This is a genomic window from Streptomyces xanthochromogenes, from assembly GCF_014650455.1.
GTDB classification, from domain to species: Bacteria; Actinomycetota; Actinomycetes; order Streptomycetales; family Streptomycetaceae; genus Streptomyces; species Streptomyces xanthochromogenes.
Map to the genome: position 1 here is coordinate 228696 of NZ_BMUZ01000001.1, position 57213 is coordinate 285908.

The 57213-nt window shown below is 70.3% G+C and carries 52 protein-coding genes (1 of these 52 cut by a window edge); 20 read left to right on the top strand and 32 right to left on the bottom strand.

Annotated elements, in window-relative coordinates:
* Both IE267_RS01010 and sigE read right to left on the bottom strand, forming a co-directional pair.
* Positions 1-41, bottom strand: partial view of an anti-sigma factor family protein gene (locus IE267_RS01010; protein ID WP_189761888.1) — the 5' portion only. It extends 952 nt beyond the left edge of the window; 41 of the gene's 993 nt are visible here — the first part of the coding sequence; it begins with the start codon at positions 39-41; its stop codon lies off the left edge, out of view.
* A complete protein-coding gene (gene sigE / locus IE267_RS01015; protein WP_189761889.1) occupies positions 38-814 on the bottom strand; it encodes an RNA polymerase sigma factor SigE in 777 nt (258 codons plus the stop codon). The genes IE267_RS01010 and sigE overlap by 4 nt, the downstream gene beginning before the upstream one ends.
* A gap of 163 nt (positions 815-977) precedes the next feature.
* Here sigE and IE267_RS01020 point away from each other — a divergent pair, with 163 nt between their 5' ends.
* Positions 978-1643, top strand: coding sequence for an O-methyltransferase (locus IE267_RS01020; protein WP_161251571.1), 666 nt, complete (start codon positions 978-980; stop codon positions 1641-1643).
* A gap of 102 nt (positions 1644-1745) precedes the next feature.
* Here the strand turns inward: IE267_RS01020 and IE267_RS01025 are convergent, their stop codons facing one another.
* The gene (locus IE267_RS01025; protein ID WP_003966491.1) at positions 1746-1913 is read right to left on the bottom strand and encodes a DUF3117 domain-containing protein; all 168 of its coding nucleotides are present in this window, start codon (positions 1911-1913) and stop codon (positions 1746-1748) included.
* Positions 1914-2233: 320 nt separating this feature from the next.
* Between IE267_RS01025 and chcB the strand changes: the two genes are divergently transcribed.
* Positions 2234-3034: a 2-cyclohexenylcarbonyl CoA isomerase gene (chcB, locus tag IE267_RS01030; RefSeq protein ID WP_161251569.1), complete on the top strand. Its 801-nt coding sequence runs from the start codon at positions 2234-2236 to the stop codon at positions 3032-3034.
* A gap of 25 nt (positions 3035-3059) precedes the next feature.
* Here the strand turns inward: chcB and IE267_RS01035 are convergent, their stop codons facing one another.
* Both IE267_RS01035 and IE267_RS39365 read right to left on the bottom strand, forming a co-directional pair.
* The gene (locus tag IE267_RS01035; protein WP_161251567.1) at positions 3060-3641 is read right to left on the bottom strand and encodes a DNA-3-methyladenine glycosylase I; all 582 of its coding nucleotides are present in this window, start codon (positions 3639-3641) and stop codon (positions 3060-3062) included.
* Positions 3638-4060, bottom strand: coding sequence for a hypothetical protein (locus IE267_RS39365; RefSeq protein WP_373304455.1), 423 nt, complete (start codon positions 4058-4060; stop codon positions 3638-3640). Before IE267_RS39365 ends, IE267_RS01035 begins: the two co-directional genes overlap by 4 nt.
* 136 nt (positions 4061-4196) lie before the next feature.
* Here IE267_RS39365 and folP point away from each other — a divergent pair, with 136 nt between their 5' ends.
* Positions 4197-5081, top strand: a complete 885-nt coding sequence (gene folP, locus IE267_RS01045) for a dihydropteroate synthase (RefSeq protein ID WP_161251566.1) — start codon at positions 4197-4199, stop codon at positions 5079-5081.
* Positions 5082-5088: 7 nt separating this feature from the next.
* Here folP and IE267_RS01050 read toward each other — a convergent pair whose 3' ends face one another.
* A complete protein-coding gene (locus tag IE267_RS01050) occupies positions 5089-5850 on the bottom strand; it encodes an LOG family protein (RefSeq protein WP_161251564.1) in 762 nt (253 codons plus the stop codon).
* A gap of 148 nt (positions 5851-5998) precedes the next feature.
* Entirely contained in the window at positions 5999-7078 is a 1080-nt protein-coding gene (gene dapE, locus IE267_RS01055; RefSeq protein WP_189761890.1) for a succinyl-diaminopimelate desuccinylase, read from the bottom strand.
* Positions 7079-7126: 48 nt separating this feature from the next.
* On the opposite strand from dapE, the gene IE267_RS01060 reads away from it, so the two are divergent.
* Entirely contained in the window at positions 7127-8098 is a 972-nt protein-coding gene (locus IE267_RS01060) for a hypothetical protein (protein WP_189761891.1), read from the top strand.
* 320 nt (positions 8099-8418) lie between these two features.
* Positions 8419-8868: an ATP-binding protein gene (locus IE267_RS01065; RefSeq protein WP_167157192.1), complete on the top strand. Its 450-nt coding sequence runs from the start codon at positions 8419-8421 to the stop codon at positions 8866-8868.
* Positions 8869-8981: 113 nt separating this feature from the next.
* Here IE267_RS01065 and dapC read toward each other — a convergent pair whose 3' ends face one another.
* A complete protein-coding gene (gene dapC / locus IE267_RS01070; protein ID WP_189761892.1) occupies positions 8982-10079 on the bottom strand; it encodes a succinyldiaminopimelate transaminase in 1098 nt (365 codons plus the stop codon).
* A gap of 103 nt (positions 10080-10182) precedes the next feature.
* Positions 10183-10503, bottom strand: coding sequence for a ferredoxin (gene fdxA / locus IE267_RS01075; RefSeq protein WP_018845645.1), 321 nt, complete (start codon positions 10501-10503; stop codon positions 10183-10185).
* 141 nt (positions 10504-10644) lie between these two features.
* On the opposite strand from fdxA, the gene IE267_RS01080 reads away from it, so the two are divergent.
* From IE267_RS01080 to IE267_RS01090, 3 genes are all read left to right on the top strand, one after another.
* Entirely contained in the window at positions 10645-11664 is a 1020-nt protein-coding gene (locus tag IE267_RS01080; protein ID WP_167157197.1) for a GNAT family N-acetyltransferase, read from the top strand.
* Positions 11665-11681: 17 nt separating this feature from the next.
* Complete coding sequence (locus tag IE267_RS01085; RefSeq protein ID WP_167157199.1) at positions 11682-12512, top strand: transglutaminase-like and tetratricopeptide repeat-containing protein; 831 nt, start codon at positions 11682-11684, stop codon at positions 12510-12512.
* A 720-nt stretch (positions 12513-13232) separates the two neighbouring features.
* A complete protein-coding gene (locus tag IE267_RS01090; RefSeq protein WP_167157201.1) occupies positions 13233-13721 on the top strand; it encodes a DUF11 domain-containing protein in 489 nt (162 codons plus the stop codon).
* A gap of 46 nt (positions 13722-13767) precedes the next feature.
* Here the strand turns inward: IE267_RS01090 and IE267_RS01095 are convergent, their stop codons facing one another.
* The 8 genes from IE267_RS01095 to IE267_RS01130 all read right to left on the bottom strand — a co-directional run bounded on the left by IE267_RS01095 (position 13768) and on the right by IE267_RS01130 (position 21370).
* Positions 13768-14373, bottom strand: coding sequence for a response regulator transcription factor (locus IE267_RS01095; protein WP_202518802.1), 606 nt, complete (start codon positions 14371-14373; stop codon positions 13768-13770).
* Positions 14370-15503 (bottom strand): sensor histidine kinase, encoded by a 1134-nt coding sequence (locus tag IE267_RS01100; protein ID WP_229860632.1) that lies wholly within the window; start codon positions 15501-15503, stop codon positions 14370-14372. The genes IE267_RS01095 and IE267_RS01100 overlap by 4 nt, the downstream gene beginning before the upstream one ends.
* Positions 15504-15574: 71 nt before the next feature.
* Positions 15575-16315: an ABC transporter permease gene (locus IE267_RS01105; RefSeq protein WP_161245120.1), complete on the bottom strand. Its 741-nt coding sequence runs from the start codon at positions 16313-16315 to the stop codon at positions 15575-15577.
* Complete coding sequence (locus tag IE267_RS01110) at positions 16312-17250, bottom strand: ABC transporter ATP-binding protein (protein WP_189761894.1); 939 nt, start codon at positions 17248-17250, stop codon at positions 16312-16314. The genes IE267_RS01105 and IE267_RS01110 overlap by 4 nt, the downstream gene beginning before the upstream one ends.
* Positions 17251-17542: 292 nt before the next feature.
* Positions 17543-19636 carry a hypothetical protein gene (locus tag IE267_RS01115; protein ID WP_189761895.1) on the bottom strand — a complete coding sequence of 698 codons (2094 nt, stop codon included), beginning with the start codon at positions 19634-19636 and terminating at the stop codon, positions 17543-17545.
* A gap of 168 nt (positions 19637-19804) precedes the next feature.
* Positions 19805-20212 carry a DUF6113 family protein gene (locus IE267_RS01120; RefSeq protein ID WP_189761896.1) on the bottom strand — a complete coding sequence of 136 codons (408 nt, stop codon included), beginning with the start codon at positions 20210-20212 and terminating at the stop codon, positions 19805-19807.
* A complete protein-coding gene (mshB, locus tag IE267_RS01125; protein WP_189761897.1) occupies positions 20209-21096 on the bottom strand; it encodes an N-acetyl-1-D-myo-inositol-2-amino-2-deoxy-alpha-D-glucopyranoside deacetylase in 888 nt (295 codons plus the stop codon). Before mshB ends, IE267_RS01120 begins: the two co-directional genes overlap by 4 nt.
* Positions 21097-21175: 79 nt before the next feature.
* Positions 21176-21370 (bottom strand): hypothetical protein, encoded by a 195-nt coding sequence (locus IE267_RS01130; protein WP_100574914.1) that lies wholly within the window; start codon positions 21368-21370, stop codon positions 21176-21178.
* 191 nt (positions 21371-21561) lie between these two features.
* On the opposite strand from IE267_RS01130, the gene IE267_RS01135 reads away from it, so the two are divergent.
* From IE267_RS01135 to IE267_RS01165, 7 genes are all read left to right on the top strand, one after another.
* Positions 21562-23733 carry a S9 family peptidase gene (locus tag IE267_RS01135; RefSeq protein WP_189761898.1) on the top strand — a complete coding sequence of 724 codons (2172 nt, stop codon included), beginning with the start codon at positions 21562-21564 and terminating at the stop codon, positions 23731-23733.
* Between the two features lie 378 nt (positions 23734-24111).
* Positions 24112-26715: an ABC transporter substrate-binding protein gene (locus tag IE267_RS01145; RefSeq protein ID WP_268251515.1), complete on the top strand. Its 2604-nt coding sequence runs from the start codon at positions 24112-24114 to the stop codon at positions 26713-26715.
* Between the two features lie 69 nt (positions 26716-26784).
* Positions 26785-27762: an ABC transporter permease gene (locus tag IE267_RS01150; protein ID WP_161258070.1), complete on the top strand. Its 978-nt coding sequence runs from the start codon at positions 26785-26787 to the stop codon at positions 27760-27762.
* Positions 27763-27789: 27 nt separating this feature from the next.
* Positions 27790-28857, top strand: coding sequence for an ABC transporter ATP-binding protein (locus IE267_RS01155; protein WP_161258072.1), 1068 nt, complete (start codon positions 27790-27792; stop codon positions 28855-28857).
* A 19-nt stretch (positions 28858-28876) separates the two neighbouring features.
* A complete protein-coding gene (locus tag IE267_RS01160; protein ID WP_167157219.1) occupies positions 28877-30007 on the top strand; it encodes an ABC transporter ATP-binding protein in 1131 nt (376 codons plus the stop codon).
* 249 nt (positions 30008-30256) lie between these two features.
* Positions 30257-30340 (top strand): cittilin family RiPP precursor, encoded by an 84-nt coding sequence (locus IE267_RS40345; RefSeq protein ID WP_351679507.1) that lies wholly within the window; start codon positions 30257-30259, stop codon positions 30338-30340.
* Positions 30341-30433: 93 nt separating this feature from the next.
* On the top strand, positions 30434-31756 hold the full coding sequence (locus IE267_RS01165) for a cytochrome P450 (protein WP_229860550.1): 1323 nt from the start codon (positions 30434-30436) through the stop codon (positions 31754-31756).
* Between the two features lie 13 nt (positions 31757-31769).
* Here the strand turns inward: IE267_RS01165 and IE267_RS01170 are convergent, their stop codons facing one another.
* The 12 genes from IE267_RS01170 to IE267_RS01225 all read right to left on the bottom strand — a co-directional run bounded on the left by IE267_RS01170 (position 31770) and on the right by IE267_RS01225 (position 48412).
* Positions 31770-32804: an ABC transporter ATP-binding protein gene (locus IE267_RS01170; protein ID WP_161255602.1), complete on the bottom strand. Its 1035-nt coding sequence runs from the start codon at positions 32802-32804 to the stop codon at positions 31770-31772.
* On the bottom strand, positions 32797-33771 hold the full coding sequence (locus tag IE267_RS01175) for an ABC transporter ATP-binding protein (RefSeq protein ID WP_189761899.1): 975 nt from the start codon (positions 33769-33771) through the stop codon (positions 32797-32799). Before IE267_RS01175 ends, IE267_RS01170 begins: the two co-directional genes overlap by 8 nt.
* Before the next feature lie 11 nt (positions 33772-33782).
* The gene (locus IE267_RS01180) at positions 33783-34757 is read right to left on the bottom strand and encodes an ABC transporter permease (RefSeq protein WP_167157227.1); all 975 of its coding nucleotides are present in this window, start codon (positions 34755-34757) and stop codon (positions 33783-33785) included.
* Entirely contained in the window at positions 34750-35673 is a 924-nt protein-coding gene (locus IE267_RS01185) for an ABC transporter permease (protein ID WP_161255611.1), read from the bottom strand. The genes IE267_RS01180 and IE267_RS01185 overlap by 8 nt, the downstream gene beginning before the upstream one ends.
* Positions 35674-35753: 80 nt before the next feature.
* On the bottom strand, positions 35754-37382 hold the full coding sequence (locus tag IE267_RS01190; protein WP_189761900.1) for a peptide ABC transporter substrate-binding protein: 1629 nt from the start codon (positions 37380-37382) through the stop codon (positions 35754-35756).
* 162 nt (positions 37383-37544) lie between these two features.
* Positions 37545-38693 (bottom strand): ABC transporter ATP-binding protein, encoded by a 1149-nt coding sequence (locus IE267_RS01195; RefSeq protein ID WP_161255616.1) that lies wholly within the window; start codon positions 38691-38693, stop codon positions 37545-37547.
* Positions 38686-39744, bottom strand: coding sequence for an ABC transporter ATP-binding protein (locus tag IE267_RS01200; protein WP_167157231.1), 1059 nt, complete (start codon positions 39742-39744; stop codon positions 38686-38688). The genes IE267_RS01195 and IE267_RS01200 overlap by 8 nt, the downstream gene beginning before the upstream one ends.
* A gap of 14 nt (positions 39745-39758) precedes the next feature.
* Positions 39759-40700 carry an ABC transporter permease gene (locus IE267_RS40055; RefSeq protein ID WP_161246787.1) on the bottom strand — a complete coding sequence of 314 codons (942 nt, stop codon included), beginning with the start codon at positions 40698-40700 and terminating at the stop codon, positions 39759-39761.
* Complete coding sequence (locus IE267_RS01210) at positions 40693-41622, bottom strand: ABC transporter permease (protein WP_161246789.1); 930 nt, start codon at positions 41620-41622, stop codon at positions 40693-40695. Before IE267_RS01210 ends, IE267_RS40055 begins: the two co-directional genes overlap by 8 nt.
* A gap of 141 nt (positions 41623-41763) precedes the next feature.
* Positions 41764-43395 (bottom strand): peptide ABC transporter substrate-binding protein, encoded by a 1632-nt coding sequence (locus IE267_RS01215; protein WP_167157233.1) that lies wholly within the window; start codon positions 43393-43395, stop codon positions 41764-41766.
* A gap of 485 nt (positions 43396-43880) precedes the next feature.
* Positions 43881-45788 carry a translational GTPase TypA gene (typA, locus tag IE267_RS01220; RefSeq protein WP_161246791.1) on the bottom strand — a complete coding sequence of 636 codons (1908 nt, stop codon included), beginning with the start codon at positions 45786-45788 and terminating at the stop codon, positions 43881-43883.
* A 290-nt stretch (positions 45789-46078) separates the two neighbouring features.
* On the bottom strand, positions 46079-48412 hold the full coding sequence (locus IE267_RS01225; RefSeq protein ID WP_167157235.1) for an ABC transporter family substrate-binding protein: 2334 nt from the start codon (positions 48410-48412) through the stop codon (positions 46079-46081).
* A 322-nt stretch (positions 48413-48734) separates the two neighbouring features.
* On the opposite strand from IE267_RS01225, the gene IE267_RS01230 reads away from it, so the two are divergent.
* From IE267_RS01230 to IE267_RS01245, 4 genes are read left to right on the top strand one after another with little or no spacing between them, the layout of a single operon-like run.
* Positions 48735-49031, top strand: coding sequence for an Rv0250c family protein (locus IE267_RS01230; protein ID WP_161246795.1), 297 nt, complete (start codon positions 48735-48737; stop codon positions 49029-49031).
* A gap of 18 nt (positions 49032-49049) precedes the next feature.
* Entirely contained in the window at positions 49050-49880 is an 831-nt protein-coding gene (gene sdhC / locus IE267_RS01235; RefSeq protein ID WP_189761901.1) for a succinate dehydrogenase subunit SdhC, read from the top strand.
* Between the two features lie 17 nt (positions 49881-49897).
* Positions 49898-51850 (top strand): fumarate reductase/succinate dehydrogenase flavoprotein subunit, encoded by a 1953-nt coding sequence (locus tag IE267_RS01240; RefSeq protein WP_167157239.1) that lies wholly within the window; start codon positions 49898-49900, stop codon positions 51848-51850.
* Entirely contained in the window at positions 51847-52617 is a 771-nt protein-coding gene (locus IE267_RS01245; protein WP_161246801.1) for a succinate dehydrogenase/fumarate reductase iron-sulfur subunit, read from the top strand. The genes IE267_RS01240 and IE267_RS01245 overlap by 4 nt, the downstream gene beginning before the upstream one ends.
* A 7-nt stretch (positions 52618-52624) precedes the next feature.
* Here IE267_RS01245 and IE267_RS01250 read toward each other — a convergent pair whose 3' ends face one another.
* Positions 52625-53659 carry a glycosyl hydrolase family 18 protein gene (locus IE267_RS01250; protein ID WP_229860551.1) on the bottom strand — a complete coding sequence of 345 codons (1035 nt, stop codon included), beginning with the start codon at positions 53657-53659 and terminating at the stop codon, positions 52625-52627.
* Positions 53660-53793: 134 nt separating this feature from the next.
* On the opposite strand from IE267_RS01250, the gene IE267_RS40060 reads away from it, so the two are divergent.
* Positions 53794-53961, top strand: a complete 168-nt coding sequence (locus tag IE267_RS40060) for a hypothetical protein (protein ID WP_167156478.1) — start codon at positions 53794-53796, stop codon at positions 53959-53961.
* 34 nt (positions 53962-53995) lie between these two features.
* Here the strand turns inward: IE267_RS40060 and IE267_RS01260 are convergent, their stop codons facing one another.
* On the bottom strand, positions 53996-56554 hold the full coding sequence (locus IE267_RS01260; RefSeq protein ID WP_189761902.1) for a SpoIIE family protein phosphatase: 2559 nt from the start codon (positions 56552-56554) through the stop codon (positions 53996-53998).
* Between the two features lie 166 nt (positions 56555-56720).
* Positions 56721-57125 (bottom strand): ATP-binding protein, encoded by a 405-nt coding sequence (locus IE267_RS01265; RefSeq protein ID WP_161246807.1) that lies wholly within the window; start codon positions 57123-57125, stop codon positions 56721-56723.
* Between the last annotated feature and the right edge of the window lie 88 nt (positions 57126-57213).

Below are 57213 nucleotides of genomic sequence, written 5' to 3' on the forward strand. Positions count from 1 at the left end.
CCGAGGTGCTGTTCGGCCGGGGTGGGACTCGAACCACTCACGCCATCCCCTCTCCGGCCACCCCGAGAGCGCCGGGCGCCACCCCCGCCAGCGCGCGCTGCTGCTCGGCGCGGGCTTCGGGCGAACGGTGCTGAAGGGCCTTGCGCAGGTGGGAACGGCCGCGGTGGATCCGGCTGCGGACGGTACCGAGCTTCACCCCGAGCGTGGCGGCGATCTCCTCGTAGGAGAGGCCCTCGATGTCACAGAGGACGACGGCCGCGCGGAACTCGGGCGCGAGGGTGTCCAGCGCCTGCTGGACGTCGGCGTCGAAGTGCGCGTCGTTGAATGCCTGTTGGGGGTTGGGCTCGCGGCTGGGCAGCCGCTCCGCCGCGTCGTCGCCCAGCGCGTCGAAGCGGATGCGCTGACGGCGGCGGACCATGTCCAGGAAGAGGTTGGTGGTGATGCGGTGCAGCCAGCCCTCGAACGTGCCCGGCGTGTACGTCGACAGGGAGCGGAAGACACGGACGAAGACTTCTTGCGTCAGGTCCTCGGCGTCGTGCTGGTTTCCCGTCAAACGGTAGGCGAGGCGGTAGACCCGGCCACTGTGCGTGCTGACGATCTCCTCCCACGTAGGGGGAGTCCACGCCTGGGAATCCGCGTCGGCGAAGGTCGCGGTAGTTGCGGAGCTGGTAGCGCGGGAACGGTCAGCAAAGTTGGTCACGGATTTCGGCTCACCCGCCGACCTGAGAAAGCGCCGCAGCACTCCTCCCCGATCCACAGGCGCAGCCGCACCTCCCCTGTCGGCTCTGGTGGTGTCCAGTGGAGCCCCTACCATAGCCACCTCGCCCGTTAGCTCCGGATAAGAATCTTTACGTGCATTTGGGACCGGCTTCCGGCCCTCTCCCCTGAACCCGTCCATGCGCTCCCCCGCTGTTCCCCTGCCCCCATAACGCGCGGTCCCATCTGCGAGTTCCCGACGCCAACGGATACAGTCACCGTTGCGCCAACCAAGGGGACAGGAGAGGGCCATTACCGCCAACCGGCAGACGAGCTGGGCGTTCGCGGACGCCTTTGTCGCCGAGGACGACGCACTGCGCTGGGCCCGCGACCGGTCCCGGGACGCGGGCCTGCGTTCGGTGTCCCCGGGGACAGGCGCCGCGCTGCGGCTGCTCGCTGCCACGGCGGACGCGAAGGCGGTCGCGGAGATCGGCACCGGCACCGGCGTCTCCGGCATCTACCTGCTGCAAGGACTGCGCCCGGACGGCGTGCTGACCACCGTCGACCCGGAGCCGGACCGCCAGCAGTTCGCCAAACAGGCCTTCCGCGCGGCGGGTTTCGCCGCCAACCGGGCCCGGTTCATCCCCGGGCGCGCGCTGGACGTCCTGCCCCGGCTCGCGGACGGCGGGTACGACCTGGTGTTCTGCGACGGCGACCCGCTGGAGTCGCTCGACGTGCTCGCTGAATCGTTGCGCCTGCTGCGGCCCGGCGGAATCGTCTGCTTCGAGGGCGTCTTCGCCGACGGCCGCACCGTGGATTCGGCGGCCCAGCCGGCCGAGGTGCTGCGGCTGCGCGAACTGCTGCGCGCGGTGCGCGAGAGCACCGAGCTCCTGGCCTCGCTGCTGCCGGTCGGCGACGGACTGCTCTGCGCGGTCCGCCGCGGCTGAGCGCCCCGCGGCGTACCCCTACCTACGACACCGCCCCGGTTCGGCACACATGCTCGTGTGTGCCGAACCGGGGCGGTGAAGAGTCTGGGTCGTGCCGCTAACTCAGCCGACGACCTTCTTCAAGGCGTCGCCGAGGGCGTCGGCCTCGTCCGGAGTCAGCTCGACGACAAGCCGACCGCCGCCTTCGAGCGGAACGCGCATGACAATGCCCCGCCCCTCCTTGGTCACCTCGAGCGGGCCGTCGCCCGTCCGCGGCTTCATGGCCGCCATGCTCGTTCCCCTTCCTGAAACCAGCTCATCGTCAGCCGACGGCCCCCGGGATTGGGCACGCGTCACGGCATCGAACACATTGCTTCCAGGTCATTATCCCGCATGGCAGGACCCGATGACCAACATCGGTCCGCATCGCTTGGGCAACGCGCTCTATCAAAACCACTCAATTCGGCGATCCGCCTGCGATACTTCGCCGCCGCGGGTTCCCGACGGTAGCCGGATTGTTAGACGCAGGTCACATGCCCAGCGCTCGTGATCTCCGCCATGCTGAGCGGATACGACGACCGAGAAGCATCCGCGACGGAGGGGATCCCACCATGGCCGACACCGTGCTGTACGAGGTGAGCGACGGGCTCGCGACGATCACGATCAACCGGCCCGAGGCCATGAACGCCATGAACACCGAGGCCAAGGTCGCGCTCCGCGAGGCCGTGCGGGCCGCCGCCTCGGACGCCGCGGTACGGGCCGTGCTGCTGACCGCGACCGGCCGGGCGTTCTGCGTCGGGCAGGACCTGAAGGAGCACGTGGCCTCGCTGACCGCGGACCGCGAGGCGGGCACCGGGCAGACCATGAGCACCGTGCGCGAGCACTACAACCCGATCCTGACGGCGCTCACCGGGATGCCCAAGCCCGTGGTGGCCGGCGTCAACGGCGTGGCGGCGGGCGCCGGACTCGGCTTCGCGTTGGCCGCGGACTACCGGGTGGTCGCGGACACCGCGGCGTTCAACACCTCGTTCGCCGGGGTGGCCCTGACCGCCGACTCGGGCGTCTCGTGGACGCTGCCCCGGCTGATCGGCCAGTCCCGCGCCGCCGATCTGCTGCTGTTCCCGCGCTCCATCTCCGCATCGGAGGCGTACGAGATCGGCCTGGTCAACAAGGTCGTACCGGCCGCCGAGCTGGCCGAAGCGGCCCTCGCGGTGGCCCGCACCCTGGCCGAGGGCCCGACCGTGGCGTACGGGGCCCTGAAGGCCTCCCTGGCCCATGGCGCGGGACACACGCTGGCCGAGACGCTGGAGAAGGAGGACGAACTCCAGGCGAAGGCGGGCGCGTCCGAGGACCACGCCATCGCGGTGGCCGCGTTCCTCGCCAAGGAGAAGCCGAAGTACGTCGGGCGCTGAGCCGACCGGCCGAGAGGGGCGGTGCTCAGGCGCCGCCCCGCGCCACACAGTCCACGAGGTGGTCGTCGACCAGCCCGCAGGCCTGCATCAGGGCGTACGCCGTCGTCGGCCCGACGAAGCGCAGGCCGCGCTTCTTGAGGGCCTTGGACAGGGCCGTCGACTCGTCGGTGACGGCCGGGACCTCGGAGAGGGTGCGGGGGGCCGGGCGGGTGGCCGGGTCCGGCGCGTACGACCAGATGAACTCGTCGAGCTCGCCGGGCGCCCAGTCGGCCAGGACCTGCGCGTTGGCCACGGTCGCCTCGATCTTGAGGCGGTTGCGGATGATGCCCGCGTCGCCGAGCAGGCGCTCCTTGTCGGCCTCCGTGAACTCCGCCACCGCCGCGATCTCGAACCCCGCGAAGGCCTGCCGGAAGCCCTCGCGGCGGCGCAGGATCGTGATCCAGGAGAGACCTGACTGGAAGGCCTCCAGGCAGAGCCGCTCGTACAGCGCGTCGTCGCCGTGGACCGGGCGGCCCCACTCGGTGTCGTGGTAGGCCACGTAGTCCTCGGTGGAAAGACCCCAGGGGCAGCGCGGGCGCCCGTCGGGGCCGGGGATCGCGTCACTCATCGCCGGGGCTCCTCCTCGGTCGGCTCGGCCCGGTGAGGGGGCGTCACCAGGTCCTGGCCGGAACCCGGGAGCGTGCCCTCGCGAGCGCCGGGCCCGGGCTGTGCTGCGGCGGCCGGGCCGGACTGCGGTGTCCGCCGGTCGTGGACCGCCGGGCGCGCCGCCGACTGGAGCTCGGCGATCCGGGCGTCCCGCTCGGCGAGCTCGGCGCCGAGGCGGCTCAGGACGTCGTCGACGTCCGCCATCCGGTAGCCCCGCAGCACCACCGGGATGCGCAGCGCCTCCACGTCGGCCCGGGCCACCGGGCGGTGCTCGGGCAGCGGGTCCACCAGGTGCTCCGGCTCGGCGTCGGGCAGCACGGCCGCCTCGTCGCCGCCGCCGCCCACCACGGCGAGGGTCACTGCGGTGACCACGACGACCATCGCGATCAGCAAGAACCAGAACACGAGCGAGCCTTCCCGACGCCGGAAACTGTCGGGTCCGATCGTGCCATGCGGCACTGACAGTTAGGGTCGCAGGCGAACAACGGCCGGACCCACAGCAAAGGACCAACAGGGGATGCACAGCGGAACGGACCGCGGCACGCTGCGGCTTGGCCGGCGCGAATTCACCGCGTACGAACCGGTGATCATGGCCATCGTGAACCGGACCCCCGACTCCTTCTACGACCAGGGCGCGACCTTCCTGGACGAGCCCGCGCTCGCCCGCGTGGAGCAGGCGGTGGCCGAGGGCGCGGCCATCATCGACATCGGCGGGGTCAAGGCGGGCCCCGGCGAGGAGGTCACCGCCGAGGAGGAGGCGCGGCGCACGGTCGGGTTCGTGGCCGAGGTCCGCCGGCGCTTCCCCGAGGTCGTCATCAGCGTGGACACCTGGCGGCACGACGTGGCCGCGGCGGTCTGCGAGGCCGGCGCGGACGTCCTGAACGACGCCTGGGGCGGCTTCGACCCGAAGCTCGCCGAGGTCGCCGCGCGGTACGGGGCCGGTCTCGTCTGCACCCACGCCGGCGAGGTGGAGCCGCGCACCCGGCCGCACCGGATCGCGTACGACGACGTCATGGCGGACATCCTGCGGGTCACGCTCGGCCTGGCCGAGCGGGCCGTCGAGCTGGGCGTGCGACCGGACGGGATCATGATCGACCCGGGCCATGACTTCGGGAAGAACACCCGGCACAGCCTAGAGGCGACCCGGCGTCTGGAGGAGATGTCCGACACGGGGTGGCCGGTCCTCGTCTCGCTGTCCAACAAGGACTTCGTGGGCGAGACGCTCGACCGCCCGGTGAAGGAACGGGTGATCGGGACGCTCGCGACGACGGCGGTGTCCGCCTGGCTCGGCGCCCGGGTGTACCGCGTCCACGAGGTGGCGGAGACCCGGCAGGTCCTGGACATGGTGGCCTCGATCGCGGGCCACCGTCCCCCGGCGGTGGCCCGCCGGGGGCTCGCCTAGGGCGCGTTCAGCGCCCGGTCTCCTTGGTGACCAGGGCGACCGCCTCGTCCACGTCGTCGGTGACGTGGAAGAGCAGGAGGTCGCCCTCGGAGGCCTTGCCCTGGCCGACCACGGTGTTGCGCAGCCAGTCCACGAGGCCGCCCCAGTACTCGGTGCCGAACAGGACGATCGGGAACCGGGTGACCTTGCGCGTCTGCACCAGGGTGAGCGCCTCGAACAGCTCGTCCAGGGTGCCGAGTCCGCCCGGCAGCACCACGAAGCCCTGGGCGTACTTGACGAACATGGTCTTGCGCACGAAGAAGTAGCGGAAGTTGATCCCGATGTCGACGTGCGGGTTGAGCCCCTGCTCGAAGGGGAGCTCGATGCCGAGGCCGACGGAGATGCCGTTGCCCTCCCGCGCTCCCCTGTTGGCGGCCTCCATCGCGCCCGGACCGCCGCCGGTGATCACCGCGAAGCCCGCGTCGACCAGGGCCCGGCCGATCCGCACGCCGGCCTCGTAGTCGGGCGAGCCGGCCGGGGTGCGGGCCGAGCCGAACACGCTGATGGCGCTGGGCAGTTCGGCCAGCGCGCCGAAGCCCTCGACGAACTCGGACTGGATGCGCATGACCCGCCAGGGGTCGGTGTGGACCCACTGGGAGTCGCCCTCGGAGTCGAGGAGACGCTGATCGGTCGTGCCGGCCTGGACCTGGTCGCGGCGGCGCAGCACCGGTCCGAGCCGCTGTTCGAGCCGCTGCTCCGCCGGAAACGGGCTTCCCTCGGGGTTGGCCATGCCGTGCTCCCTCCGCTGACGATGTTGCGCGTGCTCAGCCAGGGTAGGTCGGCGAACATGACGAATGGCGGAATTCCGGCAGGCCACACCGCTACCGACGGCTGGAAAGAAGGGCCCGCCCGGCGTGCGCGGGCCCTCGGGAGCGGGCTCAGTCGGTCAGCCAGGCCCGCAGGCGCTGCTCGCACCGGGTGATCCGCTCGACGACGACGTGCTCGTCCCGCTTGTGCGCCAGGAGCGCGTCGCCCGGCCCGTAGTTGACCGCGGGGATGCCGAGGTCGCCGAAGCGCGCGACGTCGGTCCAGCCGAACTTGGGCCGCGCGGTGCCGCCCACCGCCGCCATGAACGCGGCCGCGGCCGGGTGCGAGAGCCCGGGCAGCGCGGCCCCCGAGTGGTCGTCGACGACGAACTCGGCGATGTCGCAGTCCGCGAAGACCTCGCGGACGTGGGCGAGCGCCTGCTCGCCGCTGAGGTCCGGCGCGTAGCGGTAGTTGACGACGACCGTGCAGGCGTCCGGGATCACGTTGCCTGCCACGCCCCCCTCGATCCGTACCGCGTTGAGGCCCTCGTGGTACTCCAGGCCGTCGATCACCGGGCGGCGCGGCTCGTAGGCGGCCAGCTTCGCGAGGATGGGGGCGGCCTTGTGGATGGCGTTGGAGCCCATCCAGCTGCGGGCGGAGTGGGCGCGCTCGCCGCTGGTCCTCAGAAGCACCCGCAGGGTGCCCTGGCAGCCGCCCTCGACCTCGGTGTCGGAGGGTTCGAGCAGCACCGCGAAGTCACCGGCCAGCCACTCGGGGCGGGCCTCGGCGATCTTGCCCAGGCCGTTGAGGTGGGCGGCGACCTCCTCGTTGTCGTAGAACACGAAGGTGAGGTCCCGGTTGGGCTCGGTCACCGTCTGCGCGATGCGCAGCTGCACCGCCACGCCCGACTTCATGTCGCTCGTCCCGCAGCCCCACAGCACGCCGTCCTCGTCGAGGCGGGAGGGCACGTTGTCGGCGATCGGCACGGTGTCGATGTGCCCGGCCAGGATGATCCGTTCGGCCCGGCCCAGGTCCGTGCGCGCCACCACGTTGTTGCCGTGCCGGGCGACGGTGAGGTGGGCCAGCTTGCGCAGCTCGCGCTCGATGGCGTCGGCCAGCGACTTCTCGTCGCCGCTGACCGAGGCGAAGTCGACGAGCCGGGCGGTCAGCATGGGTGCGTCCGCGGTGAGATCCAGGGTGGTTTGGGCCATGCGTCCGACCCTAACGCCAAGGCCGGGGGGCCTTCGCGCTCCAGTACGGTGGGCTCCGTGTCCGAGCTCAGCGACCTCCCGCGCCCCTCCCGACGCGGCCGCCTCCTACGTGTCGGAGCGGCCGTCGCCGTGCTGCTCGCGCTCGCGGGCTATCTGGTGGTGCAGTACGTGAGCGGGGGGCCCGGGGCGCCCAGATGTGTGGCCGGGGCGGGCGGCGGACAGGGTGCCACCTTCAGGATGAGCCCCGAGCAGGCGCGGAACGCGGCGACGATCACGGCCGTCGGGCTCGCCCACGGAATGCCGGAACGGGCCGTGACGATCGCGCTGGCCACCGCGCTCCAGGAGTCGGGCCTGCGCAACCTCGACCACGGCGACCGGGACTCGCTCGGCCTCTTCCAGCAGCGGCCCTCGATGGGCTGGGGCAGCGCCGAGCAGATCATGGACCCGGTCTACTCGGCGGGGAAGTTCTACCAGCACCTCGCCGAGGTGCCCGGCTACTCGCGGCTTCCGCTGACCGTGGCCGCGCAGAAGGTGCAGCGCAGCGGCTTCCCGCAGGCGTACGCGAAGCACGAGCCGGACGCCGCGGTGCTCACGGCCGCGCTGACCGGCCGCCAGGCGGCGTCGCTGACCTGCACGGTGGCCGAGAACGTGCGGCCCGGCGACCCCGCCGAGGTGCGACAGGACCTGACGAAGGCGTTCGGCGAGGGCGTGGTGCCGGCCCGGCAGCCGGCCGGGGCGGGCAAGGACGTGGCCGTGCCGGTACGGGTCACCGAGAGCGCGGCCGCCGCCGGCACCGGCCTGGAGCAGCGCGGCTGGTCCCTGGCGCACTGGGCGGTGGCCCAGGCGGAGGCGTTGCACATCGCCCGGGTCAGTTACGCGGGCCGGGTCTGGAGCGCGGACGCATCGGCCCGGGGCTGGACCGCCGCGTCGGCCGACGCCTCCGTGTCCCCCGGCCCGGGGACCGCCGTGGGCGCCCCCGCCGACGGCACGCAAGAGGTCCGGATCACCCTCGCGCCCTAGATCGGCCCCGCATCACACCCCGGTCACGCGTTCGGTCCGGCACTCGACCGAAGTACCGGCGCATCGCCGGTTCCGGGTTTCGCACCCGCGTCCGGTCGCCGTTCGGAAGAACCGTCAATTCCCTTGCGCACAAAGGGATCTGACGCCTCATCAACTCTCAGATCGATGAATCAATTGCCCGCTTTTATCCAGAGTAGATAATGCGACGCATTGGGAACTCTTTACCCGGGGCCACCGCAACCTCTCCTCCCCTCACGGCGGTTGTCACTGCGTCCGAACGCCGGACAGCGACACATTTCCAACCCGTCTGAAGGAGCATCATGTCCCTCCCCCTGACCCGTCGGATCGCCCGCGCCGCGCTGCTCATCGCGGCAGGTGCAGCGCCCGTGGTCGGTGCGGCCGGCTCCGCAAGCGCCGTGGACGTCCCCCAGGTCGCCCCGAACCTCAGCGGCCTGACCCAGATGGACCCGAGCTCGGTCAGCAACGCCGTGGACGGGGTGACCCAGAAGACCACCGGCATGGCCGGCAACACCGGCGCCGAGGCCGTCAAGAAGGCCGTGCCGGCCGCGGGCAAGACGGTCGGCCAGACCGGCAAGGTGGCGACCCCGGCCGCGCAGAAGGCGGCCGGCGACGCGGCGGGCAGCGCGGGCGACATCCTCGGCTCGGCCGCCAAGACCGCCACCCAGAGCGGCCTGCCGGGCGGCAACCTGCCCACCCGGGGCGTGCCGAGCACCGACCAGCTCCCCCTGAAGGGCCTGCCCCTCGGCTGACCGGGACGCCGGTGATGCGAAGGGGCCCGGGGAGTCACACTCCCCGGGCCCCTTCGCATGCGTGCGGTGCGCGCGTGTCGCCCTTGTCGGCGTACGGCCCGTACGTCCGGCCGCTACGGGGCCAGGCGCTTCACGGCCGCCTCCACGCGCTCGTCGGTCGCGGTGAACGCGACCCGCACGAACCGCTCGCCGGCCTCGCCGTAGAAGTCGCCGGGCGCCACCAGGATGCCGAGCCCGGCGAGATGGGCCACCGTCTCCCAGCAGCCCTCGTCGCGGGTCGCCCACAGGTACAGGCTGGCCTCGCTGTGCTCGATGCGGAAGCCGTGCCCCTCAAGGGCCTCGCGCAGCGCCGCGCGCCGCGCCGCGTACCTGGCCCGCTGCTCCCGCACATGGACGTCGTCGCCCAGGGCCGCGACGGTGGCCGCCTGTACGGGCGCGGCGGTCATCATGCCGCCGTGCTTGCGGATCTGGAGCAGCTCGCCGAGCACCTCGGCGTCACCGGCGGCGAAGGCGGACCGGTAGCCCGCCAGGTTGGAGCGCTTGGACAGCGAGTGGACGGCCACGATGCCCTCGTAGCTCCCGCCGCACACGTCGGGGTGCAGCACCGAGACGGGCTCGGCCTCCCAGCCCAGCTCCAGGTAGCACTCGTCGGAGAAGACGAGCACGCCGTGCTCGCGGGCCCACGCCACGATGCGGACGAGCTCGTCCTTGGCCAGCACCCGGCCGGTCGGGTTGGAGGGCGAGTTGAGCCAGAGCAGCTTCAGGCGGGTCGGGTCCAGCTCCGTCGGATCGTCGTAGACGACCGCCTCGGCACCGCACAGCCGCGCGCCGACCTCGTACGTCGGGTACGCGAGCCGCGGGTAGGCGACCTGGTCGCCGGCGCCGAGGCCGAGCTGGGTCGGCAGCCAGGCCACCAGCTCCTTGGAGCCGACCACCGGCAGGATGTTGGTGTGCTCGACCGAGCGCGCGCCCAGACGCTTCTCCAGCCATCCCTTGATCGCGTCCCGCAGTGCGGGCGTGCCCCACACCGTGGGATAGCCCGGCGAGTCCGCGGCACCGCTCAGGGCCTCCTGGACGAGCGCGGGGACCGGGTCGACGGGCGTGCCGACGGAGAGGTCCACGATGCCGTCCGGGTGGGCCGCGGCCGTCGCCTTGTACGGCTCCAGCTTGTCCCAGGGGAAGACGGGAAGGCGTGAGGAGACTGCGCTCACGGGAGTGCTCACTTTCTCGTACGTACGGTGCTGTGCGAGCCGCGCCGGGAAACACCGCGGCCCCGTACGGCAGCTGCGCCGTACGGGGACCGGGGAAGCGCGATCAGCCGTTCTGCGGCGGCAGCGCTGCGATGAAGGGGTGGTCCCGCTCGATCAGGCCGAGCTTGGAGGCGCCACCGGGCGAGCCGAGCTCGTCGAAGAACTCCACGTTCGCCTTGTAGTAGTCCTTCCACTCGTCCGGGGTGTCGTCCTCGTAGAAGATCGCCTCGACCGGGCACACCGGCTCGCAGGCGCCACAGTCGACGCATTCATCCGGGTGGATGTACAAGGACCGGGAGCCCTCGTAGATGCAGTCGACCGGGCACTCTTCGATACACGCCTTGTCCTTGACGTCGACACAAGGCTGCGCGATGACGTAGGTCACGCTGTCGTTCCTCCTCGATAGGGCGCGGCGGGCCGATCTGCGGCTCCGTCCACGTGGCGCGCGGGAGCGCGGCGTCGTCGATGCCCGCACCTAGTATCTCCGGTTCGGGGCACGATCCGAACAGGAGGGGCGGAGAGACCTGTGGAATTCACCACCGGCGGACGGCTTGAGGTCCGAATTACGGCGTCCGATACGGGCAAACGCGTATCAGTCCGGCGCCTGAGCTCCAGCGGAACTCCAGGCTCCCGCTTCACGGACACGGTCGGCGTGCTCACCTCGTGGGACAACGGTGTGTTGTCGATCACACGAAAGAGCGGTGAGACGGTGCTCGTCGACGAGACCGCGCTCGTCGCCGGCAAGGTCGTCCCGGCCGCCCCGGCCCGTCGCCGCGGTCCGGCCGCCTCCTTCGCCGAACTCGCGCCGGTGCTCGCGCGCGCCTGGCAGCCCGTGGAGAGCGAGCCGCTCGGCGGATGGACGCTACGGGCCGCGGCCGGCTTCACCCGCCGGGCCAACTCGGCCCTCCCCCTCGGCGACCCCGGCCTGCCCCTGCCGGACGCCCTCGCCCGGGTACGCGACTGGTACGCGGCCCGGGGCCTGCCCGCCTACGTCCAGACCGCCACGGGTGCCGAAGGAACCCAGGAGGTGCTCTGCGCGGACCTCGAACGGGCGGGCTGGCAGCGGGAGGTGAGCGCGGAGGTGCGGATCGCGGCCCTCGCCCCGATCGGCGACGTGGCCGCCGACGTGTCCCCGGTGCACCTGGAGCGCGGTGTCGACGAGGCGTGGCTGAGCCGCTACCAGCGCTCCGTGGACCCGGGCGAGCAGGTCCTGAAGGTCCTGGGCAGCGGGCCCTCCGTGTGGTTCGCCTCGGTCCCCGGCGAGGGGGCCGTGCCGGCGGCGATCGGCCGGTGCGTGGTGGACGGGCGCTGGGCCGGGTTCATGGCGGTCGAGGTCGACCCGGCTCGGCGCCGGAGCGGCCTCGCGACGGCCGTGATGGCGGCCCTCGCCCGCCGGGCCCTGGACGAGGGCGCGTCGGCGGCCTGGCTCCAGGTGGAGGCGGACAACGAGGGTGCCCGCGCGCTCTACGACGGCCTGGGCTTCACGACGCACCACGGCTACCACCACTTCCGCGCCCCCTCCGGCCCCGACGCCGACGCCGGCTGACCGGTTACGAGGCCGACATGGATCCGGAAGTCACCGACTGGCGGCGGGAGTTCGCCGAAGAGGCCCGCTCCGAGCGCCCCGACACGGGGAGGCTCTGCCTGCTGCTGGGCGCGGTCGCCGACCCCGCGCTCGGCCAACGGGGCATCGACGCGGCGCAGATCGAACTGGACCGGCTGGCCGGGCTGCTCCCCTACGGCCTTACGGACGCCCGCTCCTGGGCCGAGGCCATGGCCGAACTCCTCGGCACGGCCTGCGGGTTCCGGGGCGGCGCGGCCGACTACCAGCGCCTGGAGTCGTCCCTGCTGCCCGAGGTGCTGCGGCGCCGGCGCGGGCTGCCCATCCTGTTGTCGGTGGTGTGGATCGAGGTGGCCCGGCGGGCCGGGGCGCCGGTGTACGGGGTGGCCCTGCCGGGCCACTTCGTGGTGGGGTTCGGCCCGCGCGAGGACCGGGTCCTCGTCGACCCGTTCGACGGGGGACGGCTGCTGAGCGGCGCGGACACGGAGCTGCTCGTGGCCGGGGCGACGGGGGCGGGCCTCGACGAGTCGATGCTGAGCCCGGCCGCGCCGCTGGAGACCGTGCTGCGCGTCCTGAACAACATCCGCGCCTGGGCCGCGGCCCGCCCGGAGCAGAGCGCCGTCGCCCTGTGGGCGGTGGACCTCTCCCTGCTGCTCCCCTCGCACCCGGCCGCGCTGCGCCTGGAGCGCGCGGAACTCCTCGTCCGGCGGGGCGAGTTCGTCACCGGGGCGGCGGAGCTTGCCGCCTATGCGGCGGTACTCGACCCGGTGGATCCGGCTGCGGCGGCCGCGGTCCGCCGCAGGGCCTTCGCGGCACGGGCCATGCTCAACTGACCCCACCTCCGCCCCGCCCGGGCCCCGGGGGCGATGGATGCCTGGCCCGCCCCGGGCCCCGGGGCCGATGGGTGCCCCTGGACCCCGGGGGCGATTGAGATGCCCGGGCCATCCCGGACCCGCGGTGTCCGCGCCCCCAACCCCCTGCCGCCCTCGCACCGTGCGTGGCCGGTCGCGCAGTTCCCCGCGCCCCCAACCCCCTGCCGCCCTCGCACCGTGCGTGGCCGGTCGCGCAGTTCCCCGCGCCCCCAACCCCGTTCACGGCTGCGGACCGTGGTCGCTTCTCGCGCCGTTCCTCGCGCCCCTGAAAGACTCGGTGCTGGGGCACCTACAGCCCGTCCGGCGATTGAGGACGAGCGCCGTTCAGGCGCGAACGGGGGTGCAGGGGGCGGAGCCCCCGCAGGGGTCTGGGGCGCAGCCCCAGGGACCGGAACCCAACCAACCCCGAGCAACGGGCGGGCGGGTGGGCAAACCCCCCGGGGTCCGGGGCGCAGCCCCAGGGAGCCGGAACCCAGCCAACCCCGGGCAACGGGCGGGCGGGCAAACCCCCCGGCCCGGGCGGAGCCAGGGCGTACATTCGGCCAATCCCACGCGGCCGGGGGAAACGGCTGCCGGCGCGGCGGGCAACGGTCACAATCTGTGGGCGCGGCCTCAACAGGGCGTACCACACGCCCCGTTGAGGCAGCCACAGCCATGCCACCGACCTCGCCGGGAGTCACCGTGCCACGCCTCAGACCCATAGCCGCCCGCCTCGCCCCCGCCCTCCTCCTGCCCCTCCTCGCCCTCGGGACGGCGGCCCCCGCCGGGGCCGACACCGGCCAGGCCGACCTGGCCGTTTCGCTCGACGCCTCCCCGAAGGGCCTCGGCATCTACGCCGCCACGTTCACCGCGAGCGTCACCAACTCCGGCCCCTCGGCCGTCAGCGCCGCACGGGTGTGGTTCAGCTATCCGGCCGGGTTCACGGCCCCCTCCGCGTCCGGCTGCACGATCGACAAGACGAACCGGACCGCCGTGTGCGCGCTCGGCGCGATCCCGTCCGGCGCCACCGTCACGAAGAAGCTGACGCTGCACGCCGGCCTCCTGACGGCGAGCGGCAACCTCCCGGTCACCGCCGCCCTGGTCGACCTGACCCCCGCCGACCCGGACCCGGGCAACAACGCGGCCGTCCACGTGTGTTCGGCGCTGACCCTGCTGCTGGTGAGCTGCTGAGAGCACCCCGGCCGGTGGGCGCACCCCACCGGCCCTTCTCGGCCCCCTACAGCCAGCCCTTCTCACGGGCGATGCGGACCGCCTCCGCACGGTTGCGGGCGGCCAGTTTCTGGATGGCCATGGAGAGGTAGTTGCGGACCGTGCCCTGCGAGAGGGACAGCGCCGTGGCCAGTTCCGCGTTGGTCGCCCCGCCCTGAGCCGCGCGCAGCACATCGCGTTCGCGGTCGGTCAGGGGGTTCGCCCCCTCGGCCAGGGCGGCCGCGGCGAGCGTCGGGTCGATGACCCGCTCCCCCGCCAGCACCTTCCGTACCGCCGTGGCGAGTTGGGCCGCCGGGGCGTCCTTGACGAGGAAGGCGTCCGCGCCCGACTCCATGGCGCTGCGCAGATAGCCCGGCCGTCCGAAGGTCGTCAGGATGACGATCTTGACGGCCGGCAGCTCGCGGTGCAGCTCGGCCGCCGCCTCGATGCCCGTACGGCCCGGCATCTCGATGTCGAGCAGGGCCACGTCCACGTCGTGCGCCCGGGCCGCGTCCAGGACCTCGTCGCCCCGGGCGGCCTGTGCGACCACCCGCATGTCCGGCTCCAGGCCGAGGAGCGCGGCGAGGGCCTCACGGACCATGGACTGGTCTTCGGCCAGGAGAAGTCGGATCATGGGCCGGATACTAGAGGGGTTTCGGACGTGTCCGGAATCAACGGAATCCGGGCGGTGAGGGTGAAGCCCTTGCGTCCCGCGTCCGTCTCCAGGACACCGGACACCTTCTCCAGGCGCTCCCTGAGCCCGGTGAGCCCGTGGCCCGGGACCGGCGCCGACGCGCCGGGACGGGGCTTGCCGTCGTCCCGGACGCGCAGTTCGAGGAACCGTCCGTCCAGGGTCTGGCTGGCGTCGAGCGTGATCGCGCAGTGCCGGGCGCCGCTGTGGCGTACGACGTTGGTGGCGGCCTCGCGCAGTACCCAGGCGAGCACCTCCTCCGCCGCGGCGGGAAGCCCCTCGGGTGCCTCGGTCGGCACGTCCGCCCGGATGCCCGCGGCGTTCAACACCGTACGGGCGCCCGCGAGTTCGGCGGGCAGTGTGACGCGGCGGTAGCCGCTCACCGCGGCCCGTACGTCGGCCAGGGCCTGACGGCCGACCCGTTCGATGTCGGCCACTTCCCTGGCCGCCTGCTCGGGGCGGTCCGGCAGCATCCGCCCGGCGAGCTCGCTCTTGAGCGTGATGAGCGAGAGGGAGTGGCCGAGCAGGTCGTGCAGATCGCGTGCCATCCTCAACCGCTCCTCGTTGGTGGCGAGTTGGGCCACGGTGGCCCTGGCCTCGCGGAGCTCCACCGAGGTGCGGATCAGATGGCGTACGCCGGTCATCGCGAAGCCGCCTAGCAGGGCGGGGATGGCGAGGCCCGGCACGACGTCGCCGACATGGGTGACGCGCGTACCGATCGCCGTCATCGCGGCGGTCGTCACGAGGATCGCCCAGGTCGCGAGGCCCGGCGAGAGCGTGGCCCCGCACGAGACGGACACGTAGACGAAGAGCACCAGCCACGGGGCGCCCAGGGCCAGGGAGAGCGTGAGGGCCACCGCCGCCAGGAGGCCGAGGAGACTGTAGACCGTCGCGGTGGCCATCGGGCGCGCGGTGTGCCGCAGCACCAGGGCCAGGTAGACGGTCACGAAGCCGGCGAGGCCGAACCAGCCGAGGGCGGTGGCCACGGTGGTGTGGTTGCCGTCCAGCAGATCGCCGATCGGGGCGCTCATGAAGGCCAGCCAGATGCCGACCCACATCAGCTTCTGGAGCATCTGGCGGCGCGTCTCGGGGCTCAGCCCGATCCGCACCGCCGGTTCCTCGCTGTGGCCCTGGTTCACGGGACTCACGCCTTCAGGGTGTCCTTCCGGTACAGCCATGCCGCGCCGCCCGCGAAGAGCAGGAAGTAGAAGACGAGGATGGCGAGGTCCTTGCCGTGCGGGGCGTCGCCCAGCTCGATGGCCTGTCCGAGGGCAGCGTACGCGTGGGTGGGCAGCCATTCCGCGATGTTCTGCAGCCACTGCGGGAAGACCGTGCTGGGCATCCACAGACCGCCCAGGATCGACAGACCGAAGTAGATGATCATCGTGATCGGGCGGACCGCGTCACCGCTGGCGATGTAGCCGATGGCCACCCCGAGCGCGGCGAAGCAGAGCGAGCCCGCCCAGATGGCGACCGTCAGGGCGCCCCACTGCCAGGCCTCGAACCGGACGCCCTTGGTGACGGCGGCCACCAGGAAGACGACCACGATGCACGGCAGGGTCACGACACCCGCGCTGGCGATCTTGGCCAGAACGTAGCCGCGGCCCGGCAGGGTGGTCAGGCGCAGCTGACGCACCCAGCCCTTCTCGCGCTCCTTGGCGATCTTCTCGCTGTTGCCCATGAGGACGGCCGTGATCGCGCCGAAGGAGGCCATCGAGACCATGTACAGGGCGGGGAAGGTGAGGTCGGTGCCCTTGACCTTGTCGGTGCTGTTCTGCGAGGCGGCGAACAGCAGGTAGAGCGCCGACGGGTAGACCACCGAGAAGAACATGAACTTCTTGTTCCGCAGGGTGCGGGTGATTTCGAGCTTGATCAACGTGTTCATGCTGCGTTGGCCTCCTCGGCCGAGGTGATGGCGACGAAGGCCTGCTCCAGGCCGAGGCCCGCGACTTCGAGGTTGCGCGGGTAGAGGCCGAGCCCGTACACCGCGTGCATCGTGGCGTCGGCGTCGTGCGACTGGATGCGGACGGTGCGGCCCGAGATGTCGATCGTGGACAGGAAGGGGAGCGCGCGCAGGGCGGCCTCGTCGATGGCGCCCTCCAGGTCGAAGCTGACCCGGCGGGCGCCCGCCTTGGCCTTGATCTCGGCGGCGGTGCCGTCCGCCAGGAGGCGGCCCTTGTGCAGGACGAGCACGCGGTCGGCGATCGCGTCGGCCTCTTCCAGGTAGTGCGTGGCGAACAGGACGGTACGTCCCTGCGCCGCCTGCTCGCGCATGGTCGCCCAGAACGCCTGGCGGGCGGTGACGTCCATGCCGGTGGTCGGCTCGTCGAGGACGATCAGGTCGTTGGCGCCGACGGTCGCGAGCGCGAAGCGGACGCGCTGCTCCTGGCCGCCGGAGAGCTTGTTGACCTTGCGGTCCGCGATCTGGGCGATCCCCGCGCGGTCCATGACCTCGGCCACGGGGTGCGGCTTGGGGTGCAGATCGCAGCCGAGCTTGACCAGCTCGCGGACGGTCACGTCCTCCATCAGGCCGCCGCTCTGCAGCATCGCGCCGACCTTGCCGGCGTTGATGGCCTGGGCGGGCGTCATGCCGAAGAGGCTGACGGTGCCGGAGTCGGCGTTGCGCAGCCCGAGCAGCAGATCGAGCGTGGAGGACTTGCCGGCGCCGTTGGGGCCGAGCAGGGCGACCGTCTCGCCGGGGTGGAGCCGCAGCGACAGGTCGGCCACGGCGCGGACGTCGCCGTAGCTCTTGTTCACGTTCTCGAAGCTCACCACGGACGGTGCGGTCCGCTGCTCGGTGGGAGGGGCTGTCTGCGTCATGCCCCCAGGTTCGCCCAGGGCCCCCGCACGACGGCAGTGGCGTGCGTCGTGACTCCGGCATGACGGATGTCATGCCCAGCGACATGACACCGGGCGCCCTACAGGGGCAGAGGGACAGCCCCCTGCCCCGCGACACCGGGCGCCCTACAGGGGCGCGGGGAACTGCGCGACCAGCCCACTCGGCCCGCACCCGCACACCAGCCCGGGGGCGCGGGGAACTGCGCAAAACCGGCCGACACCGGCCGGCAACCGCACCCCGCAGCCCCGTACCGGAACCGGAACCGGACCGGGTTCAGTCGATCGTCACGGTCCGCTGAGCCGTCGTCTTGCCCCGGAGCGCCGTCTTCATGGCGGCAGCCACGTCATCCGCGGACACCTCGTGCTTCGGGCCGCCCTCGCTGACCATCACACCCTTGAACGTGCTGCCGATCAGCTCGGTGATGGCGGCCTTGTCGTAGACCTCCACCAGCTTCCCGTTGTCCGCCTTCATCGAGAGGATCTTGGGGAGCGACTTGAGCGGACCGAGGGGGAGCGACTTGCCGCCTGCCTTGATCATCACGTTCGCCGACATCGCGGGCTTGGCGAACTCCTGCATCGCCCGGTCGATCTCGGCCTGGCTGATGGTCGGCTGCCGGACCGCGACGGGCAGCGGCACCGCGTCCGCCTTGCCGGTCTGCACCAGCGTCCGGTACGCGTCCTTGACCGCGATCATCGAGCGGTTGACGTCGAGCGACTTGCCCGCCTTGCCCGGCACGGCCACGGCCTTGCCCGGGACGAACTTGATCGTGCCCTCCGTCGCGGAGCCCGAGGCCCCCGCGAGGTCGGTCAGGGCGACGCCGAGCTTCTCCTCGTCGACCGGGATCACCGGCTCGGCGACCCGCTTGCCGCCGAACAGCGAGCCGATGACGGACACCGGGTTGTAGTCGCTGCCGGCCGCCGCCCGCACCGTCGCCTGGCTGTCCAGGGACAGACCCGCGATCTCCGGCTTCAGCTGCTCCTGCTTGCCGTCGACCGTGAGGCGCAGCGGCTGGTTGGCGCGCTTGCCGAGCGTCTGGTCGAGCTTGGAGACCGCCGCCTCCTTGGTGCCGCCGCCGATGTCGACGCCGAGGACGGTGGTGCCCTTGGGGACCTCGGAGTGGTTGAGGACCAGACCCGCGCCGTAGGCGACACCGGCCAGGACGATCACTCCACCGCCGAGCAGGGCCAGCTTGGAGCGGCCCTTCTTCTTGGCGGGCGAGGCCGGCGCGGAGGCCTTCTTGGGCGGCGCCGGGGGCTCGGCCGCGTCCAGGTCGGTGGCCGGTGGCGGGGTGAGCGTGGGACCGCCGGGCGATGCGCCGGGACCGGACGGGAAGGACGCCCCCCGGTGCTCCGGCGGAATCACCGGGATGCCGCTGGTGAGGGTGTCGCCGGAGACGTGGCCGCCCGGGGCGGGCGCCGCCGGGTTGACCGCCGGGTTCGCCAGCGGGTTGCCCACGGAGTGCCCGAGCGGGCTCGGCGCCGGGACCTGCGGGGTGAGGATCGCGGTGTCGTCCGACAGGACGGGGGCCGGGCCCGTCCCGTCGGGAGCGAACGGGTGGCCGCCGGTACCCGGGGTCGTCAGCGGGTTCTGGCCGGGGCGGGCGGCCTCACCGGGACGCGGTCCGTCGCCGAATCCCATGTCGGCGCCCGGGCGCGGCTCTTGGTCCGGACCACGGCCCAAGTCGGGCGAAGGAGCCGGGGGTTGCCCCGGCGCCGCGCCGAACAGCGAGGGCTCGCCGGGCCTGGCCTCCGGGCCCGGCCGGGCGCCGGGGCGGTTGCCGACGGGCCGGACCGGCAGCGCGGCGTTCCCGGTGACGGGTCCCGTGGTCGGTCCGGAGGGCTCGCCGGGACGCGACCCGGCGGAGCCACCGAGGCCGTTCGCACGGGCAGTTGCGTCGCCGTTCGGCGCACCGGCGCCCGGGCCGTCCGAGAAGTACGGAAGGTCCGGTCGCGGGGTGCCGCCCGGCGGGGTCGTCGAAGATCCGGGCGCCGAAGCCGACTTGCGCGGGGCGAACCAGTCGCTGGCGGGGCGCTCCCCGGCGGCCGGCTCCTCGGGCTCCGGCGCGGGGGCCTCGGGCCGGGGCACCGAGCCGGTGCGCTCGCTCACCGCGTCCGACTCGGCCACCTTGGCGGTGTCGCTCATCGGCGTACGCATCACGACGGGCGGAATGGGGCGCGAGCCCGGGATGTTGATCCGGATCCGCGTCGTCAGCGTGGTCTCGGTCTTCGGCTCGTCCGGTTCGCCGGCGGCCTCAGGAGTGTCCTGGCCCGGTGACGACGGGGTTCCGTAGGGCGGGGTACCCGACGGGTACCCGGCTGTGCCCCGCCCCTGGGGGCCGGAGGACGAACTGTCAGTTTCACGACTCAAGGCTGGTTCTCTCCCGATCGGCTCCGCCACCCGGTCTCGTTCTTGTGGTGCCTCTGTACGGGCGGCTCGGCGGCGCGCACCACCATACTGGCCGCCGCCGTCGCGTACGGGGCGGGCCCGAGAAGGCGTGCCCCGTCCCTCTCTACTGCGTCGCGGCGACCGTGCACGTCACTTGCCAAGTCGGGCGGCCGGGGCGCCGGGTTGCGTGAATCCGCCGATCGTGGCGCAGATCACAGCGGCGACCATCCCGCCGAGCAGGAAGGCGTACGACCCCATTCCGGCGCCGAACACGAAGTCGCCCTCGGGGCGCGAGGCGGTCAGCAGGACGACCGTGATCAGCCAGCCGGCCGCGGGCGCCCCCACTCCGCTCCGGGCGCCGGTCAGTTGCGTACCGGAGTAGAACAGGCCGACCGCACCGGCGAGCGCGAGGACGAGCCCACCCGGGAACCAGGCCGCCTGGACGAGCGCCCCGGCGGCGGCGACGAGGGCACCGAGGACGACGAGCCCCGCGTACAGCGCGATGCGGGCGGCCCTGGAGGGCGTCCTCGTGTCGTCCATGGCCGTACGCGTACTCATTCGCCCACCCCTTCAAACACATCGTGCTCGCGCCGCCCGGCCGCGACCGCCCCGTCGCCGGAGACGAGCTGGTAGTACTCGGTGGTGAAGATCGGCTGGCCCAGGTCGTTGGAGAGCGCGAAGTAGGGCCCCCGCACGGCGATCTGGGTCGCGTGGGCGCGCATAGCGGCGGTCTTGGCGGCGGCGTACGCGGTGCCGTCGATCTCGGTGGTGACGTCCGACTCGTCCACTACGCCCGGCACATCGTCGATGACGGCGATGCCGGGAAAGTCGGTGTTCGCCGCGTGCAGCCGGGCGAAGGCCCGCTCGGCCACCGGGCGGGGCACCCGGTTCCAGTAGATCTTCGCGATGGTGTGCGGCTCGCCGAGCTCCTGGCGGTAGCCGGGCTCGGCGGCCAGTTCGGCGGCGCGCATGGCGACCCGGTGGGCCTGGATGTGGTCGGGGTGGCCGTAGCCGCCGTCCGGGTCGTAGGTGATCAGGACCTGCGGGCGCAGCGAACGGATCACCTCCACGAGGTACCCGGCCGCTTCGTCCACGTCCGTGTTCCAGAACGCGCCCGCGCGGTGGTTCTGCTCGGCGCCCATCATCCCGGAGTCGCGGAAGCGGCCGGGTCCGCCGAGGAAGCGGTGGTCGGTGACGCCCAGGTGCTTCATCGCGGCGGCGAGTTCACCGATGCGATGGGCGCCGAGCCCGCCCTCCCGGTCGGGCGCGAGATGGGCGAGGTCCGGCGGGATGACCTCGCCCTCCTCGCCGAGCGTGCAGGTCACCAGGGCGACGTGCGCGCCTTCGGCGGCGTACTTGGCCATGGTGGCGCCGTTGTTGATCGACTCGTCGTCCGGGTGCGCGTGCACCAGGAGGAGACGGCGGGCGGGGAGTTCCGACATGGGGCAAGCCTACGAGGCCGGGGCCGGGCGGCGCCCCGGCCGCCGGGCCGCTCGCGGGGATCGGTACGGGCCGCCCCGGCTAGAACTTGATCCCGCCGATCATTCCGGCCACGTTGCTGGTGACCTGGCTGATGGTCGGGGCGATGGACGAACTCGCCAGGTAGAAGCCCAACAGGACGCAGATCGCCGCGTGTCCGCCCTTGAGCCCGGATTTCCGGACCAGCAGGAAGACGACGATCGCCAGCAGCACCACCGCCGAAATCGAGAGTGCCACGGCGGTTCACCTCCATCTGTTCCGGTGGTCGGACGGACCCAGCAACACGTGTACGGCCAGCGGGTTGATACCCACTGAGTGCTACGGATCATAACTATCCGTGGGAAGGCATTGATCGGGGCACGGGCGCACAAGGGGCGCACGTGGCTCGCACCCGAGCGGGTCCCGCGGCCTGCGACTAGGTTCCCCTCATGACGACCACCGCATCGAGGCACCCGGAGGACCCCGGGCGGCTCTCGTTCCCCCGGCACTCAGCACGTACCCAGCGCTTCACGCTCGGTGCGCCCCGCGCCGTCACCGTGTCGCCGGACGGCGAGCGGATCGCCTTCCTGCGCTCGCCGTCCGGCACCGAACGCGCCAACGGGCTCTGGGTGCTGGACCTGGTACGCGGCGGCGCGGAGCGGATCGCGGCGGACCCCGTGGCGCTGCTCGGCGGCACCGAGGAACGCCTTTCCGCGCAGGAGCGGGCGCGGCGCGAGCGCAGCCGGGAGGGCTCGGCCGGAATCGTCGGCTACGCCACCGACGCGGCCGTGGAGCTCGCGGCCTTCGCCCTGTCGGGGCGTCTGTTCACCGCCGAGCTGCGGGCCGGCACCGCGCGCGAGCTGCCGGTGCCGGGCCCGGTGCTCGACCCCCGCCCCTCCCCCGACGGTCGCCATGTGGCCTATGTGGCCCGGGGCGCGCTGCGGGTCGTGGGAGCGGAGGGCGACGGCGACCGGGCGCTCGCCGAGCCCGAGTCGCCCGAAGTGACGTACGGGCTGGCCGAGTTCATCGCGGCGGAGGAGATGTCCCGCACCCGCGGCCACTGGTGGAGCCCCGACTCGGACCGCCTGCTGGTCGCCCGCGCGGACGAGACGCCGGTGCGGCGCTGGTGGATCGCGGACCCGGCCAACCCCGGACAGGAGCCGTCCCGGGTCGCCTATCCGGCGGCGGGCACGCCCAACGCCGAGGTGCGGCTCTTCCTGTACGCGCTCGACGGCGGCCGTACCGAGGTGCTCTGGGACCGGGCCCGCCATCCCTATCTGGCCAGGGTCCACTGGTCCCCGGACGGGGCTCCGCTGCTGCTCGTCCAGTCCCGGGACCAGCGCGTCCAGCACCACCTCGCGGTGGACCCGGCCTCCGGTACCACCCGTACGGTGCACGTGGACGAGGACGCCGACTGGCTCGAACTGCTGCCGGGCGTCCCGGCCTGGGCGCCCGACGGGCGTCTGGTGCGGATCGCCGACGAGGCCGGGGCGCGGGTCCTCGCCGTGGGCGACCGCACGCTGACCGGGCCGCAGCTGCACGTCAGGGCGGTGCTCGACATCGGCGCGAACGATGTGCTGATCTCCGCGTCCGTGGGCGCCGAGGTCCCCTCGGCGGCGGCCGGTGCCCCCGAGACCGGCGAGATCCATGTGTATCGCGTCAACGAGCTGGGTACCCAACGCGTCTCGGAGGGCGCCGGCGTCCACACGGCCGTGCGCTCCGGGGCGGTCACGGTGCTGAGCTCCGCCCGGCCCGACCGTCCGGGGGCGACGGTCCAGGTGCTGCGGGACGGCAAGGAACTGGCCAAGATCGCGTCATATGCCGCCACGCCGGACCTCTCGGTGTCGCTCCGGCTGACCGAAGGGGGCGCACAGCGCATCCCGTGCGCCGTGCTGCTCCCCTCCCACTACCGCGAGGGCGAAGGACCGCTGCCCGTACTCATGGATCCGTACGGCGGCCCGCACGGACAGCGGGTGGTGGCCGCGCACAACGCGCACCTCACCTCGCAGTGGTTCGCGGACCAGGGCTTCGCGGTGGTCGTCGCGGACGGGCGCGGCACCCCGGGCCGCTCGCCCGGCTGGGAGAAGTCGGTCAGGGACGACTTCACGCTCGCCCTGGACGACCAGATCGAGGCCCTGCACGGCCTGGCGGGCACGTATCCGCTGGATCTCGGCCGGGTGGCGATGCGGGGCTGGTCCTTCGGCGGCTACCTCTCCGCGCTGGCCGTGCTGCGCCGCCCCGATGTGTTCCACGCCGGGATCGCGGGCGCGCCGGTGACGGACTGGGAGCTGTACGACACCCACTACACCGAGCGCTATTTGGGCGATCCCACCGAGAACGCGGCCGTCTATTCCGCCAACTCCCTTGCCAGCCAGGGCAAGTTGACACAACCGGCCGAACCGGCACGTCCGCTGATGGTCATTCACGGCATGGCGGACGACAACGTGGTGGTGGCCCACACCCTGCGGCTCTCCTCCGCCCTCCTGGCGGCCGGCCGTCCCCACGAGGTGCTGCCGCTCACCGGCGTGACGCACATGACCCCGCAGGAACAGGTCGCCGAGAACCTGCTGCTGCTCCAAGTCGACTTCCTGAAGCGGTCGTTGGGGCTCGCACAGGCCTAGCCGGCCGGGCTCGGAGACGGCCGGCCGGGCACCCAGGAGGCGCCCGGCCGGCCCACGGCACCCGCACGGCCGTACGGTGCTCACCGTGCCATGTCCGCATATCGGCGCCGCGACGGGCATGTTGCCCGTGTGTTACGGAAATTGATGCCCTTTTAGCGTGAGATTCCGGATACCCCGGAAGCCTGTCAAGCACGCCGCCGCACCGAAGACAGAAATCTTGGGCCAAGTTATCCGGGGAGTTCACCTTGGCCTGCTCGAACCCCTTGACTGGCGCCGCCGCACGCATGAATGTTCCGATCAACAAATGACGCAGTGGCGCCTGCTGAATCCTTCCTGTGCGGAGGGCAATGCGAAATGAAGAGTTCCACTAGAGCTGCCATGGAACCATCCGGTCCACTTCCCGGCGAGGGACAAAGTCCCGATCCGGCCGACGGTTTAGAAGTAAAGACGAGTGAGCTGGTCGGACGCTCCCCGGGGCGTCTGGCGTGGATCCGGTTCAAACGCGACAAGGTCGGAATCCTGTGTGCCTTTACGGTCCTGGGATTCATTGTGATCGCGCTGGCTGCTCCACTCATCTCCAAGCTGTACGGAAAAGATCCTTACCAGCTGTACGGGCAGGACCGCGGGCTGCTGAACAGCTACGGCACACCGCTCAAGCCCAACGGCGGCATCGACGGGGATTTCTGGTTCGGCCTCGAACCGCACCTCGGCCGCGACGTGTTCACGCTGTTGATCTACGGCATTCGCACCTCCCTGCTCATCGCCCTCGCGGTCACCGTGGTCGCGGTCATCATCGGGGTCCTGGTGGGTCTTGTGCAGGGGTACATGGGAGGCAGGACCGACTACTTCCTCGGCCGGTTCTCCGACCTGATGCTGTCGTTCCCGCAGCAGCTGTTCTTCATCGCCTTCACCCCGGTGATCGTGGCGCTGTTCGTCTCGCCCACCGACGACGAGCCGACCTACGTCCGGGTGGTCGCACTGATCCTGGTCCAGCTGATCCTCGGCTGGATGACGATCGGCAGGCTCATCAGGGCACAGGTGCTCTCCCTGCGGGAGCGCGAGTTCATCGAGGCGGCCCGGCTCAGCGGCGCCTCGGGCTGGCGCATCATCCGCAAGGAGCTGCTGCCCAACATCTGGTCGACCGTGCTCGTGCAGTCGACCCTGCTGCTGCCGGTCAACGTCACGGCGGAGGCGGGGCTCTCCTATCTCGGCGTGGGAGTGCACAACCCCACGCCCGACTGGGGGCTGCTCTACGGCCCGACCGCCGCGTGCAGCAGCGGCGGGGCGAGCGGCGGCGGCAGCGGCTCCGACTCGGGCAAGAAGGCCACGGTGACGAACTTCGGCGTCGGCACCAAGGCCGACTCCACCGGGCCGGCCCCGGCGGTCGACGGCGCCAAGAACGGCGGCACCGCCTACAGCCTGGACCAGGCCGGCTTCGACTACCTGGACCCGGGCCAGCAGTACGTGAGCGACCAGCTGTCGGTGCAGCTGCTCTACAACCGCTCGCTCACCGGCTACAAGATCGACCCGAAGACCGGCAAGACGATCATCGTCGGCGACCTCGCCACCGACAGCGGCACGCCGTCGGACGGCTCCAAGACCTGGACGTACACCCTGAAGGACGGGGTGAAGTTCGAGGACGGCACGCCGATCACCACCAAGGACATCAAGTACGGCATCGAGCGGCTCTTCGCGGACTACGAGACGCAGGGCCCGCAGTACGTCCAGAAGTGGCTGTACGGGCCCGACTACCGCAAGCAGTACACCGGCCCGTACGACGGCAAGGAGATCCCGAACGAGAAGATCTCCACCCCGGACGACAAGACGATCGTCTTCCACTTCCTGGCGCCGCACGCGGACACCCCGTACGCGATGGCGATGCCCAACATCTCGCCGGTCCCGAAGGCCAAGGACGACAAGCAGAAGTACAACAACCACCCGGTGTCCAGCGGTCCGTACAAGATCGAGAGCTACCAGCCGGGCAAGTCGCTGACGTTCGTGCGCAACACCAACTGGGACCCGAAGACCGACCCGATCCGGAACGCCTACCCGGACAAGTGGCAGTTCCAGCTGGGCATCGCGGAGCCGGGTCTGACCAACCGGCTCTCGGCCGACACCGGCACCGACAAGTTCGCCATCAACATGTCGGGCTCGGCGGACCCGTCGAAGATGCAGACGCTCACCTCGGACCCGCAGTACAAGGGCCGGACGGTCAACGAGTACCAGCCCTACGTCGAGGTGTTCAACCTGAACACCAAGCGGATCAAGGACCCGAAGGTCCGCCAGGCGCTGGCCTACGCGTTCCCGATGACGCAGGTCCAGCAGGCCTTCGGCGGTGGCGCGCAGGGCGACCTCGGCACCACGCTGCTGAGCCCGACCGTGGCCGGCTGGAAGAAGTTCGACCCGTTCGGCAAGCTCGCCAAGCCGATGGGCGACCCGGAGAAGTCGCTCCAGCTGCTCAAGGACGCGGGCGTGACCACCCCGTACAAGATCTCCCTCGCGTACGCGAACACGCCGCGCTGGGACACCGTCACGCTGACCATCCAGAAGGCGCTGGAGAAGGCCGGGTTCAAGGTCGAGCGCAAGGCCATCGACCCGACGTCGTACTACACGGTGGTCGGCAAGGTGGACACCCCGTACGACATGTACCGCACCGGCTGGGGCGCGGACTGGCCCAACGGCTCGACCGTCGTGCCCCCGACGCTGGACGGACGCAACCTTCAGGACGGCACCAACAACTACTCGTTCCTGAACGACCCGAAGGTCAACTCCGAGATCGACCGCATCAACCAGATCACCGATCTGCCGCAGCAGGCAGCGGCCTGGGAGCAGCTCTCCGAGTACGTCCTGCAGACGGACACCTCGCAGATCCCGTTCATCTTCGACAAGTACTTCAACCTGTACGGCTCGGGCCTGGGCGGCGTCACCTACAACCAGGTCTACGGAACGATCAACCCGAACTCGATCTTCGTGAAGCAGTAGTACCTGCGGCTCGGTTCCCCCGGCCCCGACCGGGCCGGGGGAACCGCATAGCGACGGAAGAGCCATTCCATGTTCCGTTTCCTCGTGCGCCGCGTGCTCGGTGCCGTGGTCATCCTGCTGCTTATCAGCATGATCACCTATTTCCTCTTCTTCGCCCTGCCTTCCGATCCGGCACTGCTTTCCTGTGGCAAACAATGCGATCCACAGAATGTCGCCCTGATCCGGAAGAACCTCGGGCTCAACCTGCCGATCTGGACGCAGTACTGGCATTACATGGTCGGCATTTTCGCCGGCCGCCACATGCCGGTCGGTGACTGCCCAGCGCCCTGTTTCGGCTATTCCTTCGCCAATCAGCAGCCGGTCTGGGGCACGATCGCCGACAGTTATCCGACCACGCTGACCCTCGCGGTCGGCGGCGCCGCGACCTTCCTCACCATCGGCGTCTCGCTCGGTCTCGTCTCGGCCTGGCGCCAGGGCACGGTCTTCGACCGCATCGCGAGCGCCACGTCACTGCTCGGGCAGTCGGTGCAGATCTACTTCATCGGGCCACTGGCGATCCTGCTCTTCTCCACCAAACTGGGCTGGCTGGACCGGGGGCACGACGTGGACTGGGCGCACGACGCCTGGGGTTCGGTGACCGGCATGATCCTGCCCTGTCTGGTCCTGTCGGTGATCTTCTGGTCCAACTACAGCCGCCAGACACGGTCGTTGATGGTCGAGCAGCTCTCGGAGGACCACATCAGGGCGGCCCGCGCCAAGGGCATGTCGTCGCGCTACGTCTTCCTGCGGTACGCACTGCGCGGCGCGATGGCCACCATCATCACCATCTTCGGCGTGGACCTGAGCGCGGTGCTCGGCGGCGCGATCATCACCGAGGTCACCTTCGGCCTGCACGGGCTCGGCCTGCTCTCGGTGCAGGCGGTACTGCGCAGCGATCTGCCGCTGGAGATGGCCGTCATGCTCATCGGCGCCACCCTCATCGTCGTCTGCAACATCGTCGTGGACCTGGCGTACGCCTTCATCGACCCCCGGATCAGGCTCGCCTGACGCCCGCAGACTCCAGGAGAACCATCCGTGTCCACCCTGAGCCAGACCGCCGCCGGGCCCGGCACCGCGCCGGCGTCCTCCTTCCTGTCGGTCCGCGACCTGTACGTCCACTTCGCCACCGAGGACGGCACCGTCAAAGCCGTCGACGGGCTCTCCTTCGACCTGGAGCGCGGCTCCACGCTGGGCATCGTCGGCGAGTCGGGCTCCGGCAAGTCGGTGACCAACCTCGCGGTGCTGGGGCTCCACAACCCGCTCAACACCGCCATCCAGGGCGAAATCCTGTTGGACGGACAGGAGTTGACCGGTGCGAGCGAACGCCAGCTGAACCGGCTGCGCGGCAAGAAGATGGCGATGATCTTCCAGGATTCGCTGGCCGCGCTCTCGCCGTTCTACACGGTGGGCCGGCAGATCGCCGAGCCCTTCATGAAGCACACCGGCGCCACCCGCCGCGAGGCGCGGGCCCGGGCCGTGGAGATGTTGCGCAGGGTCGGCATCCCGCAGCCCGACCTGCGCGTGGACGACTATCCGCACCAGTTCTCCGGCGGCATGCGCCAGCGCGCGATGATCGCGATGGCGCTGGTCTGCGACCCGGACCTGGTGATCGCGGACGAGCCCACCACCGCGCTCGACGTGACGGTGCAGGCGCAGATCCTCGATCTGCTCAAGGACCTCCAGCAGGAGACCGGCGCGGCGATCATCATCATCACGCACGACCTGGGGGTGATCGCCAAGACCGCCGACCACGTCATGGTGATGTACGCAGGCCGGTGCGTGGAGCGCGGCACCGTCAAGGAGGTCATGCAACGACCCCAACACCCCTACACGTGGGGCCTGTTGAGTTCGGTACCGCGACTGGACTCCTCGGTGGACACCCCGCTCGTGCCGATCCCCGGCGCCCCGCCGAGCCTGCTCTCGCCGCCGCCGGGCTGCCCCTTCCACCCCCGGTGCGGCTTCACCGACCAGGTGGCGGGCGGGATCTGCGCCACCGCCCGGCCCGAACTGCCCGAAGGTGAACGACGCGGCTCCGCCTGCCATTTGACGGCCACCCAGAAGGAAGCCGTCTTCATCGAGCAGATCCACCCCAGGCTGCGCTGACAAGGATGCGGACATCGTCATGAGTGAGAACGCCACCAGCCTCGTCAAGCAGCGGGGCCCCGCGTCCGGGTCCGGGTCCGGCAGCGGGCCGCTGCTCGAAGTGACCGGGCTCGCCAAGTACTTCCCGATCAACATGGGGTTCCTCTTCAAGCGGCACGTCGGAGACGTACGCGCCGTGGACGGCATCGACTTCAGCGTCGGGCGGGGCGAGACCCTGGGCCTGGTCGGCGAGTCCGGCTGCGGCAAGTCGACCACGGGCCGTCTCGTCACCCGGCTCCTCGAACCGACCGCCGGCAAGATCGTCTATGCGGGCCAGGACATCACCCACGCGTCACGGCGGGCGCTCGCGCCGATCAGGTCCGAGATCCAGATGATCTTCCAGGACCCGTACGCCTCGCTCAACCCGCGTCAGACGGTCGGCGACATCATCGCCAACCCGATGGTGGTCAACGGCATCAAGCCGCCGGGCGGAGTGGAGCACCGGGTCCGCGAGCTCCTGGAGACCGTCGGCCTGAACCCCGAGCACTACAACCGCTTCCCGCACGAGTTCTCCGGCGGGCAGCGCCAACGCATCGGCGTGGCACGCGCGTTGGGCATGGAACCCAAACTGATCGTGGCCGACGAGCCGGTCTCGGCGCTGGACGTGTCCATCCAGGCGCAGGTCGTCAACCTGCTCCAGGACCTCCAGCGGGAGCTGAACATCGCCTTCCTGTTCATCGCCCACGACCTGGCGATCGTGCGGCACTTCTCGCAGCGGATCGCGGTGATGTACCTGGGGCGCATCGTCGAGGTCGGCGACCGCGACTCGATCTACCGGCGGCCGCGCCACCCCTACACCCACGCGCTGCTCTCGGCGGTGCCCGAGGCCGTCGTGGACGAGGAGGGCGAGGGCCGCGAGCGCATCCGGCTGGCCGGCGACGTGCCCTCGCCGGTGAACCCGCCGTCGGGCTGCCGCTTCCGCACCCGGTGCTGGAAGGCGCAGGACAAGTGCGCCGCCGAGACACCGCCGCTCGTGCGGATCGAAGGAAACCGGGAGGGGCATCTGACCGCGTGCCACTTCCCCGAGGAACCGACGGTCGCGGCACGGGACGAGGACGTCGTCCTCGACCCCGCTCTCGCCGCGATCGAGGAGGCGACGGACACCCATTGACCCGAGTCCAGGGCCTCCGCTCGGCAGGGCCCGCGCCCGTACACCCCGAACGACACGGGCGCGGGCCCATTCCGTTTGACTTCACGACCACCCGGACCTTTGCCGTTGAACAACGGCCAAACGGGCGGACGATAGGCAGGCGGTCAAGGAAAGTCAACTCTTGTAACCCGCACCCGGGTTGATTAGTGTCGCTGAAAGTCGGCGGCCCGATAACCAGATCGTGGACGCCTTGCTGAGAAGGAGATTGTGATGCGCAAGCTCATCCTGACCGGTGCCCTGTTCGCCCGTCTGTCCCGCAAGGACCGTCTCACCAAGGCGTACATCTACTACTAGGCCGAACCGGCGCTGGAAGAAGACCGCTGAACCGGTGGCCGGGGCCGACAATGCCCCGGCCACCGGCTTTTCCCCTCGCCAAGTGAGGCCCCAGTGACGGCAGTTGAGCCCCTGACCGGCATCCCGGGCCCGGCCGGGGACACCTACCTCGGAAATTTGCACGCCTTTTCCAGCGATCCGCTGGGATTCCTCACGAGCTGCGCCCGCGAATACGGCGACGTGGTGCGCCTCGGGGACCACAATGTGCTGCTGACGGGCCCCGAACTCGTCGAGCGCATGCTGGTGGATCGCGGCGGAGACTTCAACAAAAAGGGAGTGGAGGATTCCGGTCGGGCGGCCCGCGGGAGGGGTTTCCCCACGGCCATGATGAACAGCGACGGCGTCGAATGGAAATTGAAGCGCCGCCGAATGCAGCCCGCCTTCGGCCGCACTCTCGCGGTGAAGGCCGCCGAGCTGGTGGACGCACAGGGCGAACGGATGCTGGCCTCGTGGAAGTTGGGCGAACAGCGCGATCTGCACGGTGACGTGTCGGTGCTGGTCCTGCGTCTGGTCACCCAGCTGATGTTCGGGGACGAGTTCACCGACCGCGACGCGGCCCTGGTCTCCCGTCTCGTCCGCCCCATCATGGAGCTGTCCACCTCCCCGCTGCTGCTTCCCGACTGGGTGCCGACCCCCCGCCACATCAGGCTCAAGCGCGGGCTGCGCGACATGGACCGTCTCCTTCGCCGGCTCACCTCGGAGCCGGAAGCCGTCGACGCGGAACGCGCCCCGGTACTGCACGCCCTCGTCACCGGCATTCCCACCCCGTCCCCGCAGGAACTGCGCGACGAGCTGGCCACCCTCGTCCTCTCCGCCTTCGAGACCTCCAACGACGCGGTGGTGTGGACGAGCGTGCTGCTCGCCCGGCACCCCGACATCGCCGAACGGGTGCGGGACGAGGCCCGCGCCGCCTTCTCCGCGGCTCCGGCGGGCCTGTCCCGGATGGAGCGACTCCCCTACACCGGCGCGGTGGTGCGCGAGTCGCTGCGCCTGTACTCGCCCGCCTGGATGACCAGCCGCGACTCGACGGCGGACCTGCGGTTCGGCGGGTTCACCGTGCCGGCCGGAACCACCGTCACCGTCAGCCAGTGGGTCAACCACCGCGACCCCCGGCACTGGGACCGCGCCGAGGAGTTCGACCCCGGCCGCTGGCTCGACGACAGCGCCCGGAAGATGCCCAGGGGCTCGTACTTCCCGTTCGGGCTGGGCGCGCGGGCGTGCATCGGGGCCTCGCTCGCCACCACCGAGATCGTGCACATAGTGGCCGACATCTGGCGCCGCCACCGGCTGGAGCTGGTCGACCCGCGGGGCATCACCCCGCGACCGGCGCTCGCCCTCCAGCCGATGGGCGTGAAGGTCGTACCGCATGCGTGGTGACGGCCCCGGGGACTCACCCCGTCTCCGTGGGCACGACCCGCTTCTCCTCCGCGAAGTGGCAGGCGGACGGATGGTGGGCGGGGCCCTCCGCCAGCCGGAACTCGGCCGGCACCGCCAGCAGCGGCACCTCCTGAGCACACCGCTCCTGCGCCTTCCAGCACCGGGTACGGAAGGTGCAGCCCGACGGCGGGTTCGCCGGTGAGGGCACGTCTCCGGTGAGGATGATCCGCTCGCGGTGCTCGCGCGCCGAGGGGTCGGGCAGCGGCACCGCCGAGAGGAGGGCCTGGGTGTAGGGGTGGGTGGGGTGGTCGTAGATCTCCTCGTCCCGGCCGATCTCGACGACCCGGCCCAGGTACATCACGCCGACCCGGTCGGAGATGTGCCGCACGATGGACAGGTCGTGGGCGATGAAGACGTAGGAGAGGGAGAACTCGCTCTGCAGCCGGTCGAGGAGGTTGACCACCTGGGCCTGGACCGACACGTCGAGCGCGGAGACCGGCTCGTCCGCCACGATGACCTCGGGCCGGAGCGCCAACCCCCGTGCGATGCCGATGCGTTGGCGCTGGCCGCCGGAGAACTGGTGCGGGTAGCGGTTGATGTACTCCGGGTTGAGCCCGACCACGTCGAGCAGGTCCTGGACCTTGCGGCGCCGGTCGCCCTTGGGAGCCACCTCGGGGTGGATCTCGTAGGGCTCCCCGATGATGTCGCCGACCGTCATGCGCGGATTCAGCGAGGTGTACGGGTCCTGGAACACCATCTGGATGTTGCGGCGCACGGCCTTCAGGGCGCGGCCCGACATCGTGGTGATGTCCTCGCCCTTGTACTTGATCTGCCCGGCCGTCGGGCGCTCCAGATTGACCAGCATCTTGGCGACGGTGGACTTGCCGCAGCCGGACTCGCCCACGATGCCGAGCGTCTCGCCGGCCGCCAGGTCGAAGGAGACTCCGTCGACGGCCTTGACCGCGCCGACCTGCTTCTTGAAGAGGATGCCCTGGGTCAGCGGATAGTGCTTGACCAGGTCCCTGACCTCCAGAATGGCCTCAGCCATCGAGGGTCTCCTTCCAGAAGAAACACGCGCTCTGCCGGTCCGGCGCCACGTCGAACAGCGGCGGCACCTCACTGCGGCAGATGTCCTGGGCCATCGGACAGCGCGGGTTGAAGGCGCAGCCCGGCGGGATGTGCATCAGGTTGGGCGGCAGGCCCTTGATCGCGTACAGCTCCTGGCCCTTCTGGTCCAGGCGCGGGATCGATTCGAGCAGTCCCTTGGTGTACGGGTGCGCCGGGGCCTTGTAGATCTCGTGCACCGGGGCCTGCTCGACGATCCGGCCCGCGTACATCGCCGCGATCTTGTCCGCGACGTCGGCGACGACTCCCAGGTCGTGCGTGATCAGGATCAGGCCCATGTTCAGCTCGCGCTGCAACTCGGCCAGCAGGTCCATGACCTGGGCCTGCACGGTGACGTCGAGCGCGGTGGTCGGCTCGTCCGCGATGATCAGCGAGGGTTCGAGGGCCATGGCCATCGCAATCATGATGCGCTGGCGCATGCCGCCGGAGAACTGGTGCGGGTACTGGCCGACCCGCTCCTTCGCCGCGGGGATGCGCACCCGGTCCATCAGCTCGACGGCCTTGGCCTTCCCGTCCTTGCGGGACATCCCGCGGTGCACGGTGAACATCTCCGAGAGCTGTTCGCCGACGCTGAGCACCGGGTTCAGGGACGACAGCGCGTCCTGGAAGATCATGGCCATCTCGGAGCCGCGGATCTTGCGGCGCTCGTCCTCCTTGAGCTTCAGGAGGTCCCGGCCCTGGAAGAGGATCTCGCCGCCGGCGATCCGCCCGGGCGGCATGTCGAGGATGCCCATCACGGCCTGCGCGGTCACGGACTTGCCGGAACCTGACTCGCCCAGCACGGCGAGCGTCTCGCCCGCCTCCACCGAGTAGTTGACCCCGTTGACGGCCTTGGCGACCCCGTCCCGCGTCTTGAACTCCACCTGGAGGTCGCGTACTTCGAGCAGCATGGCGGGTCTCCTCAACGCAGCTTGGGGTCGAGGGCGTCGCGCACCGCGTCGCCGAGCATGATGAACGCGAGCACCGTGATCGCCAGCGCGCCGGCGGGCCAGAGCAGCATGTGCGGGGCGTTGCGGATGTACTGCGAGGCGGCCGAGATGTCGATGCCCCAGGAGACGGTGGGAGGCTTGAGGCCGACGCCGAGGTAGGACAGCGTCGCCTCCAGGGCGATGTAGGTGCCGAGCGCGATGGTGGCCACCACGATGACCGGGGCGACCGCGTTGGGCGCGATGTGGCGCAGCAGCATGCGGGAGTTGGAGGCGCCCAGCGCGCGGGCCGCCTGGACGTAGTCGTTCTGCTTGGCCGTGATCACCGAGCCGCGGGCGATGCGGGCGATCTGCGGCCAGCCGAGCAGGATCATGAAGCCGATGACCGGCCACACGGTGGAGGAGGTGACCACCGAGAGGAACACCAGGCCGCCGAGGACGACGGGGATGCCGAAGAAGATGTCGGTGACGCGGGAGAGCAGCGCGTCCCAGCCGCCGCCGAAGAACCCGGCGAGCCCGCCCACGAACGAGCCGAACAGCGCGACGCCGAGGGTGGTGCACACGCCGACGGTGACCGAGGTGCGGGCGCCGTAGACGGTCCGCGTGTAGACGTCGCAGCCCTGCCCGTTGTAGCCGAAGGGATGGCCGGGCTGGGAGCCCTCCTGTGCCTTGGCGAGGTCGCACTGGAGCGGGTTGCCACTGGCGATCAGGGAGGGCCACAGCGAGATGACGACCAGGAAGAGGATGACCAGCGACGAGATGATGAAGACGGGATTGCGCCGCAGGTCGCGCCAGGCGTCCGACCAGAGCGAGCGTGGCTTCTCGGCGGGTCCGGTGCCCTGCGGGCCGCCCGGGGTGCGCTCCAGCGTGGTCGCCTCGCTCGCCGCGAGGTCCATCGCCCCGCCGGCCCCCGTACCGGCGATCGCTCCGTCGTCGTAAGGCTCAGGCATAGCGGATCCTCGGGTCGAGTACGGCGTACAGAAGATCGACGATGAGGTTGGCGATCAGGAAGACCAGGACGAGCACCGTCACGAAGCCGACCACCGTCTGGGTGCTCTGGCGCAGGATGCCCTGGTAGAGCTGGTAGCCGACGCCGTGGATGTTGAAGATCCGCTCGGTGACGATCGCGCCGCCCATCAGGGCGCCCACATCGGTGCCGATGAACGTGACGACGGGGATCAGCGAGTTGCGCAGCAGATGCCGGGTGATCACCCGCCGCCGCGGCAGCCCCTTGGCGATGGCGGTGCGGACGTAGTCGGCGCGGGCGTTCTCGGCGATCGAGGTCCGGGTCAGCCGGGTGACGTACGCCAGCGAGACCGACGCCAGCACGAGCCCCGGGATGAGGAGTTCGTTGAAGGGGGCCTCGGGCTGGACCGTGGGTTTGACGACCCCCCACTCGACGCCGAGCAGCAGCTGGAGCAGCAGCCCCGTGACGAAGACGGGGATGGCGATGACGACGAGGGTCAGCATCAGGACCACGGTGTCGACCGGGCGGCCGCGGCGCAGTCCGGTGACCACGCCGAGGCTGATGCCGATGACGATCTCGAAGAGGATCGCCACGATGGTGAGGCGGATGGTGACGGGGAAGGCGGCGGACATCAGCTCGGTGACCTTCTGCCCGTTGAACGCGGTGCCGAAGTCGCCGGTGAACACGTTCCCCATGTACGTCAGGTATTGCTGCCACACCGGCTTGTCGAGGCCGAACTCCTTCTTGAGCTGGGCGGCGGTGGAGGGGTCGCACGCCTTGTCGCCGCACAGCCCCGCGATCGGGTCGCCCATCACGTTCACCATCAGGAAGATCAGCAGCGTCGCCCCGAAGAAGACCGGGATCATCTGGAGCAGACGCCGGATCACATACCGTCCCATGAGGCCCTCCGGGGGTCGTCGGAACTCTCAACGGCCGTGGCCCGGCGCCAAGTTGCACGCCGGGCCGGGCAGCTACGGCGTCAGCTGACCTTGATCTGGTCGTAGACCGGCACGCTGAACGGGTTCAGGGAGACGTTGGAGATGCGGGTCGAGTAGCCGGCGCTGCCGTTCTGGTACCAGAGCGGGATGGCGGCCATCTGGTCCCGTACGACCCCTTCGGCCTGCTGGAAGGTGGAGACGGCCTTGGCCTTGTCGGTCTCGGCGTTGGCCTGGTCGACCAGCTTGTCGAAATCGGCGTTGGTCCACTTGCCGTCGTTGGAGGAGGCGCCGGTGTAGTACAGCGGCTGGAGGAAGTTCTGGATCAGCGGATAGTCCATCTGCCAGCCCGCCCGGAAGGGGCCGCTCATCTTGGACTGGGTGATCTGGCTGCGGAAGTCGGCGAAGGTGCCGACCGGGCCGCCCACGCACGCCCGGTCGTTGCCCAGCGCGTTGTTGATGCTGTTGCAGACCGCGTCGACCCATTCCTTGTGCGAGCCGGTGTCCGCGTTGTACGAGATCTTCAGCTGCCCGCCGGGGATACCGCCGCCGTCGGCGATGAGCTTCTTGGCCTCGGTGGGGTTGTAGTCGCAGCCGTCCCCGCAGAGCCCGGCCTTGTAGCCGCCGGCCTCGCCGAGCACGGGCGAGGTCCAGTCGGTGGCGGGGGTGCGGGTCTTCTGGAAGATGGTTTCGGTGATCTGCTTCCGGTTGATCGCCCGCGAGATGCCCTTGCGCACCTTGGCCGCGTTCGGGGTGTTCCAGGCGGCGTCGTAGTACGGGAAGGCGAGTGTCTGGATGATGCCGGCCGGAGTGTTGATGTACCGGTCGCCGAGGTCCGCCTTGACGTTCTTGAGCTGGGAGGCGGGCACGTCGTCGACGAGGTCGAGGTTGCCGGCCGTCAGATCGGTGTAGGCGGTGTTGTTGTCGGTGTAGACCTTGAGGTCGATGCCGCCGTTCTGCGCCTTGTCCTCGCCCATGTACCCGGCCCACTTGCGCATCGAGAGCTTCGAGCCCTTGGTGTACGAGTCCACCGTGTACGGGCCGTTGCCGACCGGCTTGGAGAGCCAGGCCGCGTGGTTGTCGAAGAACGCGCGGGGCAGCGGCGCGAACGCGGGGTAGCCGAGGGTGTCGGGCCAGGTGGAGAACTTCTGGTTGAGCTTGACCGTGAAGGTCTTGTCGTCGACGACCTTGAGGCCGGACATGGTGTCCGTGGCCGGACTGCCGCTCTTGGGGTGGATCTGGTCGAAGCCGTCGATGTAGGCGAACATCGAGGCGTTCTTCTGGTTGTTCTTCAGGTTCGCGCCGTAGTTCCAGGCGTCCACGAAGGACTTGGCGGTGACCTTCTCGCCGTTGGAGAACGTCCAGCCGTCCTTGAGCGTGACCTTGAAGTTCTCCGAGTCCGAGGTGTCGATCGACGCGGCGAGCATGTTCTTGGCCTCGCCGGTCTTCGGGTCGTACCGCTTGAGACCGCGCATCAGCATGTCGAGGACCTTGCCGCCCTGCACCTCGTTGGTGTTGGCGGGCTCCAGCGGGTTCTGCGGGTCGCCCCAGGAGGAACTGACGATTCCGTCGGCGCCACCGCCGCCACCGCTCCCCCCACCACCGCAGGCGGTCGCCGCGAGGGCGACGATCACCGCACCTGCGGCCCACTTGGCGTGCGTGGCTCCGCGCATGGAGTCCTCCCTAGAGTCCAACTTGAGGCCTAAGTCTCACTTAGGCCCAAATATCACCCCGGAAGCGGAGGGACCGCACCTTTACCAGCGCCGTACGGGCGCACAGACGGGTGGGCCCGCGATTCCGTCAGGAACCGCGGGCCCACCCGTGCGTGCTGGTTGTCAGGCGGCGCCGACAACGTCCTTCTCTTCGGCGAAGTGGCACGCCGACTCGTGTGCCACCGGGCTGTCCAGACCCTGGAAGCGCTCCGGGATCGCAAGGAGCGGGACCTCGGTGGAGCAGCGGTCCTCCGCCTTCCAGCACCGGGTGCGGAAGCGGCAGCCCGACGGCGGGTTGGCGGGCGAGGGGACGTCTCCGGTGAGGATGATCCGCTCGCGGTGCTCGCGCGCCTCCGGGTCGGGGACCGGGACGGCGGAGAGCAGCGCCTGGGTGTAGGGGTGCGTCGGGTGCTCGTAGATCTGCTCGTCGGTGCCGATCTCGGCCATCTTGCCGAGGTACATCACGCCGACCCGGTCGGAGATGTGCCGAACGATCGACAGGTCGTGCGCGATGAAGACGTACGACAGGTTGAACTCGTTCTGCAGCTTCTCCATCAGGTTGATGACCTGGGCCTGGACGGACACGTCCAGGGCGGAGACCGGCTCGTCGCAGATGATGATCTCGGGGTTGAGGGCCAGGCCGCGGGCGATGCCGATGCGCTGGCGCTGACCGCCGGAGAACTGGTGCGGGTAGCGGTTGATGTACTCCGGGTTCAGACCCACGACGTCCAGGAGCTCCTGGACCTTGCGGCGCCGGTCGCCCTTGGGAGCCACCTCGGGGTGGATGTCGAAGGGCTCGCCGATGATGTCGCCGACCGTCATGCGCGGGTTCAGCGAGGTGTACGGGTCCTGGAACACCATCTGGATGTTGCGGCGCACGGCCTTCAGGGCGCGGCCGGACAGCTTGGTGATGTCCTGGCCCTTGTAGAAGACCTCGCCGGCGGTCGCCCGCTCCAGCGTCATCAGCAGCCGGGCGACGGTGGACTTGCCGCAGCCGGACTCGCCGACGATGCCCAGGGTCTCGCCCTGGTACAGGTCGAAGGAGACCCCGTCGACGGCCTTGACCGCGCCGACCTGCCGACGGAACAGGATGCCGCTGGTCAGCGGGAAGTGCTTGACCAGATTGCGGACCTGGAGGATCGGCTCACCCCGGTCGACCGGAGCGTCGAGGATCGCCTCGACCTCGGTGGTCGTGGAGGCGTCCACCTTGACGATGTCGGTGACGTTGGGGGTGGCGTCCACGGCCTCGTCCTTCTTGTCGAGCTCAGCCATGGATCGTCTCCTTCCAGAAGTGGCAGGCGCTGCCGCGGCCGACCAGATCGGTGCCGTCCTGCTCGGTCACCTGGTGCAGCACCGGGATGTCGGTGCGGCACACGTCCTGCGCCATGGTGCAGCGCGGGTTGAACGCACAACCGCCCGGAATCTTCATCAGGTTGGGCGGCAGGCCCTTGATCGCGAAGAGCTCCTGGCCCTTGTGGTCCAGGCGCGGGATCGACTCCAGGAGACCCTTGGTGTACGGGTGTGCCGGGCGCTTGTAGATCTCGTGCACCGGGGCCTGCTCGACGATCCGGCCCGCGTACATCACCGCGATCTTGTCCGCGACGTCGGCGACCACGCCGAGGTCGTGGGTGATCAGGATCAGGCCCATGTTGAACTCGCGCTGGAGCTCCGCGAGCAGGTCCATGACCTGGGCCTGGACCGTCACGTCGAGCGCGGTGGTCGGCTCGTCCGCGATGATCAGGTCCGGCTCAAGGGCCAGCGCCATGGCGATCATGATGCGCTGGCGCATGCCGCCGGAGAACTGGTGCGGGTAGTCGCTGACCCGGGCCGCGGCGGCCGGGATCTTGACCCGGTCCATCAGCTCGATGGCCTTGACCTTGGCGTCCTTCTTGGACAGGCCCTGGTGCACCCGGAACATCTCGCCGAGCTGGTAGCCGACGCTCAGCACCGGGTTCAGCGCGGAGAGCGCGTCCTGGAAGATCATCGCGATCTTCCGGCCACGGATGGCGCGGCGCTCCTCGGCGGACATCTTCAGCATGTCCTGGCCGCGGAACAGGATCTCGCCCTGCGGGATCTTGCCGGGCGGCATGTCCAGGATGCCCATGATCGCCTGCGCGGTCACGGACTTGCCGGAGCCGGACTCGCCGAGCACGGCGAGCGTCTCGCCCGCGTCGACGCTGTAGTTGACGCCGTTGACTGCCTTGGCCACACCGTCGCGGGTGTGGAACTCGACGTGCAGGTCCCGGACTTCGAGCAGCGGGCCGCCCTTGTCGTCGCCCGCACGGGGCGCCGGGACGGTCGCGGATTCTTCAATGATGGTCACGTCGTACGCCCTCCTCAGCGCAGCTTCGGGTCGAGAGCGTCGCGCACCGCGTCACCGAGCATGATGAACGCGAGCACCGTGAGGCTCAGCATGGCGCTGGGGAAGAACAGCACGTGCGGGGCGGTACGGATGACGGTCTGGCCGGACGAGATGTCGTTGCCCCAGGAGACGGTGCTGGGCGGAAGCCCGATACCGAGGAAGGACAGCGTCGCCTCGGCGGCGATGTAACCGCCGAGCGCGATGGTGGCGACGACGATCACCGGGGCGATCGCGTTCGGCAGGATGTGCCGGAACATGATCCGGCCGGTGCCCGCGCCGAGCGCCTTGGCGGCCTGCACGTAGTCGGCCTGCTTGACCGTGAGCACCGAACCGCGCATGACACGCGCGAGCTGGGTCCAGCCGAGGATGCCGAGCGCGAGGACCACGGTCCAGATGGTGCGGTGGGTGAAGGCGTTCAGGACGACGATCGCGCCGAGCAGCAGCGGGATGCCGAAGAACACGTCCGTGATCCGGGAGAGCAGCGAGTCGAACCAGCCGCCGAAGTAGCCGGCCAGCATGCCGACCAGACCGCCGAGCAGGGTCACGAAGAGCGTGACGCAGACGCCGACGATGATCGAGGCCCGGGCGCCGAACAGGACGCGCGCGAAGATGCTGCGCCCCTGGACGTCGTAGCCGAACCAGTCCTCCTGGAAGAAGTGGCTGTAGCTCGGCACACCCAGGTAGTGCTTGCCGAGGTCGGCGTGGTCCGGGTCGACCGAGGTGAAGAGGCCTGGGAAGGCCGCCACCACCAGCAGGAAGACGATCAGGACGGCGGAGATGACGAAGACCGGGTTGCGGCGCAGGTCCCGCCACGCGTCCGACCAGAGGCTGCGGGGCTTTTCCGCGGCGACGGGCACGGGGGTGACGGCCGGTGTCTCGGCGGCCCCGGCGGAAGCCTTGTTGAGGGTCTCAGGCATAGCGGATCCTCGGGTCCAGAGCGGCGTACAGCAGGTCGACCAGGAGGCTGGAGAGCAGGTAGACGATCACGAGGATCGTCACGATGCCGACCACCGTGGCGTTGTCCGACTGATTGATCGACCGGTACAGCGTGTTGCCGATGCCGTGCACGTTGAAGATGCCCTCGGTCACGATCGCGCCGCCCATCAGGGCGCCGAGGTCGGTTCCGAGGAAGGTGACCACCGGGATGAGCGAGTTGCGCATCAGGTGGACGCCCACGACGCGACGGCGCGGCAGGCCCTTGGCGATGGCGGTGCGGATGTAGTCCGCCCGCAGGTTCTCGGCGAGCGAGGTTCTGCTGAGTCGCGCGATATAGGCGAACGACAGCGAACCGAGCACCACGCCCGGCAGGATCAGCTGCGAGATGTCGTCGGAGTTCTGCACGGTCGGGGTGACCCAGCCGAGTTGGTCCGCGAAGATCGTCTGGAAGATGAAGCCGAGGACGAAGATCGGGATCGAGATCAGCAGCAGCGTGATCACGAGCACCAGCTTGTCCCAGGTCTTGCCGCGGTTCAGGCCGGCCAGGAGGCCCAGCGAAAGGCCCACTACAACCTCGACGGCGAAAGCGACCAGTGCCAGCCGGACCGTCACCGGGAAGGTCTCGGCCATGACGTCGATCACCTTACGGCCGGTGACGAAGCTGGTGCCGAAGTCGCCGGTCACGACGTTGCTGAGATAGTGCCAGTACTGCGCGAGGACCGGCCGGTCGAACCAGTACTCGTGGCGCAGCCGCGCCATCGCCTGCGGGTCGGCAGGTCTGTCGCCCCACAGAGCCCGGACGGGGTCGCCGGGAAGTGAGTACACCATCAGAAAGATGAGCAGAGTGGTCCCGATGAACACCGGGATCATCTGGAGCAGTCGCCTTGCGACGTAGCGCCCCATCGAGCCTCCATAGTCAGCCGCTGCAGCAGCCGGCCCGCCCCGCTCCTCGTGGGAGGGGCGGGCCGGCTGCCCTGCGCGAACGGTGTGGCGCCGACGCGATGTCGGAACGCCGGGGTGGATCGACCGTTAGCGGCCTGTTCGCTACTTCTTCAGAACCTCGACGGCGGTGAAGACCGGCTTGCCGAAGGTGTCGTACGTGACGTTCTTGACGTTGGCCGAGTAGCCGGCGTTCGTCTTGTAGTACCAGAGCGGGATGGCCGGCATGTCGGCGTAGAGCGACTTCTCGGCGTCCTGGTACAGCTTGACCGACTCGTCCAGGGACGCGGCCTTGTCGGCCTTGCCCGTCAGGTCGTCGAACGTCTTGTTCGAGTAGCCGCCCTCGTTACCCGCGGCGGTGGTGCCGTACAGGTCCTTGAGGAAGTTGGCGTTCAGCGGGTAGTCCTGCACCCAGCCCGAGCGGTAGAAGCTCTGGACCTTCTTGTTGGTGCGGACGTCCAGGGTGGTCTTGAAGTCCGCCTTGGAGTCGCTCTCGCACTTGACGCCGGTGGCCTGCGTGATGTTGGAGCAGACCGCCGTCACCCACTCCTTGTGGCCGCCGTCGGCGTTGTAGAGGACCGAGATGGTGGCGTTGGCGCCGCCGGCCTCGGTGACGAGCTCCTTGGCCTTGGTGGGGTTGTACTTGCAGAACTCACCACAGGCGTCGGCGGAGTAGCCCTTGACGGCCGGCGGCACGAAGCCGGTGGCCGGGGTACGCGAGCCCTGGAGCACCGTCTTGGTGATGGTGTCCCGGTCGATCGCCATCGAGATGCCCTGCATGAACTTGCCGCGGTCCTTCAGACCCTTGATCGTCGGCGAGTAGGCCGCGACGGCGATCGTCTGGATCGAGTTCTGCGGGGCGTCCACGGCGCGCTTGCCGAGGTCCTGGTGGTACGTGGCCATGCCGCTCGGGGCGACCTGGTCGAGCACGTCCAGGTTGTTGGAGACCGTGTCCTTATAGGCGGCCTCGGAGGTCGTGTAGAACTTGAAGTCCACACCACCGTTCTTCGGCTTGTCCGCACCGGCGTACTTGTCGTAGGCCTTGGTGAGGAAGTCCTGGTTGTGGTTCCACTTCACGAACTGGTACGGGCCGTTGCCGATGGGCTCTTCGCCGTACTTCTTCGGGTTCGTGTAGAAGACCGACGGCAGCGGCGAGAAGGCGCTGTAACCGAGCTTGTAGGTCCAGTACGGAGCCGGGTTGGCGAGCTCGACCTTGATCGTGTAGTCGTCCGGGGTGGACAGACCCGACATCTTGTCGGACTTCGGGTCACCCTTCTCCGGGTGGACCTCGTCGTAGCCCTTGATGTCCGAGAACCACGAAGCGTTCTGCTGGGCGTTCTTGGCGTTGGCACCCCAGTTCCAGGCGTCCACGAAGGACTTGGCGGTGACCTTCTCGCCGTTGTGGAACGTCCAGCCCTGCTTCACCTTGATGGTGTAGTGGCTGGCGTCGTCCTGCTTGATCGAGTCGGCGACGACGTTCTCGATCGCGCCGGACTTCGGGTCGAAGTCGACCAGCTTGGAGAAGAGGACGTCGGTGATGCGGCCGCCGCCGGTCTCCATCACGTTGGCCGGCTGGATCGGGTGCTGCGGTTCACTGCTCTGGTAGCTGAAGACACCTGCCGGGTCCGCAGCCGCGCCCGAGTTGTCCGTGCTGTCCTTGCCGCCACCACAAGCGGTCGCAGCCAGGGCGATGATTGCCGCTCCCGCGACCCACTTGGCGCTCGTAGCACCACGCATGGGTTTCCTCCTCATGAGTCCACTTGTCACTACAAGAGGGGTACTTCTACGCGCGCTGACACCCCTGACAGCGCTTCTACGTCAAGTACCCCGAGTGTGCTCGTGAGTCGGCACTCCCCACAGTGCGTGACCCATTGACCCGAGCTCAATGGAGCCAACTATTAAGTACGGCCGGGCTGTAAACCACACTTAAAGGGTCTCGGTTTGACAACATCAGTACCGGGCAAGGGCCCGAAATTCGGACAAAGTGAGCACAGACAGACACCCCCGAAACGGACCGTTAACACATCTTCCGGAGAGCGACGGTCGATATCCGAACAGGATGTCCCTTAAAACAACTTGACCCTAGAGGCCAACCACCCGTGCGCGAGGGGTCCTTGCCCATGATCACCCACGCGTGTGTACCCGGCCGTCCAAACCTCCGCACCGACGCCGAAGCCCGGCGCCGCTGCTGCGGGGCCGGGCTTCGGGGCGTACGGGGTACGTCAGTTGCGCTTGGCGCGGGACGCGGTGCGGCCGCGCTCCTTGGCGTCCAGGACGACCTTGCGGATGCGCACGGCCTCCGGGGTCACCTCGACGCACTCGTCGTCGCGGCAGAACTCCAGGGACTGCTCCAGGGAGAGCTTGCGCGCCGGCACCACGTTCTCGGTGTTGTCGGCGGAAGCGGCACGCATGTTGGTGAGCTTCTTCTCCTTGGTGATGTTCACGTCCATGTCGTCGGCACGCGAGTTCTCACCGACGATCATGCCCTCGTAGACCTCGGTGCCGGGCTCGGTGAACAGCACACCGCGCTCCTGCAGGTTGATCATGGCGAAGGGGGTGACCGAACCGGCGCGGTCGGCCACGAGCGAACCGTTGTTACGGGTCGTCAGGGTGCCGAACCACGGCTCGTGGCCCTCGTGGATGGAGTGGGCGATACCGGTGCCGCGGGTGTTCGTCAGGAACTCCGTACGGAAGCCGATGAGGCCGCGGGAGGGAACGACGAACTCCATGCGGACCCAGCCGGAGCCGTGGTTGGACATGTTGTCCATGCGGCCCTTGCGGACGCCCATGAGCTGCGTGACCGCGCCCATGTGCTCCTCGGGGACGTCCACCGTCAGGCGCTCGACCGGCTCGTGGGTCTTGCCGTCGACCTGCTTCGTGACCACCTGCGGCTTGCCGATGGTCAGCTCGAAGCCCTCGCGGCGCATCTGCTCGACCAGGATGGCGAGCGCGAGCTCACCACGGCCCTGGACCTCCCAGGCGTCGGGACGCTCGGTGTCCAGGACGCGCAGCGAGACGTTGCCGATGAGCTCGCGGTCGAGGCGGTCCTTGACCTGACGGGCGGTGACCTTGCGGTCCTTGACCGTCGACTTGGCGTCCGCGCCCTTGCCGGAACCACCACGGCCGACCAGCGGCGAGGTGTTGGTGCCGATGGTCATCGAGATGGCCGGCTGGTCGACCGTGATCAGCGGCAGCGCGATCGGGTTCTCCGGGTCGGCCAGGGTCTCGCCGATCATGATGTCGGGGATACCGGCGACCGCGCAGATGTCACCGGGGCCCGCCATCTCGGCCGGCTTGCGGGTGAGCGCCTCGGTCATCATCAGCTCGGTGATGCGGACGTTGGCGATCGTGCCGTCCCGCTTGATCCACGCGACCGTCTGGCCCTTGCGCAGCTCGCCCTGCTCGACGCGGAGCAGCGCGATGCGGCCGAGGAAGTTGTCGGCGTCGAGGTTGGTGACGTGCGCCTGGAGGGGGGCGGTCTCGTCGTACTCGGGGGCCGGGACGTGCGACAGGATCGTCGAGAAGAACGGCTCCAGGTTGTCGCTGTCGGCCGGGACCGTGCCGTTCTCCGGCTTGGTCAGCGAGGCGACGCCGTCACGGGCACAGGCGTAGACGATCGGGAACTCGATCTGGTCCTCGTCCGCGTCCAGGTCGAGGAACAGGTCGTACGTCTCGTTGACGACCTCGTCGATCCGGGAGTCCGGACGGTCCGTCTTGTTGATGCACAGGATGACGGGCAGGCGCTGCTGGAGCGCCTTGCGCAGCACGAAGCGGGTCTGCGGCAGCGGGCCCTCGGAGGCGTCCACGAGCAGGACCACCGCGTCCACCATCGACAGACCGCGCTCGACCTCGCCACCGAAGTCGGCGTGGCCCGGGGTGTCGATGATGTTGATGGTGATGACGTCGCCGCCATCCTTGGGGTGGTACTTGACGGCCGTGTTCTTGGCCAGGATCGTGATGCCCTTCTCACGCTCCAGATCGTTGCTGTCCATCATGCGGTCGTCGAGCGACTCTGCGGCGTGCGCGGCGAAGGCACCGGCCTGCTTGAGCATGGCGTCGACCAGGGTGGTCTTGCCGTGGTCGACGTGGGCGACGATGGCGACGTTACGGATGTCGTGGCGCGTGGGCATGCTGGCTAGCGCTTCTCTCGATCGTGGGATCAGGCGTCTGACGCGGTCGAGTCCTCGTCCGCCCGCCGGGCAGACAGGCCACGGCTTCACCCCATGGTACGGGGCCGCCGCGCCGACGGCCTCCCGGGCCGACTGTGCCGATCTCCTGCAGGGGGCCACATCGTGATTGAGCCTGGGTCAGGGGCGTACACGACCTTGCCCGCCGGCGGGGCCGGCGGGCAAGGGACTTGAGCAGGTTCTGAGCTTGGGGGCCGATCGGCCCCACGCCCGTGACCTGCTTGTTTTCTCTTCTACTTCTTAGTGTTCGCCGATCCGCCGGATGCCGTTTCCGGCTTCTTGAACCCGATGTCCTCGAAATTCGGGGCCGCGAAGCCGAAGGCGCCCGCATTGGCCACATTGGGCTTGACCGCGACCAGCTGGGGGCGCTGGTAGAGCGGGATCGAGCCGGCCGCCGCCCAGATGCGGGCGTCCGCCTGGCGGACGAGGTCCCGGGCCTCGTCCTCGTCCAGTTCGCCGGCCGCGCGCTCGAAGAGCTGGTCGATGTGGTCGGTGCCGACCCGGCTGTAGTTCTGTTCGACGAGCAGCGAGCCGTCGGACGCGGGCTCCGGCTTGGCGAAGATCGGCCGGTCGTCGGTGGCCGGGTAGGCCGTGCCGGGCCACGAGTACAGCGCCAGGTCGAAGTCCCCGGACGCGATGTGGTCCTTGAAGTAGCTGTCGTCGGCCACCTTGACGATCTCGGTGTTGATGCCGACGTCCTTCAGCATGGCGGCGATCTTGTCGCCCACGGCGCGCAGCGACTCCGAGCCCGGGCCGGAGGGCAGGACGAAGCGCAGGGTGAGCGGCTTGCCGTCCTTGCCGAGCGGGCCGCCCTGCGGGGCCGGGGCCGCCGTGCCCTGCGGGGCGTAGGCACCGGGGGCGCCGCCCTTGGGGCGGGCCTCGGTCTTGGTGTCCTTGCCGGTGTCCTTCCTCGCCTGCTCGGCCGGCTCGCCGTCGAAGAGCCGGGCCTGGCGCACCAGCGCGGCCTGCTGCTGCGCCGCGGTGCGGGCCGGGGCGAGCACATGGGTGCCGGCGGCACCGGAGCTGCCGGGCTTGTCGTCGCCGACGATGTAGGTGCCCTCGTCGTCGGGGTGGTTGCCGGAGTCCCGGCGCTTGCCGTCCTCGGAGTCCTCGGCACCGTCGTCGGCCTTGCTGCCGGCCTTGGCGACGTCCTGCTTGGGCTTCTGCCGGGCGCCGTCCGCGGTCCAGCCGGCGTCGGCGAGCAGCGCCCGCGCCTCCTTCTCGTCCTGGCTGCCGAGCGCGTCGCTGCTGTCGCTGTACGCGTCCTGTCCGGCGAGCGCGAGGTGGCTGCCGGGCGGCAGGGCGGGCAGGCCGAGCGGCTTGAGCACGGCCTCGGCGAGCTCCTGGCGGTTGAGCGCGCGGGCCACCGCGCGTCGGACCCGCTCGTCCGCGAGCGGCCCGGAGGCGCCGTTCAGGGCGAGCTGGGTGTAGGCGGGCTCCAGGGTCTTGCGAATGGCGAAGCCGCGCAGGCCCGCCTGCTCCCTGGCGTACTTCTCGATGGCGGCCCGGCTCTCCTTGCGGGCCTCGTGCTCGGCCTCCGCCTTGTCGTCCTCGGCGCCGTGGGCGATCGCCCAGGAGCGCAGCGCGGAGGCCGGCGTGATGGCGGCGGCGGGGCCGTGCGTGACGGCCTGCCCCTTGTCGCGTTCCGCGAGGGTGATCCGGTCGGCGTCCGCGCGGTCGATCTCGGCCACGTCCACGTTGCCGTCGGCGAGCGCCGCGGCCCGCTTGTCCCGCGGCACGGCCTGCAGGACCAGGCTGTCCAGCTTGGTGGGGCGGCCCCACCAGCGGGGGTTGCGGTCCAGGGTGACCGTGCCCTTGGCGCGGTCGGCCGCCTTGAGCCGGAAGGCTCCCGCGGTCGCCTTCAGGGTCGTGCGGGCGCCGTCGTTGAAGGCGTCGGGGGTGCCGGTGACGTCCTTCGGGTAGAGCGGACTGAACAGCGAGCGCCAGTCCGCGTAGGGCTTGGCGAAGGTGACCTTGACCTCCAGGTCGTTGGCGCCCTTCTCGATCTTCTCGATGCGCTCGTACCCGGCGTTGCGGGCGGTCCAGTACGCCGAGTCCTTGCCGCTGAGCGCGCGCCACTGCGCGACGAAGTCGGGGGCACCGATCTCGCGGCCGTCGCTCCACACCGCCTTCTGGTTGAGCTTGTACAGGACGACCTGCTTGGGCTCGTGCTGGACGACCTCGGCCGACTCCAGGTAGTCGGGGTTGCGCTGCGGGCGGCCCCGCTGGTCCAGCGTGAAGAGCGCGGGCAGTACCGCCTGGGCGACGCGCTGGGAGGCGGCGTCGGCGTCGGCCTGGAAGGTGTTGAGAGTCTCGGGCATCGCGTCGACGGCCCACTTCAGGGTGCCCCCGTCGGCGACGTTCTGCCGGGCCGCGGCCCCGATGTCCTGGGGTGCGGCGCCTGCCGCGGTCCCGCTGTCGGCGGAGCCGCAGCCGGTCAGCAGCACGGGGAGCGCGAGCACTCCGGTGGTCAGGAGCGCGACGGAGCGCGACCGGACGGAGGCCGCGGTCCGGATCGCAGCGACGATCCGGGGCGCCCTCCCGTTCGGGTCACCGACGTGGGACATGGCTTGTACCTCTTCGTCAGATTTATGGGACTTCATGTCATTTCGCGATGATCACACCTATCCCAGCCACTGAAGAGGACGGCCCCCCTGCCGGGGCGGCGACACGGCGCAGCGCGCCCCGAACCCCACCCGTGCGGCCGAACGCACCCGCGAATCCGGCCGCTCCGCACCGGCCGGTCTCGAATGCGGGGCCGATATGAGACGCCCCACGCATCCGCAACCCCACAACCCCGTGCACGCACCTTCACAACCGCGCATGTGAGGCGCGACACTCTCAGGCGCATGAACATTGCCACCCGCTCCGGCGAAAGGCAGGCAAGTCATGTCCCTGCAGGACGAGTTGACGGCGGCTCAGCGCTGCCTCGACGACCTCGTACGCACCGTCGGACGGCTTGAGGAACAGGTCGGGCACGGCCTGGACATCCGGCGGGTGCGGACCGACACCGACCATCTGCGCGAGAGCCTCGCCCTGCTCCGCGCGGCGGCGCCGAGCGGCCCGGCGGCGGCCGGACCCGACCTGGTCACCATCCCCGACACCCCGTACGACACCTCGCTCTGGACCGATTCGGACGACGAAGGGCTCGGGAGCACCCGGTCCCGCGGCCGGCGCACCCCCTGACCTCCACGGGAGCCACTCTTGGCCACAGGCACGGAACCCTCTCCCCTGACGGGGGACAGCACCGGCGTCCATGACGCCTCGCGCGCCGCGATCGGACCCCGTCATCTGCGCACCGACCGGTGGTGGCTCGCCCCGGCCGTGACCGCCGCGGGACTGCTGGCCTTCGTCGTGTACTCGACCTGGCGGGCGTTCGCGAACGCGGACTACTACCACGCGCCCTACGTCTCGCCGTTCTACTCGCCGTGCCTGGCCGACAACTGCGCGGCCATGCGGCACGGCCCGAACGCGGACGTCTTCGGCAGCTGGTGGGGCCTGTCCCCCGCGCTGCTCATCCTGATCTTCCCGCTCGGCTTCCGGCTGACCTGCTACTACTACCGCAAGGCGTACTACCGGGGCTTCTGGGCCTCGCCGCCCGCGTGCGCGGTGGCCGAGCCGCACAAGAAGTACTCGGGCGAGACCCGCTTTCCGCTCGTCCTGCAGAACGTCCACCGGTACTTCTTCTACTTCGCGGTCGTGGTCGCGGGCATCCTCACCTACGACACCGCGCTCTCGTTCCGCGACGAGCACTACCGGTGGGGCCACATGGGGCTCGGCAGCCTCCTCTTCCTGATCAACATCGCGCTGATCTGGACGTACACCCTGTCCTGCCACTCCTGCCGGCACATCATCGGCGGCCGGCTGCGGCACTTCTCCAAACACCCGGTGCGCTACCGGCTCTGGGGCTGGGTCGGAAAGCTGAATGAGCGTCACATGCTGTTGGCCTGGGCCTCGTTGATCAGCGTTGCGCTCGCCGACTTCTATGTGTACCTGCTCTCGACCGGGGCGTTCGACGATCCGAGGTTCTTCTAAAAATGAAGGCAGCCTGAATGACTCAGCTGGAACGGCAGCAGTGGGACGTCGTCGTGGTGGGCGCGGGCGGCGCCGGCCTGCGGGCCGCGATCGAGGCCCGCGAGCGGGGCGCCCGCACCGCGGTGATCTGCAAGTCCCTCTTCGGCAAGGCGCACACGGTGATGGCCGAGGGCGGCATCGCCGCCTCCATGGGCAACGTCAACTCCGGGGACAACTGGCAGGTCCACTTCCGCGACACCATGCGCGGCGGCAAGTTCCTCAACCAGTGGCGGATGGCGGAGCTGCACGCGCGCGAAGCACCCGAGCGGGTATGGGAGTTGGAGACCTGGGGCGCCCTGTTCGACCGCACCCCCGACGGCCGCATCTCGCAGCGCAACTTCGGCGGCCACGAGTACCCGCGCCTCGCGCACGTCGGCGACCGTACGGGCCTGGAGCTCATCCGCACCCTCCAGCAGAAGATCGTGAGCCTCCAGCAGGAGGACAAGAAGGAGTTCGGGGACTACGAGGCCCGCCTGAAGGTCTTCCAGGAGTGCACGGTCACACGGGTGTTGAAGGATTCCTCCACCATCGGACACGCCGACGAAGGCCGGGTCTCCGGCGCGTTCTGCTACGAGCGCGAGAGCGGACGGTTCTTCGTCCTGGAGGCGCCCGCGGTGGTCCTCGCCACCGGCGGCATCGGCAAGTCCTTCAAGGTGACCTCCAACTCGTGGGAGTACACCGGCGACGGCCACGCGCTGGCACTGCTCGCCGGTGCGCCGCTCCTGAACATGGAGTTCGTGCAGTTCCACCCCACCGGGATGGTCTGGCCGCCCTCGGTGAAGGGCATCCTGGTCACCGAGTCGGTGCGCGGCGACGGCGGGGTGCTGCGCAACTCCGAGGGCAAGCGGTTCATGTTCGACTACGTGCCGGACGTCTTCAAGGAGAAGTACGCGGAGTCCGAGGAGGAGGGCGACCGCTGGTACGAGGACCCGGACCACAACCGCCGCCCGCCCGAGCTGCTCCCCCGCGACGAGGTCGCCCGCGCGATCAACGCCGAGGTGAAGGCCGGCCGGGGCACCCCGCACGGCGGCGTCTTCCTCGACGTCTCGACGCGGATGCCGGCCGAGGTGATCCGGCGTCGGCTGCCGTCGATGTACCACCAGTTCAAGGAGCTGGCGGACGTGGACATCACGGCCGAGGCCATGGAGGTCGGGCCCACCTGCCACTACGTGATGGGCGGCATCGCGGTCGAGTCCGACACCGCGGCGGCCCGCGGGGTGCCGGGCCTGTTCGCGGCCGGTGAGGTGGCCGGCGGAATGCACGGCTCCAACCGGCTCGGCGGCAACTCGCTCTCCGACCTGCTGGTGTTCGGCCGGCGGGCCGGGCTGCACGCCGCCGAGTACACGGCCTCGCTCGCCGTCCGCCCGGCCGTGGACGAGGCCCAGATCGACACGGCCGCCGCCGAGGCGCTGCGCCCCTTCAGCGCCGAGGCCCCCGCGGACGGCTCGCCCGTCGAGAACCCGTACACCCTGCACCAGGAGCTCCAGCAGGCCATGAACGACCTGGTCGGGATCATCCGCCGGGAGGGCGAGATGCACCAGGCGCTGCGCAAGCTCGCCGAGCTGCGCGCGCGGGCCCGGCGGGCCGGGGTCGAGGGGCACCGCCAGTTCAACCCGGGCTGGCACCTCGCGCTCGACCTGCGCAACATGCTCCTGGTGAGCGAGTGCGTGGCGCGGGCCGCCCTGGAGCGCACCGAGAGCCGTGGCGGCCACACCCGCGAGGACTGGCCCGGCATGGACCGCTCCTGGCGCCGGGTGAACCTGCTCTGCCATCTCGCCGACCCCACCGAGGGGCTGGCGCCGCCCGACTCCGAGGGCGGCCAGATCCGGCTCGTGCGCGAGGAGACCGACCCCGTCCGCGCGGATCTGCTCTCCCTCTTCGAGAAGGAGGAGCTGGTCAAGTACCTCGCCGAAGAGGAGCTGAAGAGTTGAGTACGTACGATGCGAGCTTCCGGGTGTGGCGGGGCGACACCGGCGGCGGTGAACTCACCGACTTCACGGTCGAGGTGAACGACGGCGAGGTGGTCCTCGACATCATCCACCGCCTCCAGGCGACCCAGGCCCCCGATCTCGCGGTGCGCTGGAACTGCAAGGCGGGCAAGTGCGGTTCGTGCAGTGCGGAGGTCAACGGCCGGCCCCGCCTGATGTGCATGACGCGGATGTCGGTGTTCGACCCGGCGGACGTCATCACGGTGACTCCCCTGCGGGCCTTCCCCGTTGTGCGCGATCTCGTGACGGACGTGTCCTTCAACTACGCGAAGGCGCGGGAGGTCCCGGCGTTCGTGCCGCCCAAGGGGGTGGCGCCGGGCGAGTACCGGATGCGGCAGATCGACGTCGAGCGGTCGCAGGAGTTCCGCAAGTGCATCGAGTGCTTCCTGTGCCAGGACACCTGCCACGTGGTCCGGGACCACGAGGAGAACAAGGCGGCCTTCGCGGGCCCGCGCTTCCTGATGCGCGTCGCCGAACTCGACATGCATCCGCTGGACGCCGCCGAGGAGACCGGCCTCGACCGCAAGCGGACCGCGCAGGACGAGCACGGGCTGGGCTACTGCAACATCACCAAGTGCTGCACGGAGGTGTGCCCCGAGCACATCAAGATCACCGACAATGCGCTGATCCCGCTGAAGGAGCGGGCGGCGGACCGCAAGTACGACCCGCTGGTGTGGCTGGGCAACAAGATCCGGCGGCGCGATTCTTGACGGTGCGTCAGCTCCAGCCCCTGCGGTAGGCCGCCCAGTCGTCCGCGCGCTCCGCGAAGTCGACGTACAGGGCGACGCCGAAGTTCTGGCGGTGGCGGTCGGTGCGGGCGAGCCCGAGGCGGGCTCCTCGCACGGCTGCCTCCACGGTCTCGGCGGAGCCGTGGTGGGTCAGGGTCTCGTCGTCGTAGAACGGCAGCCCCATCAGCAAGTCGGTCTGTTTCGGGGTGACTTGAAGGGCGAGTGCGGTCTGCCGGGCGACATAGCCGCCGTACAGGCTCTGCACCGGCATGGCCGTGTCGTACGACATCACGGCGATCTGGTCGACCCGGCGGGCGACTTGGCCGAAGTAGGACTGCGCCCACCACTTGCCGTGCCCGGTGAGGCCGTCGGCGGCCGTGTGCAGGGCGGGCAGCGGGTCTATCTGGTGCGCGGCCACGGACAGCAGGGCGCCGCGCGCCCGCGTGAGGGCGTGCAGCGAGTCGAGCAGGGCGAGATAGTCCCGGTCGCCCGAGGGCAGCGGTTCCAGGTCGAAGTGGACGCCGTCGAAGCGGGCCCGGTCGAGCACCTGGCGGGCGCTGGTGACGACCGACGTGCGGGTCGTTTCGTTGTCGAGCCGCAGCCCGACCGGGCCCTCGCTCGCCAGCTCGTCGCCCAGCCAGGCCTGCACCCGCACGTTCGGCAGCCTGCGGTGCACCCCCGCGACCAGCCAGCCGGCCCGGGGGTAGCGGGCGGCGGGCAGGGTGCCGTCGTGGTCGAGCGGGCCGGTGTGGACGAAGAGGTCCTTGATCCCGCTGCCGCGCACCTTCGCCGCGAAGGCGTCGAGGTCCTTGTCGCCCTTGCGGCCGTCGACCCAGGCATGGCCCAGCCAGTACGCGTCATGGCCCCGGGTCCTGGTGTCGTCGCCCGGGACGCCCGCGTACTGGGCGCGCAGGGCCGTTCCCGCGGCGGCCGTCAGCACGACGACGGCCAGCGTCACGGCCAGCAGCGCGCGGCGCGTCCAGCGCCCCCCACGGCCGCGCCACCACGTACGTATCCCAGCCATTTCGGTGCCTCTCCCCCTGTGGTGCCGAACTGCCCACCCTAGCCGCGCTCCGCGCGAGGGCTCCGCGTCGGCAGGATGTACAAGAGGGATGCATTCCGGTCGCCATGGGCCTGTTTCGGCCATACGCTCGAAGCGTGATGCAGCCCGCTTCGACCGTCGACCTGGTGCTGCCGGTGGCCGTGGTCGTGGTGGCGGGCGCATCGGCCGCGTACGCCTACCTGAAGCGGAAGCGGCGGACCCACACCCGCACCACACCCGGCCACGGCCAGTCGCCGCCGCCCTCACCGCCCCCGCCGCGCTGAGGCGGCCCGGGCCGGAACATGCCGCGGCCCGGGGCTAGAACATGCTGAGGAGCTGCTCCTCCGTCAGCTCTGCTGCGGCGGGCGCATCCCCGTCGGGCAGGGCCAGTTCGAACCAGACCGTCTTGCCGCGCGGGGTGCGGCGGGCACCCCAGGCGGCGCTGAGCAGGCCGACGAGCTGGAGGCCCCGGCCGCCCTCGTCCGTGTCGCGGGCGCGTCGGCGCCGGGGCTGGACCAGACCCGCGTCCCACACCTCGCACACCAGCGTGCGGTCGCGCAGCAGGCGGAGCCGTATCTCGCCGTCGCCGTAGCGCAGCGCGTTGGTGACGAGCTCGCTCACCAGGAGTTCGGTCGTGTCGACCAGGTCGCCCAGGTCCCAGGCGAGCAGCTGGGTACGGGCGAGTTCCCGGGCCCGGCCCACCGAGCGGGGCTCGCGCGGCAGCCGCCAGTCGCCGACCGCGTCCGACGGCAGGCCCTGGATGCGGGCGAGCAGGAGCGCGATGTCGTCCTCGCCGTGCCGGGTGTCGAGCGAGCCGAGGACCTGGTCGCAGACGTCCTCCAGCGGGCGGTCCGGGTCGGTGAGGGTCTTGCGGAAGGCGTTGAGGCCCTCGTCGAGGGGGTGGTCGCGGGACTCGACGAGGCCGTCGGTGTAGAGGGCGAGCAGGGCGCCCTCGGGCAGATCGACCTCGACCTCCTCGAAGGGCTCCCCACCGACGCCGAGCGGCAGCCCGGGCGGCACGTCGAGCAGCATCGCGGGCTCGCCCGGGTCGTCGCCCGGCTCGACCAGGACGGGCGGCAGGTGCCCGGCGTTGGCGAACGTACAGCGGCGGGTGACCGGGTCGTAGACCGCGTACACACAGGTCGCCAGGTAGACCTCGCCGAGGTCGGCGTCGCGGGACTTGTGGGCGACGCGGGAGGCCTGCTGGCTGCCGCCGGGGGCGCCGAGGCCCCGGGCGATCTCGTCGAGGTGCGAGAGGACTTCGGCGGGTTCGAGGTCGAGCAGCGCCAACGTCCTCACCGCGGTGCGCAGTTCACCCATGGCGACGGCGGCGCGCAGGCCGCGCCCCATCACGTCGCCGATGACGAGGGCCGTGCGGTGCCCGGGCAGTTCGATGACGTCGAACCAGTCGCCGCCGACCTCGGACTCGGCGCTGCCGGGCAGATAGCGGCAGGCGATGTCGAGCCCGGCGGCCTCCGGGTCGCCGGGCGGGAGCAGGGAGCGCTGGAGGATCAGCGCGCGCTCGTGCTCCCTGCGGTAGAGGCGGGCGTTGTCGATGCAGACCGCGGCGCGCGAAGCGAGCTCGGTGGCCAGCGCCCGGTCGCGCTCGCCGAACGGCTCACTGCCCTTGGCGCGGGCGAACTGCACCAGGCCGACGACGGTGTCGTGGGCCACCATCGGCACGGCGAGGGTGGTGTGCACCAGGCCGCCGTCGGCGCCCCGCACGGTGTGCACGCGGGCGGTGCGCAGGGCGCTCGCGTACGGGGAGTGGAACCGGTAGCGGTGGACGTCGCCCACGCCCACCTCCGCTTCGTCCGCCTCGCCGCCCTCGCCACCGGCCAGCGGCCCGTCCGAGACGGCGCTCGCGAAGGCGACCCGGCGCAGTTCGCCGCGCCCGTCGGAGGACCCGGCGGCGGGGTCGTCGCCGGCGAGCAGGGCCTGGTAGAGGTCGACCGAGGCCAGGTCGCAGAAGCCGGGGACGGTGATGTCGAGGAGTTCGCGGGCGGTGGTCTCCAGGTCGAGGGAGTTGCCCATGCGGGCGCCCGCCTCGTTCAGGAGGGCGAGGTTGCGGCGGGCGTCGGCCGCCTCGCGGGCGGCGTTGTGACGCCGGGTCACATCGATGCCGAGCCCGGCGACGCCGATGGGGCGGCCGGTGCCGCTGTGCACGCGGTAGAGGTTGATGGCCCAGTGCCTGCGGTCGGAGCCGCCGGGCGCCGCGCCGACTATCTGGAGGTCGGTGACGGACTCCCCGGTGTCCAGGACCCGTTGCAGCGCGGCCGACATCCGGTCGGCCTCCGAGCGGCTGAGATAGTCGTGGACGGTGTGCCCGCGGTGCTCGTCGGGGTCGCCGCCGAAGACGGTGGCGAACCGCCGGTTGGCTCGCAGCACCGTGAGGTCCGTGCCGAACAGCAGGAAGCCATAGGGAGATTGACCAAAAATGGCCTGCGATGCGGCAAGGTCGGTCTCGATGCCGCGCAGAGCGCGTACGTCCACGACGATACAGAGGGCCGCGCGTTCGTCGGCGGCCGTCCGGCTCGGCATGACGTAGAGCTCGGCCAGGCCCTGGGCGCGCTCGCCGCCGTCCGGCGAGGGCAGGCGGAACGGGACGACGCCCGTCCACTCCTTGCCGTCCAGGATCTCCGTGACCCGACGATGGCCGCGCGGACGCAGTTCGGGGGGCATGAACGCGTCGACCGGATCGCGGCCGATCACGGCGGCCGCGGCCAGGCCGAACTGCTCCTCGGCCCGCAGGCTCCACTGCTCGATCAGTCCGTCCGGCCCGATCGAGAACGAGGCGACGCGGATGTAGTCATAGATCGAGCCAGGCGGACTGCTCTGCCACACGACATCGCCAGCCGTCTCAGGTATCTCGCTCACGCGACCGTCCCCTCCAGCTCACCGCACCGGACCGGCCTTGACCGCAGTATTCAGCACTACGGCCCCAGCCGACACGGCGTTCACGATCACATCCCGGTCTCGTTCTTTTCCAGCCGTTGTCGACCGGTCCCGTTACGGGCTTGTGATCGTCCGTCCCTCCCTCCTTCTAACCATGCAGAGGCAGCTCGAACCACACGGTCTTGCCCGTTCTGCCACGACGGGTCCCCCAGCGCCGGGCGGAACAGGCCACGAGCTGCATGCCCCGGCCCCCTTCGTCGTCGATTCCGGCGGTGCGTTCGACGGGCGGATCCGGAAGGGGATCGGACACCTCCACCAGCAGGGTGGCGCCGTCGAGCCGTGCGAGCCGGACGCCGATGGGCCCCTCGGCGTACCGCAGGGAGTTGGTCACCAGCTCGCTGACCAGGAGAACCGCCACGTCCACGGTCCCGTGGTCGAGCTCCCAGCCGCGCAGGGCGTCCCGGACGGCGTGCCTCGCGGTCCGTACGGCCCCCGGTTCAGCAGGGAAGGTCCACTCGGCGCACTCGCCCGAGGTGTCGATCACGCCGATCACCCGCATCCGATGGTTCGGGGGGTTTGAAAACGATTAATAGGCACATACCCGATATTTGGTACGCCCTATCCCCAACTGGGGCGGATGG

Coding starts and splice junctions, on each gene's coding strand:
- sigE (WP_189761889.1), bottom strand. CDS start 814: ATGGTAGGGGCTCCACTGGACACCACCAGAGCCGACAGGGGAGGTGCG.
- IE267_RS01025 (WP_003966491.1), bottom strand. CDS start 1,913: ATGGCGGCCATGAAGCCGCGGACGGGCGACGGCCCGCTCGAGGTGACC.
- chcB (WP_161251569.1), top strand. CDS start 2,234: ATGGCCGACACCGTGCTGTACGAGGTGAGCGACGGGCTCGCGACGATC.
- IE267_RS01035 (WP_161251567.1), bottom strand. CDS start 3,641: ATGAGTGACGCGATCCCCGGCCCCGACGGGCGCCCGCGCTGCCCCTGG.
- IE267_RS39365 (WP_373304455.1), bottom strand. CDS start 4,060: ATGGTCGTCGTGGTCACCGCAGTGACCCTCGCCGTGGTGGGCGGCGGC.
- folP (WP_161251566.1), top strand. CDS start 4,197: ATGCACAGCGGAACGGACCGCGGCACGCTGCGGCTTGGCCGGCGCGAA.
- IE267_RS01050 (WP_161251564.1), bottom strand. CDS start 5,850: ATGGCCAACCCCGAGGGAAGCCCGTTTCCGGCGGAGCAGCGGCTCGAA.
- dapE (WP_189761890.1), bottom strand. CDS start 7,078: ATGGCCCAAACCACCCTGGATCTCACCGCGGACGCACCCATGCTGACC.
- IE267_RS01065 (WP_167157192.1), top strand. CDS start 8,419: ATGTCCCTCCCCCTGACCCGTCGGATCGCCCGCGCCGCGCTGCTCATC.
- IE267_RS01085 (WP_167157199.1), top strand. CDS start 11,682: ATGGATCCGGAAGTCACCGACTGGCGGCGGGAGTTCGCCGAAGAGGCC.
- IE267_RS01095 (WP_202518802.1), bottom strand. CDS start 14,373: ATGATCCGACTTCTCCTGGCCGAAGACCAGTCCATGGTCCGTGAGGCC.
- IE267_RS01100 (WP_229860632.1), bottom strand. CDS start 15,503: ATGCTCCAGAAGCTGATGTGGGTCGGCATCTGGCTGGCCTTCATGAGC.
- IE267_RS01105 (WP_161245120.1), bottom strand. CDS start 16,315: ATGAACACGTTGATCAAGCTCGAAATCACCCGCACCCTGCGGAACAAG.
- IE267_RS01110 (WP_189761894.1), bottom strand. CDS start 17,250: ATGACGCAGACAGCCCCTCCCACCGAGCAGCGGACCGCACCGTCCGTG.
- IE267_RS01120 (WP_189761896.1), bottom strand. CDS start 20,212: ATGAGTACGCGTACGGCCATGGACGACACGAGGACGCCCTCCAGGGCC.
- mshB (WP_189761897.1), bottom strand. CDS start 21,096: ATGTCGGAACTCCCCGCCCGCCGTCTCCTCCTGGTGCACGCGCACCCG.
- IE267_RS01135 (WP_189761898.1), top strand. CDS start 21,562: ATGACGACCACCGCATCGAGGCACCCGGAGGACCCCGGGCGGCTCTCG.
- IE267_RS01145 (WP_268251515.1), top strand. CDS start 24,112: ATGGAACCATCCGGTCCACTTCCCGGCGAGGGACAAAGTCCCGATCCG.
- IE267_RS01150 (WP_161258070.1), top strand. CDS start 26,785: ATGTTCCGTTTCCTCGTGCGCCGCGTGCTCGGTGCCGTGGTCATCCTG.
- IE267_RS01160 (WP_167157219.1), top strand. CDS start 28,877: ATGAGTGAGAACGCCACCAGCCTCGTCAAGCAGCGGGGCCCCGCGTCC.
- IE267_RS40345 (WP_351679507.1), top strand. CDS start 30,257: ATGCGCAAGCTCATCCTGACCGGTGCCCTGTTCGCCCGTCTGTCCCGC.
- IE267_RS01170 (WP_161255602.1), bottom strand. CDS start 32,804: ATGGCTGAGGCCATTCTGGAGGTCAGGGACCTGGTCAAGCACTATCCG.
- IE267_RS01175 (WP_189761899.1), bottom strand. CDS start 33,771: ATGCTGCTCGAAGTACGCGACCTCCAGGTGGAGTTCAAGACGCGGGAC.
- IE267_RS01180 (WP_167157227.1), bottom strand. CDS start 34,757: ATGCCTGAGCCTTACGACGACGGAGCGATCGCCGGTACGGGGGCCGGC.
- IE267_RS01185 (WP_161255611.1), bottom strand. CDS start 35,673: ATGGGACGGTATGTGATCCGGCGTCTGCTCCAGATGATCCCGGTCTTC.
- IE267_RS01190 (WP_189761900.1), bottom strand. CDS start 37,382: ATGCGCGGAGCCACGCACGCCAAGTGGGCCGCAGGTGCGGTGATCGTC.
- IE267_RS01195 (WP_161255616.1), bottom strand. CDS start 38,693: ATGGCTGAGCTCGACAAGAAGGACGAGGCCGTGGACGCCACCCCCAAC.
- IE267_RS40055 (WP_161246787.1), bottom strand. CDS start 40,700: ATGCCTGAGACCCTCAACAAGGCTTCCGCCGGGGCCGCCGAGACACCG.
- IE267_RS01210 (WP_161246789.1), bottom strand. CDS start 41,622: ATGGGGCGCTACGTCGCAAGGCGACTGCTCCAGATGATCCCGGTGTTC.
- IE267_RS01215 (WP_167157233.1), bottom strand. CDS start 43,395: ATGCGTGGTGCTACGAGCGCCAAGTGGGTCGCGGGAGCGGCAATCATC.
- typA (WP_161246791.1), bottom strand. CDS start 45,788: ATGCCCACGCGCCACGACATCCGTAACGTCGCCATCGTCGCCCACGTC.
- IE267_RS01225 (WP_167157235.1), bottom strand. CDS start 48,412: ATGTCCCACGTCGGTGACCCGAACGGGAGGGCGCCCCGGATCGTCGCT.
- IE267_RS01230 (WP_161246795.1), top strand. CDS start 48,735: ATGTCCCTGCAGGACGAGTTGACGGCGGCTCAGCGCTGCCTCGACGAC.
- IE267_RS01240 (WP_167157239.1), top strand. CDS start 49,898: ATGACTCAGCTGGAACGGCAGCAGTGGGACGTCGTCGTGGTGGGCGCG.
- IE267_RS01250 (WP_229860551.1), bottom strand. CDS start 53,659: ATGGCTGGGATACGTACGTGGTGGCGCGGCCGTGGGGGGCGCTGGACG.